The sequence below is a fragment of the Gryllotalpicola sp. genome (genome assembly GCF_027352875.1).
In the GTDB taxonomy this organism is placed as follows: Bacteria; Actinomycetota; Actinomycetes; order Actinomycetales; family Microbacteriaceae; genus Gryllotalpicola.
Map to the genome: position 1 here is coordinate 1 of NZ_DAIEII010000043.1, position 44,282 is coordinate 44,282.

General features: G+C 65.0%; 41 protein-coding genes, 2 rRNA genes and 3 pseudogenes. 31 read left to right on the top strand and 15 right to left on the bottom strand.

Annotation, left to right across the window (positions count from 1 at the left end; all coding sequences use genetic code 11):
• Both M7D61_RS04835 and rrf read left to right on the top strand, forming a co-directional pair.
• Window positions 1-410 (top strand): 23S ribosomal RNA (locus M7D61_RS04835); the annotation flags it as partial.
• 125 nt (window positions 411-535) lie between these two features.
• A 5S ribosomal RNA gene (rrf, locus tag M7D61_RS04840) occupies window positions 536-652 on the top strand.
• A gap of 88 nt (window positions 653-740) precedes the next feature.
• On the opposite strand, the pseudogene M7D61_RS04845 reads toward rrf, so the two are convergent.
• The 3 genes and pseudogenes from M7D61_RS04845 to M7D61_RS04855 form a co-directional block, all read right to left on the bottom strand.
• A pseudogene (locus tag M7D61_RS04845) lies at window positions 741-2,052 on the bottom strand (ISL3 family transposase).
• 119 nt (window positions 2,053-2,171) lie between these two features.
• A complete protein-coding gene (locus M7D61_RS04850) occupies window positions 2,172-3,137 on the bottom strand; it encodes an NADP-dependent oxidoreductase (RefSeq protein WP_298228148.1) in 966 nt (321 codons plus the stop codon).
• A gap of 116 nt (window positions 3,138-3,253) precedes the next feature.
• Window positions 3,254-4,294: a Gfo/Idh/MocA family oxidoreductase gene (locus tag M7D61_RS04855; protein ID WP_298228150.1), complete on the bottom strand. Its 1,041-nt coding sequence runs from the start codon at window positions 4,292-4,294 to the stop codon at window positions 3,254-3,256.
• Window positions 4,295-4,430: 136 nt separating this feature from the next.
• Here M7D61_RS04855 and M7D61_RS04860 point away from each other — a divergent pair, with 136 nt between their 5' ends.
• The 7 genes from M7D61_RS04860 (at window position 4,431) to M7D61_RS04890 (ending at window position 12,616) form a co-directional block, all read left to right on the top strand.
• On the top strand, window positions 4,431-5,177 hold the full coding sequence (locus M7D61_RS04860; protein WP_298228152.1) for a response regulator transcription factor: 747 nt from the start codon (window positions 4,431-4,433) through the stop codon (window positions 5,175-5,177).
• Window positions 5,178-5,215: 38 nt separating this feature from the next.
• Window positions 5,216-6,811 carry a HAMP domain-containing sensor histidine kinase gene (locus M7D61_RS04865; protein ID WP_298228154.1) on the top strand — a complete coding sequence of 532 codons (1,596 nt, stop codon included), beginning with the start codon at window positions 5,216-5,218 and terminating at the stop codon, window positions 6,809-6,811.
• Between the two features lie 218 nt (window positions 6,812-7,029).
• Window positions 7,030-7,539 (top strand): 50S ribosomal protein L10, encoded by a 510-nt coding sequence (rplJ, locus tag M7D61_RS04870; protein ID WP_298228156.1) that lies wholly within the window; start codon window positions 7,030-7,032, stop codon window positions 7,537-7,539.
• 38 nt (window positions 7,540-7,577) lie between these two features.
• Window positions 7,578-7,967, top strand: a complete 390-nt coding sequence (gene rplL, locus M7D61_RS04875; RefSeq protein ID WP_298228157.1) for a 50S ribosomal protein L7/L12 — start codon at window positions 7,578-7,580, stop codon at window positions 7,965-7,967.
• 112 nt (window positions 7,968-8,079) lie between these two features.
• The gene (locus M7D61_RS04880; RefSeq protein ID WP_298228159.1) at window positions 8,080-9,333 is read left to right on the top strand and encodes an MFS transporter; all 1,254 of its coding nucleotides are present in this window, start codon (window positions 8,080-8,082) and stop codon (window positions 9,331-9,333) included.
• Window positions 9,334-9,495: 162 nt separating this feature from the next.
• Entirely contained in the window at window positions 9,496-11,406 is a 1,911-nt protein-coding gene (locus M7D61_RS04885) for an ABC transporter ATP-binding protein (protein WP_298228223.1), read from the top strand.
• Window positions 11,387-12,616: an Nramp family divalent metal transporter gene (locus M7D61_RS04890; protein ID WP_298228161.1), complete on the top strand. Its 1,230-nt coding sequence runs from the start codon at window positions 11,387-11,389 to the stop codon at window positions 12,614-12,616. The genes M7D61_RS04885 and M7D61_RS04890 overlap by 20 nt, the downstream gene beginning before the upstream one ends.
• Here M7D61_RS04890 and M7D61_RS04895 read toward each other — a convergent pair.
• Entirely contained in the window at window positions 12,613-13,218 is a 606-nt protein-coding gene (locus M7D61_RS04895) for a nucleoside deaminase (RefSeq protein WP_298228164.1), read from the bottom strand. The genes M7D61_RS04890 and M7D61_RS04895 overlap by 4 nt on opposite strands.
• A gap of 50 nt (window positions 13,219-13,268) precedes the next feature.
• On the opposite strand from M7D61_RS04895, the gene M7D61_RS04900 reads away from it, so the two are divergent.
• Complete coding sequence (locus M7D61_RS04900) at window positions 13,269-14,051, top strand: dienelactone hydrolase family protein (protein WP_298228165.1); 783 nt, start codon at window positions 13,269-13,271, stop codon at window positions 14,049-14,051.
• Here M7D61_RS04900 and xylB read toward each other — a convergent pair.
• Window positions 14,048-15,532, bottom strand: coding sequence for a xylulokinase (gene xylB, locus M7D61_RS04905; protein WP_298228166.1), 1,485 nt, complete (start codon window positions 15,530-15,532; stop codon window positions 14,048-14,050). The genes M7D61_RS04900 and xylB overlap by 4 nt on opposite strands.
• Window positions 15,533-15,649: 117 nt before the next feature.
• Window positions 15,650-16,843, bottom strand: a complete 1,194-nt coding sequence (gene xylA / locus M7D61_RS04910) for a xylose isomerase (protein ID WP_298228168.1) — start codon at window positions 16,841-16,843, stop codon at window positions 15,650-15,652.
• A gap of 117 nt (window positions 16,844-16,960) precedes the next feature.
• On the opposite strand from xylA, the gene M7D61_RS04915 reads away from it, so the two are divergent.
• Window positions 16,961-17,977: a LacI family DNA-binding transcriptional regulator gene (locus M7D61_RS04915; RefSeq protein ID WP_298228169.1), complete on the top strand. Its 1,017-nt coding sequence runs from the start codon at window positions 16,961-16,963 to the stop codon at window positions 17,975-17,977.
• A 13-nt stretch (window positions 17,978-17,990) separates the two neighbouring features.
• Here the strand turns inward: M7D61_RS04915 and M7D61_RS04920 are convergent, their stop codons facing one another.
• Complete coding sequence (locus tag M7D61_RS04920; protein WP_298228171.1) at window positions 17,991-19,328, bottom strand: extracellular solute-binding protein; 1,338 nt, start codon at window positions 19,326-19,328, stop codon at window positions 17,991-17,993.
• A gap of 34 nt (window positions 19,329-19,362) precedes the next feature.
• Between M7D61_RS04920 and M7D61_RS04925 the strand changes: the two genes are divergently transcribed.
• The gene (locus M7D61_RS04925; protein ID WP_298228174.1) at window positions 19,363-19,530 is read left to right on the top strand and encodes a hypothetical protein; all 168 of its coding nucleotides are present in this window, start codon (window positions 19,363-19,365) and stop codon (window positions 19,528-19,530) included.
• Window positions 19,531-19,729: 199 nt separating this feature from the next.
• Here the strand turns inward: M7D61_RS04925 and M7D61_RS04930 are convergent.
• From M7D61_RS04930 to M7D61_RS04950, 5 genes and pseudogenes are all read right to left on the bottom strand, one after another.
• Window positions 19,730-20,347 (bottom strand): annotated as a pseudogene (locus M7D61_RS04930) (DDE-type integrase/transposase/recombinase); the annotation flags it as partial.
• 106 nt (window positions 20,348-20,453) lie between these two features.
• The gene (locus M7D61_RS04935) at window positions 20,454-20,969 is read right to left on the bottom strand and encodes a group II intron maturase-specific domain-containing protein (protein ID WP_298228176.1); all 516 of its coding nucleotides are present in this window, start codon (window positions 20,967-20,969) and stop codon (window positions 20,454-20,456) included.
• Window positions 20,912-21,826, bottom strand: a complete 915-nt coding sequence (locus tag M7D61_RS04940) for a reverse transcriptase domain-containing protein (protein WP_298228178.1) — start codon at window positions 21,824-21,826, stop codon at window positions 20,912-20,914. The genes M7D61_RS04935 and M7D61_RS04940 overlap by 58 nt, the downstream gene beginning before the upstream one ends.
• A 602-nt stretch (window positions 21,827-22,428) precedes the next feature.
• The gene (locus M7D61_RS04945; protein ID WP_298228180.1) at window positions 22,429-22,728 is read right to left on the bottom strand and encodes a hypothetical protein; all 300 of its coding nucleotides are present in this window, start codon (window positions 22,726-22,728) and stop codon (window positions 22,429-22,431) included.
• Between the two features lie 180 nt (window positions 22,729-22,908).
• Complete coding sequence (locus M7D61_RS04950) at window positions 22,909-23,340, bottom strand: hypothetical protein (RefSeq protein ID WP_298228182.1); 432 nt, start codon at window positions 23,338-23,340, stop codon at window positions 22,909-22,911.
• Window positions 23,341-23,519: 179 nt separating this feature from the next.
• Between M7D61_RS04950 and M7D61_RS04955 the strand changes: the two genes are divergently transcribed.
• From M7D61_RS04955 to M7D61_RS04990, 8 genes are all read left to right on the top strand, one after another.
• On the top strand, window positions 23,520-24,254 hold the full coding sequence (locus M7D61_RS04955) for an enoyl-CoA hydratase/isomerase family protein (RefSeq protein WP_298228184.1): 735 nt from the start codon (window positions 23,520-23,522) through the stop codon (window positions 24,252-24,254).
• 668 nt (window positions 24,255-24,922) lie between these two features.
• Window positions 24,923-25,663: a CoA transferase gene (locus M7D61_RS09855; RefSeq protein WP_366083767.1), complete on the top strand. Its 741-nt coding sequence runs from the start codon at window positions 24,923-24,925 to the stop codon at window positions 25,661-25,663.
• A 24-nt stretch (window positions 25,664-25,687) separates the two neighbouring features.
• Window positions 25,688-26,425: an enoyl-CoA hydratase/isomerase family protein gene (locus M7D61_RS04965; protein ID WP_298228188.1), complete on the top strand. Its 738-nt coding sequence runs from the start codon at window positions 25,688-25,690 to the stop codon at window positions 26,423-26,425.
• Between the two features lie 35 nt (window positions 26,426-26,460).
• Window positions 26,461-26,934: a MaoC family dehydratase N-terminal domain-containing protein gene (locus M7D61_RS04970; protein WP_298228192.1), complete on the top strand. Its 474-nt coding sequence runs from the start codon at window positions 26,461-26,463 to the stop codon at window positions 26,932-26,934.
• The gene (locus tag M7D61_RS04975) at window positions 26,931-27,371 is read left to right on the top strand and encodes a MaoC/PaaZ C-terminal domain-containing protein (RefSeq protein WP_298228194.1); all 441 of its coding nucleotides are present in this window, start codon (window positions 26,931-26,933) and stop codon (window positions 27,369-27,371) included. The genes M7D61_RS04970 and M7D61_RS04975 overlap by 4 nt, the downstream gene beginning before the upstream one ends.
• A 53-nt stretch (window positions 27,372-27,424) precedes the next feature.
• On the top strand, window positions 27,425-28,537 hold the full coding sequence (locus M7D61_RS04980; protein WP_298228196.1) for an acyl-CoA dehydrogenase family protein: 1,113 nt from the start codon (window positions 27,425-27,427) through the stop codon (window positions 28,535-28,537).
• Window positions 28,538-28,598: 61 nt separating this feature from the next.
• Window positions 28,599-29,423 (top strand): acyl-CoA thioesterase domain-containing protein, encoded by an 825-nt coding sequence (locus M7D61_RS04985; protein ID WP_298228198.1) that lies wholly within the window; start codon window positions 28,599-28,601, stop codon window positions 29,421-29,423.
• A gap of 31 nt (window positions 29,424-29,454) precedes the next feature.
• Window positions 29,455-30,180 (top strand): 3-oxoacyl-ACP reductase family protein, encoded by a 726-nt coding sequence (locus M7D61_RS04990; RefSeq protein WP_298228200.1) that lies wholly within the window; start codon window positions 29,455-29,457, stop codon window positions 30,178-30,180.
• 19 nt (window positions 30,181-30,199) lie between these two features.
• On the opposite strand, the gene M7D61_RS04995 is transcribed toward M7D61_RS04990, so the two are convergent.
• On the bottom strand, window positions 30,200-31,216 hold the full coding sequence (locus tag M7D61_RS04995; RefSeq protein ID WP_298228202.1) for an MBL fold metallo-hydrolase: 1,017 nt from the start codon (window positions 31,214-31,216) through the stop codon (window positions 30,200-30,202).
• A gap of 244 nt (window positions 31,217-31,460) precedes the next feature.
• Entirely contained in the window at window positions 31,461-32,126 is a 666-nt protein-coding gene (locus tag M7D61_RS05000; RefSeq protein WP_298228204.1) for a TetR/AcrR family transcriptional regulator, read from the bottom strand.
• A 342-nt stretch (window positions 32,127-32,468) separates the two neighbouring features.
• Between M7D61_RS05000 and M7D61_RS05005 the strand changes: the two genes are divergently transcribed.
• From M7D61_RS05005 to M7D61_RS05050, 11 genes are all read left to right on the top strand, one after another.
• Window positions 32,469-33,359, top strand: a complete 891-nt coding sequence (locus M7D61_RS05005) for an SDR family NAD(P)-dependent oxidoreductase (protein WP_298228206.1) — start codon at window positions 32,469-32,471, stop codon at window positions 33,357-33,359.
• Between the two features lie 42 nt (window positions 33,360-33,401).
• Window positions 33,402-34,586, top strand: a complete 1,185-nt coding sequence (locus tag M7D61_RS05010) for a thiolase domain-containing protein (protein ID WP_298228207.1) — start codon at window positions 33,402-33,404, stop codon at window positions 34,584-34,586.
• 17 nt (window positions 34,587-34,603) lie between these two features.
• The gene (locus M7D61_RS05015; RefSeq protein ID WP_298228209.1) at window positions 34,604-35,029 is read left to right on the top strand and encodes a Zn-ribbon domain-containing OB-fold protein; all 426 of its coding nucleotides are present in this window, start codon (window positions 34,604-34,606) and stop codon (window positions 35,027-35,029) included.
• Window positions 35,030-35,116: 87 nt separating this feature from the next.
• A complete protein-coding gene (locus M7D61_RS05020; protein ID WP_298228211.1) occupies window positions 35,117-35,764 on the top strand; it encodes a PHP domain-containing protein in 648 nt (215 codons plus the stop codon).
• Window positions 35,765-35,795: 31 nt separating this feature from the next.
• A complete protein-coding gene (locus tag M7D61_RS05025) occupies window positions 35,796-37,049 on the top strand; it encodes an acyl-CoA dehydrogenase family protein (protein WP_298228213.1) in 1,254 nt (417 codons plus the stop codon).
• Between the two features lie 100 nt (window positions 37,050-37,149).
• Window positions 37,150-38,304, top strand: coding sequence for a CoA transferase (locus M7D61_RS05030; protein WP_298228225.1), 1,155 nt, complete (start codon window positions 37,150-37,152; stop codon window positions 38,302-38,304).
• A gap of 36 nt (window positions 38,305-38,340) precedes the next feature.
• Complete coding sequence (locus M7D61_RS05035) at window positions 38,341-39,645, top strand: CoA transferase (RefSeq protein WP_298228215.1); 1,305 nt, start codon at window positions 38,341-38,343, stop codon at window positions 39,643-39,645.
• Window positions 39,646-39,711: 66 nt separating this feature from the next.
• Entirely contained in the window at window positions 39,712-41,247 is a 1,536-nt protein-coding gene (locus M7D61_RS05040) for a class I adenylate-forming enzyme family protein (RefSeq protein WP_298228217.1), read from the top strand.
• Window positions 41,234-42,673, top strand: coding sequence for an amidohydrolase family protein (locus M7D61_RS05045; RefSeq protein ID WP_298228219.1), 1,440 nt, complete (start codon window positions 41,234-41,236; stop codon window positions 42,671-42,673). Before M7D61_RS05040 ends, M7D61_RS05045 begins: the two co-directional genes overlap by 14 nt.
• A gap of 98 nt (window positions 42,674-42,771) precedes the next feature.
• Window positions 42,772-42,864: a hypothetical protein gene (locus M7D61_RS09860; RefSeq protein WP_363331885.1), complete on the top strand. Its 93-nt coding sequence runs from the start codon at window positions 42,772-42,774 to the stop codon at window positions 42,862-42,864.
• A gap of 210 nt (window positions 42,865-43,074) precedes the next feature.
• Complete coding sequence (locus M7D61_RS05050) at window positions 43,075-44,052, top strand: LLM class flavin-dependent oxidoreductase (RefSeq protein ID WP_298228221.1); 978 nt, start codon at window positions 43,075-43,077, stop codon at window positions 44,050-44,052.
• A 90-nt stretch (window positions 44,053-44,142) separates the two neighbouring features.
• Here the strand turns inward: M7D61_RS05050 and M7D61_RS05055 are convergent.
• Window positions 44,143-44,282, bottom strand: a pseudogene (locus M7D61_RS05055) (IS3 family transposase); the annotation flags it as partial.

Below are 44,282 nucleotides of genomic sequence, written 5' to 3' on the forward strand. Positions count from 1 at the left end.
GGCACCTCGATGTCGGCTCGTCGCATCCTGGGGCTGGAGTAGGTCCCAAGGGTTGGGCTGTTCGCCCATTAAAGCGGTACGCGAGCTGGGTTTAGAACGTCGTGAGACAGTTCGGTCCCTATCCGCTGCGCGCGCAGGAAATTTGAGAGAAGCTGACCCTAGTACGAGAGGACCGGGTTGGACGAACCTCTGGTGTGTCAGTTGTTCCGCCAGGAGCACCGCTGATTAGCTACGTTCGGAATGGATAACCGCTGAAAGCATCTAAGCGGGAAGCCGACCTCAAGATGAGATTTCCATCCCGCAAGGGGAGAGGCTCCCAGCCAGACGACTGGGTTGATAGGCCGGATGTGGAAGTGGGGACGAAAGACCCATGCAGCTGACCGGTACTAATAAGCCAACAACTTGTTTACAACTACATTTTTTTGATGTTTCGCGTCCACTGAGTGGTTCCCGATCTACGGTCGGCAACCAAGACGCCCCTAGGGCTTTTATGCCTGGGGGCTTGTCGGAGCTTGATCTTAATGATCGAAAGAGTTTCGGCGGCCATAGCGAGAGGGAAACGCCCGGTCACATTCCGAACCCGGAAGCTAAGGCTCTCAGCGCCGATGGTACTGCAGGGGCGACCCTGTGGGAGAGTAGGACACCGCCGGACATCCATTACGGAAGAGGCCATCCAGTACCTGGATGGCCTCTTCTGCATTTAAGGTCTGGTGCGGTTTGAGGTCTGGCGCTTTGAGGGCTCATCGCAAACGAGGGTGTAGGAGTGGTCTGAATCCTCCGCTCTCGAGCAGACTGCGGGCTATGTAGTTTGTGAGGTTCCGGAAGCCGAGGGCGGAGCCACGGAGGTGTTCGAGGCGCCCGTTGATCGCCTCGGTCGGGCCGTTGCTGGTGCCGGGCCGGTCGAAGAACGCGAGCACGTCCGCAGCGCGTTGCTTGAGCGTGCGGCCCAGGCTGCGGATCTCGGCGAGGGCGGCGGGAACGCCGGTGGTGATCGCGTCGATCACGGCTTGCATCTCCTGCTTCCCCTTCGTCTTGTCGGGTTGTCGGTAGGCGGCGACGATGCGCTGGTAGATACCCCAGGTCGCTTCGACCTCGACGTGCTCCTCGACCTGGAACACTGCCTCGAGCCGGGCTTGCTGCTTCTCGGTGAGGAACCCAGCGCCGGTGTGCAAGGGTGCGTCGGGCGCCGTAGAGCGGGTCGCCCGCGCGGCCGCGATGACCGAGGGTGGCCTGCTGAACGCGTTGCCGGCACCGGTCCAGGCCGTCGCCGGCCAGGCGGACGACGTGGAATGGATCCATCACCGCCACCGCGTCGGGGAGCTCTTCGGCGGCGGCGGTCTTGAACCCGGTGAACCCGTCCATCGCGACGACGTCGACGCCGTCCCGCCACGCCTGAGGGCGGTCGATGAGCCACTGCTGGAACACCGCCTTCGAGCGGCCCTCGACCATGTCCAACAGCCGTGCGGGGCCCGTCTTCTCCCGGGTCGGGGTGAGGTCGATGATCACCGTGACGAACTTGTCCCCGAACCGGGTATGTCGCCAGACGTGCTCGTCAACACCGATCGTCGTGACGTCGTCGAACCGGTGAGGGTCATCGATCAGGCGGCGTTTGCCCTCGGCGATGATCGCGCTGTTGGCCGTATGCCACGACACGCCCAGCCCCGCGGCCACGCGGGTGACGGTGAGGTGATCGAGGACGATGCCCTCCAGCGCCCACCCCACTCCGCCTCGAGAGATCTTCGCTCGCGGCGCCGCAGCCCGGCTGGTGTCTTCCCGCCACGTCCGCCCGCAGTCCACGCACCGATACCGACGCACCCGAACCAGCAGCGTGGCCGGTCGGTGCCCGAACGGCTCGTGCGCGAGCCGCCGGGTCACCGTGTCCCGCGGTACGCCTTCGGCGCCGCATTTGCGGCACCACGGATCGGATTCTGCGACCCGGCACTCGAGCACCGCACGATCAGGTTCGAGCCGCTGCCCGGCGGCTTCGAGGCCGAGCTCGTCGAGGCGGCAGAACGTGGTCAAGTCAACAGGCGCGAAGGTAGCGCGGAGCACGTCGAGGTCTTTCGGATGGACAGTGTGAGAACTCCATCCTGGAAGACCTCGACCCCTACCCGAGCCGCGACGCGCTACCCGCCGCTACACCCTCATTTGCGAAGAGCCGCTTTGAGGATCTAGGGCTTGACACGGACGACCAGCTTGCCGCGCGTGTGCTCTCCCGCGATGGCGGCGAAGGCGTCGGCAATACCGTCGAGCTCGAAGATCTGCTCGACGTGGACTCGAATCTCACCCTGCTCGAGCAGCCGTGTGATGATGGCAAGAGTCTTGGCATCCGGCGCGACCCGGAACGTCGTTGCACGCACACCGGCTTCGCTGGCATCCGCCGCAAGTGTCGGCCAGCTCCCCGACGGGACATTGACGATGAGGCCGCCGCGTCGCAGAGTCGAGAGCGAACGGGTGCCGGTGTCGTCAGCAGTGTTGCCGATGAGGTCGATGACGACGTCGACATTCTTGACGACGTCCTCGAAGCGTGCCGCGGTGTAGTCCACGACCTCGGCCGCGCCGAGTGAGTGGAGCCATTCCAGGTTGCGGGTGGACCCCGTTGCGATGACGTGCGCCCCGAAGTACGAGGCGAACTGCACGGCGAAGTGGCCGACGCCCCCGGAACCGGCATGGATGAGCATCCGTTGGCCCTGGTGCGCTTTGGCCAGCTCGACGACTGCGCCCCAGGCGGTGAGTGCTGCGAGCGGCACCGCCGCCGCGTCGGTATGTGACAACCCGACCGGTTTCGGCGCGATGACGAGACCAGGCACTGCCGCGATTTCCGCGAAGCTGCCGCTGTAATGCGGGACCGGGAGCATCCCGTAGACGGCGTCTCCGGGCTGGAGGCGATGGCCCTCGTAGGGCGACTCGAGAACGACGCCGCTGAAGTCGCAGCCGAGGACGGCGGGGAAGGCTGCGATGGCCGCGGAGGCTCCTCGTCCTGCCATCGTCTTGACGTCGATGGGGTTCATGCTGGCCGCCGCGACTTCAACGACGAACTCGTCGTTGACGCGGAACGGGCGGGGGATCTCGGCGAGACGCGGGGTAACGGAATCTCCGACAGTGTCGATGACGGCAGCGCGCATCGCCCCGGCCATTCGCTCTCCCTCGGTCACGGCGCCGCACCTCGGCGCAGGCATGAGACTAACGAGGGCGGATTACGTGGCCATTGCGATCTCGTGACACCTGCCGAGGCAGGCCCGCGGTTCTTCGGTCATCCGGTCCGCACGCCGAGTTGCGCGCGGGCCTCGTCGAGGATGCGGAGACTCGCGATCGCCTCGTTGAGGGCGAACAGCGGGGAATCCGTGAGGCCGTCCACAAGATATCGCGCGAATGCGGCGGCCTCGAACGCCATGCCGCGCGACTCGGGGCCGTGCGCCCACTTTGGACTGCGGTAGGTCGACGGGTCGCCGTCTTCGGGGAAGTAGGTGACGTCCACGGCGGTGTGAAAGGGCGCACCGGTCACAATGCGCCCGGCCGTGCCGTTGATGGCACCGACGGTCGGGGTCTTGATGGCGACGCTGCAGTTCAGGATGGCTTGCGCATCGCCATCCGTCTCGATGACGAGCGTTGCTGTCTCGTCGACACCGCTGCGGGCGAGGGTTCCGTAGGCATGGACGGCCGCGGAGGTCAGCAGTTGCGGAAGCGCCAGGCGGGCGAACTGAACCGGGTAGACGCCGAGGTCCAGCAGGGCGCCGCCGGCGGTGGTCGGGTTGTAGAGCCGATGCTCCGTGTCGAACGGGACGGCGATGCCGAAGTCGGCGGTCACGATGCGGACGTCGCCGAGCGCATGCGTTTCGACGAGCTGGCGGATGACGTCGATGTGAGGCAGGTAGCGCGTCCACATCGCCTCCATCGCGAAGACGCCTGCGGCGCGGGCGGCATCCGCGATCCGCTGACCGCCTGCGGCGGTCGTCGCCATCGGCTTCTCGATGAGGACGGGCTTACTGGCCTCGATGGCGAGAAGCGCGAGCTCCTCATGGGTGTTATGGGTCGTCGCGATGTAGGCGACGTCGACGTCGGGATCGGCGAGCAGCGCCGCGTACGAGTCGTAGCTGCGCTCGATGCCATACCGGGAGGCGAAGGCCTTGGCGCGTGACGCCGAGCGGGAGGCGGCGGCGACAGCCACTTGGTCGGAGTTGGCCTGGAGGGAGTCGACGAACTTGCCGGCGATGTTGCCGGGGCCGATGATGCCCCACCGGAGCGTCGGAGCGTCGCGCGGGTCAGGGAACCGGGGCGGGGGCAGGGTTGTCATCGAAGCGATTCTGGCGCGGTTGGTCCTGATGCGCATCATCGAGTTGCCGTCGTGCAGAGTGGATGTCCGCCTGACTCACGGCTAGTTCATAGCTTTGCCATAGGCGGCTTGAAATCCGCACCTGAGAATAAGGACAGTGAGCTCTAAGACCGTTGCCGCCCTCGCCCCAGCCAATCTCCGGCATTCCGACGGATCGGCCATCCGTGTCCTTGTCGTCGACGATGAGAACACGCTCACCGATCTGTTGCAGATGGCGCTGCGCTACGAGGGCTGGGACGTGCGCACAGCCGCGACGGGTCATGAGGCCGTCTTGGCAGCTCGCGAGTTCAATCCGGATGTCGTCGTTCTCGACGTGATGCTGCCTGACTTCGACGGGCTGCAGGTCATGAAGCGCATCCGCGAAGGCCACACCGATGTGCCGGTGCTGTTCCTCACTGCGAAGGACTCGCTGGAAGATCGTGTTGCGGGCCTCACCGCCGGCGGCGACGACTACGTGACGAAGCCGTTCAGCCTCGAGGAGCTCGTCGCGCGGCTGCGCTCGCTGCTGCGCCGCTCGCGCTCGCTCATCAGCGATGTCAGCGACCCGCGGATCGTCGTCGGAGACCTCGTCCTCGATGAGGACAGCTACGAGGTGACCCGGGCCGGTGAGCAGATCAGTCTCACTGCGACCGAGTTCGAGCTGCTGCGCTACCTCATGCGCAACCCGCGTCGAGTACTCAGCAAGGCACAGATCCTCGACCGGGTGTGGAGCTATGACTTCGGCGGTACCTCGAGCGTCGTAGAGCTCTACATCTCGTACCTGCGCAAGAAGATCGACTCGGGTCGCGCGCCGATGATCCACACGGTCCGTGGGGCCGGGTACATGGTCAAGGCCACGGAGTGACTGCAGAGGCATCGGGGGCCGCGCTAGCCTCGGTGCCCATGATGACCGAACAGGTGGAGCCGGCCGAGAAGGCGGCGCGGGTTCGGATCCCAGGCTGGCTCGGGCACCCATTTCGGCACTGGCCGCTGCGGCGGAAGCTCGTCGTCGCCGTCGTCGCCATCGTGGCCGTGATGGGGGCCTTCGTCGGCGCGCTGAGTATTGCGCTCCTCGACGGATACCTCATCGAGCGGGTCGACGTCCAGCTCGCCACAGCGAGCCAGACCAGCCTGCAGGCGGCTGTTGGCTACGTCGAGAACGGGCAGACGCCGACGCTGCGCGCTATCGTCGGCGCGCCCGGCCAGCCTTCCGGCATTGTCGTCGGGCTCATCGAGGGCGGGCAGTGGTCGGGCGGCGCCTATCTACCCTCGGGTCCCGCTCCGTCGGGGCAACCGTTCAATACGCAGTCCACCATTGACACCGCGTCCACCGCGGCGCTTGCGACGCTCCCTGCGAACGGGGTGCCGAGCACCGTCACCATCTCGATCATCGAGTCGAACGGCTGGGACGTCGGCGGTGCCTATCGCGCGGTCGCCCAGCGGCTGACGGATGACGACACGCTCATCGTGGCGCTGCCCCTACGGGAGGCGCAGGCGACGACCGCGCGCCTCACCGTCATCACGCTCCTCGTGGTCATCGGGGCGGGGATCCTCGCGGCGGCAGCGGGGCTCGTCATCATCCGGCTCGCGCTGCGCCCCCTCGAGCGGGTGGCCGCGACCGCGACGCAGGTCTCGAGGCTCCCCCTCGAGCGCGGCGACGTCGCGCTGGGAATCCGCGTTCCCGACGAAGACACTGACCCGCGCACGGAGGTCGGCCGGGTGGGAAGCGCGTTCAACGCCATGCTGGGTCATGTCGCGGGCGCGCTCCAGGTGCGGCAGGCGAGTGAGGCGAAGGTGCGGCAATTCGTCTCGGACGCCTCGCACGAGCTGCGCACCCCGCTCGCGAGCATCCGCGGCTACTCGGAGCTCGCCCGCCGATCACCCGAGGAGCTGTCCGAGGATCTCGCCCGCTCCATCTCGCGCATCGAGTCCGAGGCCAAGCGGATGACGACGATCGTCGAGGACCTGCTCATGCTCGCGCGCCTCGACGAGGGCCAGGAGCTGCGGCACGAGAACGTCGACCTCACAATGATGCTCATCAACGCGGTCTCGGACGCCCACGCGGCCGGCCCCGACCACGAGTGGAAGCTCGAGCTTCCGGAGGACGAGCCGGTCGAGATCATCGGCGACGGGGCGAAGCTGCACCAGGCCGTCGCCAACCTGCTCGCGAACGCGCGCGTGCACACGCCCGCGGGCACCGTCGTGACTTCGTCGCTCAGGCAGGACGGCGACCACGCCGTCATCGTGGTCGCGGACGACGGACCCGGCATCCCTGAGGAGCTGCGACCGCGGCTCTTCGAGCGCTTCGCCCGCGGCGACAGTTCGCGCTCGCGCGCGACCGGCTCGACCGGCCTCGGCCTCGCCATCGCGAAGGCAGTCGTCGACGCGCACGGCGGCGAGATCTCGGTCGAGACCGCACCTGGGGTGACGGCCTTCACGATCAGCGTTCCGGTGGCGCCCGGTGATTTGGCGGATGCCGTGGGGCCGCGTACCCTTTAACCGAAGCCAAAGACCGCAGGTTTCCGGTGCATCCGGACCAAGGCCCTCAGCAGAGGCGGCCCGCGCAGGTTCATGAAGAAAGTCCGCGATCTATCGCGACCTCGCTCCGTGCCCCTGTGCGGAGCTTTTTTGTTGGGCGGACGGGAGACGTGCCCACCGCTGCGGCCGGCTTCGCCGGAGGCATCCGCCTTCGGATCTGTAAATCGTAAGGAGTGGCCATGGCGGAGAAGGAAGCCGCGGTTGCCGAGCTCACCGAGAAGTTCCAGAGTTCGACCGCCGTTCTGCTGACCGAATACCGCGGTCTGTCTGTTGCGAAGCTCAAGGAGCTCCGCAAGAACATCAGTGCAGACGCGACGTACGCCGTGGTGAAGAACACGCTTACCAAGATCGCGGCCAACCAGGCCGGCATGGGCATCCTCGACGACGCTCTCGCCGGCCCTTCCGCGATCGCTTTCGTTCACGGCGACCCGGTCGCCGTCGCGAAGGGTCTGCGCGACTTCGCCAAGGCGAACCCTCTCCTGGTGGTCAAGGGCGGTTATTTCGATGGCAACGCCCTGTCCGCTGCCGAGGTGAGCAAGCTCGCCGATCTCGAGAGCCGTGAGGTGCTTCTGGCCAAGCTGGCCGGCGCCTTCAAGGCCTCGCTGTTCGGTGCCGCATACCTGTTCAACGCCCCGCTGTCGAAGGCCATTCGCACCGTCGACGCGCTGCGCGAGAAGCAGTCCGCTTAATCGCGGGTTATCAACCATCCCAATAAGGAGAAGAAGAAATGGCAAAGCTGTCGACTGCTGAGCTGCTCGATGCTTTCAAGGAGCTCACGCTCATCGAGCTGAGCGAGTTCGTCAAGGCGTTCGAGGAGACCTTCGAGGTCACCGCCGCTGCCCCCGTCGCCGTCGCGGCCCCGGCCGCCGGTGGTGCGGGCGCTGCCGCTGAGGAGGTCGAGGAGAAGGACTCGTTCGACGTCGTTCTCGAGGCCGCCGGCGCCCAGAAGATCCAGGTCATCAAGGTCGTTCGCGAACTGACCTCGCTCGGTCTCGGCGAAGCGAAGGCCGTCGTCGACGGTGCTCCGAAGGCCGTCCTCGAGGGCGCCAACAAGGAGACCGCGGAGAAGGCCAAGGCCGCTCTCGAAGAGGCCGGCGCTACCGTCACCCTCAAGTAGTTCCCGTCCGGCTCGCCGGGCACCGAAGAGGGACACCGCGAACGCGGTGTCCCTCTTCGGTGTCTCCGGAATGTTTTGCGCAGAGATAGTTAGCCTATGTAAAATACTCTCCATGGCACATGGTGGAACTGAGTCGGGAAGCATCCTCAAGCAGCCGATCGCGGTGTGGGCGATCGCCTTCGCGGCGGTGGTGTCGTTCATGGGCATTGGCCTCGTCGACCCGATCCTGCCGGCGATCGCGTCCTCGCTGAAAGCGACGCCCACGCAGACCGAGTTGCTCTTCACGACCTACCTGCTGGTCACCGGCGCGGCGATGTTCTTCACGAGTTGGCTGTCCAGCCGCATCGGCGCCAAGAACACCCTGCTCCTGGGCCTCACGGTCATCGTCATCTTCGCCGCCCTCGCGGGCGCCAGCGGGAGCGTCGGCGGGATCATCGGATTCCGCGCCGGCTGGGGTCTCGGCAACGCGCTCTTCATCTCGACCGCACTCGCCTCGATCATCGGGGCCGCCTCGGGCGGGGTGGCGAGCGCCATCGTGCTCTACGAAGCCGCACTCGGTGTCGGCCTCGCCATCGGCCCGCTCGTCGGCGGCCTGCTCGGCGGCATCTCCTGGCGCGGCCCGTTCTTTGGCACCGCCGTGCTCATGGCGATCGGATTCGTCGTGATCTTCACCGTGCTGCGCGTGCCGAAGGATGCGCCGAAACCGGTGCCGACCAGCCTCGCGGCCCCGTTCCGCGGGCTGGCGAAACCAGGCCTCGCCGTGATGGCCGCGACCGCCTTCTTCTACAACATGGGCTTCTTCGTGCTGCTGGCATGGACCCCGTTCGCGATCGTGCCGCTCGGCGTCTCGGATGCGAGGACCCTCGGCTACATCTTCTTCGGCTGGGGCGTCGCCCTCGCCCTCACCTCGGTGTTCGTGGCGCCGCTCCTTACCGCGCGGATACGCCGCACCAGCGTGCTGCTCATCATCATTCCGGCGCTCGCAGCGACGGAGTTGCTCGCCGCCATCCTGCACACCAGCCTCGTGGCGGTCATCGTGCTCGTCATCGTCGGCGGGCTCTTCCTCGGCATTCTCAACACCGTCCTCACCGAGTTGTCGATGGAGGCGACGGACCTGCCGCGCCCGGTGGCCTCGAGCGCGTACTCAGGCGTGCGCTTCCTCGGCGGCGCAGTGGCCCCGCCGCTGGCATCCTGGCTCGCCACGCTCTTCGGCACGACCGCCGCGCCGTTCTATTTCGGCGTCGTCGTGCTCGTCATCGCGACCCTCATCGTCACCTTCGGACGCAAGGCGCTGCGCCGTGCGGACGGCGTCGAGGAGAACGTCCTGGAGGTCGCGGAGTCCATCGCGATCGGCGACGCGGACTGACGGTTCTCGCAGCGGAGCCTGCAGTCTGCACCGGAGGTCTCCGCCCTCGGCGGCCGCCCGTCGATCGACGGGCGGCGGCCTAGGCTCAAGACGATGAGCATGATGGGCAATCTGCCGAGCAACCACTCCGCGGGCGCGAGCCGGGGGCAGGGGGTGCGCGGCATGGGCGGCACGGGACGCAGCGGCGGGCGGAACGGCACGATCATCGAGGACCAGAAGGTGCTCAACGCGGCGGCGCCCAGGATCGAACACCTCGTGCAGCGCATCGCGGCGCTCTTCAAGCCCTACACCGGCCCGCTCATCCTCACCCTCGTCCTCGTGCTCGCGGGCGCCGGACTCACCGTCATCCCGCCGCTGCTCATCAGGAATCTCTTCGATGACGCGCTCTTCGCTCCGGGCGGCGTCCGCTTCGACCTGCTCGTCTGGCTCTGCGTCGCGATGATGCTGCTCTACGTCGGATCCGCGCTGCTCGGGGTCTGGCAGAGCTACCTCACCGCCCGCGTCGGCAACGAGGTCATGGGCGAGCTGCGGGTGAGGCTCTTCACGCGCCTGCAAGCGATGGAGCTCAGCTTCTTCACCAAGACCAAGACCGGTGTCATCCAGTCGCGGCTGCAGAACGACGTCGGTGGCGTCGCCAACGCCCTGACCAACACGATCTCGAGCGTGTTCGGCAACATCGTCAACGTCGTCGCCGCGCTGGTCGCGATGTTCGTGCTCGACTGGCAGCTCACCCTCGTCGCCATCGTGCTCACCCCGGTGCTCGCCATCGTGCAGCGCCGCGTCGGGCAGGTGCGGGCGAAGATCGCCGCCGCGACGCAAGAATCCCTCTCGGAGATGACGTCGATCACGCAGGAGACCCTTTCGGTGAGCGGCATCCTGCTCGCCAAGGCGTTCAACCGGCAACGAGCCGAGACACTGCGCTACAGCGACGAGAACCGGAACCAGGTCGGCCTTCAGGTGCGGCAGGCGATGAGTGGGCAGTGGTTCTTCGCGCTCGTGCAGGTCATTATCTCGGCGATCCCGGTGGTCGTCTATCTTGTCGCAGGATGGCTGCTCATCGGCGGCCTCGCCGGTATCAGCGCGGGCACCATCGTCGCCTTCACGACCGTGCAGGCGAGGCTGCTTTTTCCGGTCATCGGGCTGCTGCGCGTCGCGCTCGACCTGCAGACGTCGAGCGCCCTCTTCGCGCGCATTTTCGAGTACCTCGATCTGAAGCCGGCAATCGCGGATGCGCCGGACGCGGTCGAGGTGGACGCCCAGGCTCTCGGCCTCCATCGGCCGGGCGCGGCGGGCGCTCGACCGACGTACTCCCCTCCCGCCGTCGAGTTCGACGCGGTGACGTTCCGCTACCCCGACGCGCGCGGCGACGAGCATCCGACCCTCCAGGACGTGTCGTTCTCGATCGAGCCGGGCACCTTCGCCGCCTTCGTCGGGCCGTCCGGGGCCGGCAAGACGACCGTGTCCTACCTCATCCCGCGGTTCTATGAGGCGTCGGGCGGCGCCGTGCGCTTCGCCGGTCGCGATGTGCGCGAGTTGCAGCACGAATCCCTCGTCGCGCACATCGGGATCGTCAGCCAGGAGACCTACCTCTTCCACGCCACCATCGCCGAGAACCTGCGCTACGCGAAGGCCGACGCCACGCTCGACGAACTCGAGAACGCCTGCCGCCAGGCGAACATCCACGACACGATCACCGGCTTCCCGGACGGCTACGACACCGTCGTCGGCGAGCGCGGCTACCGGCTTTCCGGCGGCGAGAAGCAGCGCGTCGCCATCGCGCGCGTGCTGCTCAAGGACCCCGAGGTGCTCATCCTCGACGAGGCGACGAGCGCCCTCGACACCATCTCGGAGCGGGTCGTGCAGCAGGCGCTCGACTCGGCGGCCACCGGCCGCACCACCATCGCGATCGCGCACCGGCTCTCGACGATCGTCGGCGCCGACACCATCTTCGTCGTCGCAGGCGGGCGCATCGTCGAGCGCGGCAATCACGTCCAACTGCTCGCCGCGGGCGGCACGTACGCGGCGCTCTATGAGCAGCAGGTAGAAATGTCTGGTGGCACCCCCGGCGACTGAGCGGCGCACCTGGGCGCGTACGCTCAGGCTGCTCGGGCCCGCGTTCGTCGCCTCGATAGCCTATGTCGACCCCGGCAACGTCGCCGTCAACATCTCCGCCGGCTCGCGGCACGGCTTCCTGCTGCTCTGGGTGCTCGTACTGGCGAACGCTATCGCGATGCTCGTGCAGTACCTCTCGGCGAAGCTCGGCATCGCAACCGGCCGAAGTCTGCCGGAGCTCCTCGGGGATCGGCTCCCTCGGCTCTGGCGGCTGCTGTTCTGGGTGCAGGCCGAGGCGGTCGGCGCGGCAACCGATCTCGCGGAGGTGCTCGGCGGGGCGATCGCGCTCAACCTGCTGTTCGGGCTGCCACTGCTGCCCGGCGGGATCATCGTCGCGGCGGCATCCATTGCCCTGCTCCTGCTGCAGTCGCGCAGTCAGCAGCGCTTCGAGTATGCGGTCATGGTGCTCCTCGCCGTCATCGCGATCGGGTTCGTCGCGGGCGGGCTCGCGCGGCCGGTACCGTGGGCCGATGCCGCGACGGGGCTCGTCCCCCGCTTCACCAACCCAGACTCGGTGCTGCTCGCGGCCTCGATGCTCGGTGCGACCGTTATGCCGCACGCCATTTACCTGCATTCGGCGCTCGCGCGGGACAGGCACGGGATCGTCGCGCCCTCGGAGCGCCGGCCCATCATCATCGCCACCCGCGTCGACGTGCTCATTGCGCTCATCATCGCGGGGCTCGTCAACATTGCGATGCTTGTGCTCGCGGCGACGAGCCTCGCCGGTGTGCCGGGCACCGACACCATCGCCGGCGCCCAGGCCGCGATCGTCACGCACCTCGGGCCCGCGATCGGCATTCTCTTCGGCATCGGTCTGCTCGCCTCGGGGCTCGCCTCGTCGTCGGTGGGCTCCTATGCCGGCGCGGTCGTCATGGCGGGATTGCTCAAAGTGAAGGTGCCGCTCATCGTGCGGCGCATCGTGACGCTCATCCCGGCGCTCATCGTGCTCGCTATCGGGGTCGACCCGACTGAGGCGCTCGTCATCAGCCAGGTGGTGCTCTCCATCGGCATCCCGTTCGCGCTCGTGCCGCTGGTGCTGCTCACCGGGTCGAGGCGCGTGATGGGCGACCAGGTCGATGCGTGGTGGACGCGCGCGGGGGCGCGGATCGCCACCGTCCTGGTCGTCGCGCTCAACGTGCTGCTCGTCGCGCTGGCGGTCGGTGCCTACTAGTCGGTACGACTCGTGCCGCGGGCGTTGTAGACGACGGCATCGGTACGCGCGCCGTACTCGCGGAATACCTCGATCGCGGCATCCCGCCCCACGCCGACCTCGACCGCGATACCGCGCCTTGCCATCTCGGCGATCCAGTCGGGGTGGACCGGGCCCTCGTCGAAGCCGGTGAGCACTTCGAGTTCAGGGCCATCGCCGGCGATGACGATGCGGGTGACGCCCGACCACAGCGCCGCGCCGCCGCACATCACGCAGGGACGCCAGTTGACGAGGAGGGTGTGAGCGGGATTCCCCGCGGCGCCGAGGTCCCAGCGACCGAGCCGGGTCTGGGCGAGGCTCAGCGCGACGACCTCGGCGTGCGTGCTCGACAGCCCCGAGGCGAGCACGAGGTTGACGCCCGCGGAGACGAGCCTTCCTGTGGCGGTCTCGAGCACGAGTGCCGCGAAGGGGCCGCCGGTGTCGGCCTGCTGATTGCGGCGGGCGAGATCGGTGCAGAACGCCATTGCGGCCTCGTCGGTGTCGAAGGCCGCGGGAGCGGTGGCGAGGTGCTCGATCGCCCACGACGGCAGGTCGGCCCGGAATGAGGTCGCAAGATCGGTCACTCGCCCATTCAAGCAGCGCGGGCAAAGGAACTCGGTGCCAGAGTGCGAGTATGAGCGAACTACACGGAACGATTGTCGATATCGGCGACCTCGGCTTCAGCGGCTACTTCGTCTCGCCCGCGGACGGCGCGGCCATCAAGGGCGGCCTCGTCGTCATCCACGAGATCTGGGGTCTCGTCGACCACATCAAGGACATCGCCGACCGCTACGCGGCCGAGGGATACCAGGTCATCGCGCCCGACATCCTCAGCCGCGGTGGGGTCACCCCGGAGGTGGGCGAGGACCTGCAGCGACTGCGAGAATCCGCCGACGAGGAGGAGCGCACCCGCTTTCAGCCGTTGCTGCGCGAGAAGATGGCGCCTGTCAATGTACCCGAGTACGCCGAGTGGGCGGTCTCAGCCCTGAAGCAGACCGTCGATGCGCTCGTGCTGCTGCCCGGCGTCGATGGCCGCGTCGCCGTGCTCGGTTACTGCTTCGGGGGGTCGTACAGCTTTGCGCTCGCCGCAGCCGATTCGCGCGTCAAGGCGGCCGCGCCGTACTACGGCGCGCCGCCCCAGGAAACCGACTATGCGGGATTCGCCTGCCCGGTGCACGCGTTCTACGGGCGCAACGACTCCCGGCTCATCGACGCGCTGCCCGAGGTCGAGGCGAAGATGCGGGCGGCGGGTGTCGACTTCGAGGCGACGGTCTACGAGAATGCGGGGCACGCCTTCTTCAACGACAGCAACGCCCATGCGTACGTACCGGATGCCGCGGCGGATGCCTGGCGGCAGACGCTCGGCTTCCTCGACGCGGCCTTAGGACGGGCGGAGACGGCTGCCACGCCGCACTAGCTTCGCCCGCTGTGGGTCGTCGTCGCCCCGGATCCGTTCAGGGAAACCCTGAACTCGGCCGAGGTGGCGTCGGCGATCGCGATCGCTTGGTACCTGGCGTACTGCTCGCGGATCACCGGCTGGAAGTCGGGGGCGGGCATCGCCGCCGTGGCGACCGGCCAGGCGGGCCGCTCGCCGGTGAGCGCCCAAGCGGCCTGCACCGCGGCGCCGTCGGCGGCGTACTCGCCGGGTTCCGGAACGACGACGGGCGCGTCGAAGACCTGCGCGGTGACCGCCTGCACGGCCGGGTTCTGTGCGGCTCCACCGATGAGCAGCAGGCGCCGTTCGCGCACGCCGACGGCGCGCACGGCATCCAGCCCCGCCCCGAGACCCGAGAGCATGCCCTCGATCGCGGCGCGCGCCACGTTCGCGCGCGTCGTCGAGGCGATCGTGAGTCCGTGGAATGACGCCGTCGCGTGCGGGAGGTTCGGGGTGCGCTCGCCCTCGAAGTAGGGGACGAGCACGGCACCGCCCGCGCCGGGCTCGGCGGCGAGCGCGAGGCGGGCGAATTCGTCGAAGCCGACGCCCAGCAGCTCCGCGATGGAGGAGAGCACGCGCGCCGCGTTGAGCGTCGCGACGAGAGGGAGGAAGTGGCCCGACGCGTCGGCGAAGCCCGCGACGGCGCCGGTGGCGTCGTGCGCGCTCTTGTCAGCGACGGCGAAGACGGTGCCGCTCGTGCCGATCGAGACGACGACGTCGCCGGATGCTGCGCCGAGCCCGAGCGCCGCGCCGGCGTTGTCGCCCGCACCAGGCCCGACGAGCACGCCGCCCAGCGTGCGGCCGGCCGGCCCGGCGGGGCCGAGTACGCGGGGGAGCACCACGTCCTGGCGGCCGAGCGCGCGCTCGAGGAGGTCGAAGTCGTAGTCACCAGTCGCTGGCGACCAGTAGGCGGTGCCTGAGGCATCCGACCGGTCGGTCGTGAGCGCCGCGAGGTCGGGCCCGAGCGCCGACTCACCTGTCGGCCCGTAGCCGAGCAGGCGCCATGTCAGCCAGTCGTGCGGCAGCGCCACGGCGGCGACGCGCGCCGCGTTCGCCTCCTCGTTGTCGCGCAGCCAGCGCAGCTTCGTCGCGGTGAAGGAGGCCACCGGCACGCTTCCGGCGCGGCGCGCGTACTCGGCGGCGCCGATCTCTGCTGCGAGCTGTGCAGCCGCCTCGGCTGAGCGCGTGTCATTCCACAGCAGCGCCGGGCGGATGACCCGGCCGTCGGCATCGAGCACGACCATGCCGTGCTGCTGGCCGGCGACCGAGATCGCCGTGACGTCGTCGAGGCCGCCCGCCGCGGCGAGAGCCTCGCCCAGTGCGGCCCACCACGCGGCCGGGTCGACCTCGGTGCCATCCGGATGCGCGGCGCGACCGGAGCGGATGACCGCCCCGGTCGCGAGGTCGCGGATGACGACTTTGCTGGACTGGGTGGAGGAGTCAACTCCTGCTACGAGGGTCAACCGGCGCCTTTCATTTTCGAGGCTTCCGCGGTAGTGTGGCTGCCGCCTTTCGCGGCGCGATGCGCCGCGCCTATCGCCGTAGGCCGGAAACGCTGCACGGCCGCGCCTCCCTGAGACCTACGCGCGCGCGCCCAGCAAGTGCTCGGTCGCCAATTGCTGCAGCCGCACGAAGCCGAAGCCCTTGGCGTTGAAGTAGGACGCGGCATCGAAGTCCTCCCACGCCGTGCGGTCGGCCTTGATGTCGGCCGCTGTCTCGCCGGGAGCGAAGGTCGACTGGGCGAGCTGGTCGAGCTTGGCGGTGGCGAGCGCATCCTTGACTTCGGGGTCGGCGCGGAAGGCGGCGGCGCGTTCCTTGAGCAGAAGGTAGGTGCGGATGTTGGCCTTGGCCGACTCCCACACGCCGTTCTCGTCCTCGGTGCGCGAGGGTTTGTAGTCGAAGTGGCGTGGGCCGTCGTAGGCCGGGCCGCCGTTCAGGCCGCCGTTCTCGAGCAGGTCGACGAGCGCGAAGGCGTTGTGCAGGTCGCCGTGGCCGAAGACGAGGTCCTGGTCGTACTTGATTCCGCGCTGGCCGTTGAGGTCGATGTGGAAGAGCTTGCCGTGCCAGAGCGCCTGGGCGATGCTGCTGGCGAAGTTGAGTCCCGCCATCTGCTCGTGGCCGACCTCGGGGTTGAGGCCGACGAGCTCGGGGTGGTCGAGCTCGTTGATGAAGGCGAGCGCATGGCCGACAGTGGGCAACAGGATGTCACCGCGCGGCTCGTTCGGCTTGGGCTCGATGGCGAAGCGGATGTCCCAGCCCTGCGACAGCACGTAGTCGCCGAGGAAGTTCACGGCTTCGCGGTACCGATCGAGGGCGAGGCGGATGTCTTTGGCCGAGTCGTATTCGGCGCCCTCACGCCCGCCCCACATGACGAGGGTCTTGGCGCCGAGCTCGATGCCGAGCTCGAGCTGACGCAGCACCTTGCGCACCGCGAAGCGGCGCACCGCGCGGTCGTTCGAGGTGAAACCGCCGTCCTTGAACACGGGCTGGCTGAAGAGGTTCGTGGTCACCATCGGGACGGTGAGACCGGCGGCGGCGAGAGCGCCCTTGAGCCGGTCGATCTGCGCCCGGCGCTCGGCCTCGGTCGAGCCGAAGGCGAAGAGATCGTCGTCGTGGAAGGTGAGGCCGTAGGCGCCGATCTCGGCGAGCTTCTCGACGACGTGGACGACGTCGAGGGGCGCCCGAGTGGGACCGCCGAACGGGTCGGTGCCGTTGTAGCCGACGGTCCAGAGGCCGAACGTGAACTTGTCGGCGTTGGCCGCGGTGGGGGTCATGAGGTGCTCCCTTGCACATCGACCATGATGCGCACTCGAAACGATTTGATTACAGCGCCAAGCCTATTCGGAATGCCGTCGAAAACAACCCGAAAGTTGCGGAGTAGCATCCCATCCATGCCGCAGGATCGCGTGACGCTGGCCGATGTCGCCCAACTGGCGGGCGTCTCGCTGGCGACCATCTCGAAGGTGCTCAACGGGCGGGCGGACGTCTCCCCGCCGACCCGTGCGCGCATCGAGAAGCTGCTGGAGGAGCACGGCTACGAGCGCCGTGGCAACCGCGACATCTCGAAGGGCGGGTTCATCGAGCTCGTCTTCCACGAGCTCGACCCGCTGTGGTCCATGGAACTCCTCAGCGGCGTCGAGGCCGTCGCCAAAGACCACGGTCTCAGTGTCGTCCTCACCGTGAGCGGCGATCGCCGCTCGCCGGACCCGATGTGGATCGAGGGCGTGCTGCGCCGCCGGCCGGTCGGCATCGTCCTCGTCTTCTCCGACATCCCCGGGGAGCAGCGCGACCGGCTGCGCTCGAGGGGCATCCCGTTCGTCGTCGTCGACCCGGCCGGCGAGCCGCCGGCGGACGCTCCCTATGTCGGCTCCGCGAACTGGTCGGGCGGCCTCACTGCGACACGCCACCTCATCGCCCTCGGACACACGCGCATCGCGACGATCACCGGCATGGAGGAGATGATGTGCTCGTTCGCCCGTGTGGACGGCTACCGCTCGGCGATGAAGTCGGCCGGGCTCGAAATCGATCCGGCGTGGATCCGCTTCGGAAACTTCCGCGTCAGCGGCGGTTACGACCACGCCATGGACCTGCTCTCGCTGCCGAACCGGCCGACGGCGATCTTCGCCGGCAGCGACCTGCAGGCGCTCGGCGTCATGGACGCTGCCCGCGCAAAGGGGCTGCGGATCCCCGAGGATCTCTCGGTGGTTGGCTACGACGACATCGCGTTATCGCAGTGGGTGACTCCGCGCCTCACGACGATCCATCAGCCTCTCCGGCGCATGGGGGAGGAGGCCGCCCGTCTCGCGATCCGGCTCTCGGAGGGGGTGCCGCCCACCGCGCTGCGTCTCGACCTGGCGATCAACCTGGTGGTCAGGGAAAGCACGGCACCGCCCGCGGTGACGATGTGACCGACCCCGGGGGCTAGCCCTGTGCGGCTGCCTGCGTGATGGCGGTCACGATGCTTCCGGCGTCGCCCTGGCCGGCCATCAGGTTGGTCACGCTCTGGTTGAGCGCGCCCCCGACGTTCGAGCCGTACGCGACGTCGAGCCAGAGCTGGACGTACTTGACGTTCGCCTGGGCGGCGGCGACCGCCTTGAGGTTCGGGTCGGTGAGGGCGGATGCCGCCGACGGCAGCGCCGGAATGCCGGCTCCGATCGCGGCAAGTCCCTCCTGGACCTTCTCGCTGTCGATGTACTGGAGAAGTTCGACGCACTCCGGCGGTGCCGTGTAGGAGCAGCTGAAGCCGCCGCCGCCGCCCATGGCCGAGGTCGGGTCGCCCTTACCGCCGGTGGTTGTCGGAAAGGGGAACCAGGCGAGGAAGGACGGGATCTTCTTGTCGGCGGTCAGCCCCCCGACGGCGCTCGGCTCCCACGCGCCCATGAGCTCCATCGCGGCCTTGCCGGTCGCCAGGAGGCCCGCCGAGCTCGAGGCGCCCTGCTGAGCGGTCGTTCCGAGGAATCCGGACTGGAACGGATTGGTCTTGAGAAAGGCCTGGAGGTCGGTTCCGGCCTGCGCGAAGCAGGGGTCGGTGAAGGTCTTGTCGACTGCCGCCTGCTGCATGATCGCGGTTGTGCAGTCGCGCAGCGCGAAGTTGAACCAGTAGTGCGCAGCGGGCCACTGGTCCTTGGCGCCGAGCGAAATGGGCGCGACGCCGATGGCCCTGAGCTTGGCGATGTCGGTTTCGAGATCGGTGAAGGTCGCCGGGGTGCCGGTGATGCCCGCTTGGGCGAAGAGGGCCTTGTTGTACCAGAAGCCCTCGATCGCCATGTCCCAGGGCAGGCCGTAGACCTTGCCGCCCACCGTCCAGCCGCCGACGGCGCCGCCGAGCGAGGCGATGGTGCCGGCGGCGCGGGTGGTGATGTCGAGCAGCTTGCCCGCAGCGGCCTGGTCGGCTTCGCGGCCGCCGCCCCACTGCTGGAAGAGGTCCGGCGGATTGCTGCCGCGGAGGGCGTTCGGGATCCGAGTGTTCTGCAGGTCTTCGCTCCGGAAGGCGTCGACCTCGATCGTCACGTTGGGGTGGATGGCCTCGAAGCCCTTGGCGACGCCGGCCCAGTACGACTTGAGAGGCTCGGTGTCGCCGTCGTGCCACCAGACGAGCTTGACCCGCTGTCCGCTGGCGCTCGAGGTGGAGACCGAGGCTGAGCTCGACTTGCTGGGCGACGAGCTGGTCGTGCCCGAACTGCTGCATGCCGCGAGGACGGTGACCGCGAGCCCTCCTGCGACAGCAGCGGCGAGCCGCGCGACATTGAGCCTGTTCATCGGGGTCTCCTCGGGTCTGCGCTACCGTGTAGCCATGGTCATCATCAAGCTCATTGTCGCGGGAGTGTTCTTCCTCGGGGGCTGGGCACTCTTCGGTGTCGCTCACTATGTGCCGGGTTCCGAGGCCGTGACGTACTTCGCCGGCATCGTCGCCGAGGCGCTCGCTTTCGCGCTGCCGATCCACCTCTTTTCGCGCTCCTAGCGCGGCCCCTCCGGCGCTGTTCAGGGCTGGGGCTGATGGCCCAGGGCTCTCGAATAGTAAAGCGATACATGACGCGACTCATCTGTCGCCTATGTCCCGACTCATCACTGTCCGGCGTCGAGTAGTTGGCCGGTTTTCTTCGATTTCGAAGTTGGGGATGCTCGGGTCGGCGTGGCCGGAAGGTGTCAACCCGGTTGGGTCAGTTGTTCGGTTCGTTTGTTGAGTGGACTGGTTCTGGCTTGTTGATCCAGGCCGCGGTCGGCAGGGCGAGCGGGGTCGGGTGGTGGCGGACGAAGCGCTCGGGGTGGGTGGCGTAGGCGCTGGTGAGGACGTGAGCGCGTCGGGCCTGGACCTCGACGGCTGTCCCGTGGTGCAGGTCGGTGGGCGTGTGCATGCCGATGCCGGAGTGCCGGTGCTCGGTGTTGTACCAGGCGTAGAACGTGGCGCAGAAGGCGCGGGCGTCCTCGATCGAGCCGAACGTGGCAGGGAACTCGGGTCGATACTTCAGGGTCTTGAAGTGCGCTTCGGAGTACGGGTTGTCGTTGGACACGTGCGGTCTCGAGTGGGTCTTCGTGATCCCGAGGTCCGCGAGCAGGAACGCGACCGGCTTCGAGGCCATCGAGGAGCCGTTGTCCGCGTGGATCGTCAACCGACCGCGGTTCACGGCCTGCTTGCGGATCGTGTCGGCGAGCAGCCGCTCGGCGAGCTCTTTGGACTCGCGGGTCGCGACCAGCCAGCCCACGATGTAGCGGGAGTAGATGTCGATGATCGAGTACAGGTAGAAGTACGACCACTTCACCGGCCCGTGCAGCTTGGTGTAGGGTCGGCCAGCAGCGCCCTGCCAGTCTTTGAACTGGTGGGTTTCTGCTGGCCGCCCTCCGAACCGGACGTGCCCATTCCTGAGCATCCGGCTCTCCGTGTGATCATGCCGATGCCGTGCTCGTCCATGGTGTGGGGATGCGGGTTCCGCGATACCGGTAGCGGGCCACTGTGACCTGCTGGCATCGGAAGAACTCGACTCCTTGGTCGCGTATCTGCCAACCGGGCAGATGGCGACGCACCAGGGTGCGCATATTCAGTTTCGGGTGCCGTTTCTTCAGCCAGCCGACGATCCGCCAGAAGGCGAAGTGATCGATGTAACTGAAGAGGTGTTTCACGACGCCGTGCTGAAAGTATGTGCACCAGCCCCGCAGCGCCGGGTTCAACCGGCGGAGCAGGTCTGCGAGCGTTCGATGAGATGCCCGGCGGGTGAGCAATCGCACTTTGTCCTTGACGGAAGCCAACGACTTCCTTGAGGGATAGGTGTAGATCGCCGTTTTCCCGCCATGACCTCTGATCCGGCGGCGCTGGATGCGCCACCCGAGGAAGTCGAACCCGGTGTCTATGTGCGTGACCATCGTCTTCTCGACCGAGAGGCGCAAGCCCATCGGGTCGAGCACACTGGCGACTTCGTCCCAGAGAGCGCTTCGGCATCCTCGCGGGTGCCGCGGACGAGGACGACGAAGTCGTCCGCGTAGCGGACCAGCTTCATCGTCGCGCCCCCGGCGCGTTGATGTTTCGTGCGCGACCATTGCGGCCCGAGCGCGTCCCACTTGCGTTGGAAGTGCTCGTCCACCACGGACAGGGCGATGTTCGCCAACAACGGCGACAGAATCCCGCCTTGCGGGGTGCCGGTGAAGGTGTCCCTGTTTACGCCGTCCTCACTGAGGACACCCGCTTTCAGGAACCCGCGAATCAGCCGCAACACACGCTTATCAACGACCCGTGCCCGGACGCGCTGCATGAGCGCGTCGTGGTCGATCTCATCGAAACACGCGGTGATGTCCGCTTCGAATACCTGCACGTAACCGCGTGAGGCGTAGAAGTGGATCTCCGCGATCGCGTCCTGCGCCCGACGGCGCGGCCGGAACCCATACGAGGACGGCACAAAGTCCGCCTCGAAAATCGGCTCCAGCACCAGCTTCAGTGAGGCTTGAACGATCCGGTCCGTCATCGTCGGAATCCCCAGCTTGCGGACCTTGCCGTTCGCTTTCGGGATCGACTTCTGACGCACCCGTTCCGGGACGAACTGACCGTTCTTGACGCTCTCGCGCAGATCGGTGAGCATCCCTGACACTCGGTCCGGGGTGATGGATCGCGGTGCGATCCCATCAACTCCGGCGGTGCGGCCCCCCTTGTTGCCCTGCACCCGGTTCCACGCCGCAACGAGGAACGCGGGGTCATAGACCAGGTTGAACAGATCATCGAAACGACGAGCAGGTTCGCCCGTCGCCCATCGGTGCAGTTTCGTCTGCATAGTCAGTACCCGCGCCCACGCCTCCGATGCGTCGGCAGGCCACGGAACACCCGTGTTCACGGTTGTGTCTCCCTTTCTGTTTCCGTCAACTGCGATCACACTGGACCCCTTCGCCATGCGACCGGCTTTCCCGGTCTCGGACTACTACGGGTCCTCCGCCCCACCCCGGCCCGATCAGCTGGCCATGCGCTCAGCCGTCGGATTCGTCGCTGGCGACGACGGTCCTCCGGCGGAACCGGGATGGTTCCCACGTTCACTCCCGAACCCTTCGACGGGATCGGCACCCAGTTATGCCCCAGCATCTTCGCCATGGCTACGCCGCAGGCCTTCACCATGGCCTCCCGGCCGGCGACATCACCCAGCCCAGGAGTTCCCCTCACCGCCGAAGCAATGAGGGTGCGCGATGCAACCCGACCCAAATCCGCCAGATTAGAGTCGGTGGTCTTCAATTGAGGGGCGTTCAGCCACTGGTTCCTATCCGTATACCTCTCCGTCTCGCTAGCCGAGCCCGCACCATCTGGCAGTACTAATGCGACTCGTCGTTGTCGAGGACTGCTCCACCCACCACGCTCACGCCAACGCGGCGGATCGTCCTCCAGCTATCACACGCCTGCTGCGGCAGGCATGGAGCGGTGTCCTTTCACCACCGCAAGGTTCAGGAACGCCTCGTGGCGCTCGATGTCCCAGGACCAGACCTGGTTCGGAGCGATCGCGATCAGCTCTGGCTTCGCCCGGGCGGGATGGACGGCTTGGCGGCGGCGTTCACGGACCTCACCGCGGCGGGCCAGGAGCCGGTACATCGTCGAGACCGAGCAGAGGTAGGTGCCCTCATCGAGTAGGACGGCGTGGATCTCGGCCGGGGCCATGTCCACGAACCGTTCCGAATGCAGAACCTCCAACACCTGCGCTTCCTCGTCCGGAGTCAGAGCGCGCGGCTGCCGCCTGGGCGCAGGACGAGGAGCACGGGCTGGGGCGGCCGACTTGCGGTGGTGCCGGTAGTGCGTGGCTCGGGACCGGCCGACGGCCACGCAGGCGGCGCGAACGCCGATCAAGGGGGGTGAGCTCGGTGATCGTCTCGTCGATCATCGCTCGGGCTTGTTCGTGCTGCTGTCGGTCGAGAACTGCTCCAACAGCGCCGAGAGTTTTCCCTGGATCTCGATCACCTGCCTCGCTTTCTCCAGGTCGGCGCTCAAGCGGGCGTTCTCGCGCCGGAGCCGGGCCGCTTCCTTCTCGACCGCCGACGCCGGCGGGGCGCCCGCCGGGCGGGCAAGCGCCTCGAGCGCGCCACGGTCGCGTTGCTCCCGCCACGCGGTGATCAACGATGTATACAGACCCTCGCGGCGCAGCAGCGCGCCTTTGCCCGCCCGGTCGCAGGCGTCGTACTCGGCCAGGACGTCACGCTTGTACTTCGCCGTGTAGGTCCGCCGCGTCGCCCGCTCGGGCACCTGCGGATCGGGCACGTCCATCGGCCCAGCCTGCACCGAGACCGGCACGGGCGCGATCATCGCTTCCATCAGGGGAACTCCTCCCCGCCCTCACGCCACTGATCCGGACTATCCGGGTGGCTCATCCAAGGCTGACACAGAGGGGGCCGGCGTGAACGCCCGCGGCGACAGGCGACCGGCTCAACTCCACAACAGATCGATTCGCATACGATGCTTGATTAGGCTGATCGACGACGAATGAGGGGGCCATGCGCAGGGAGCGGGTCCAGACGTATCTGCGGGACGGTGTACTCGACATCGCGCTCGGTGATGCAGTGATGACCGCGCGACAGTGCGCTGAATTGGTTGACCTGCTTGGCGAATACGCCGAGGACAGAGAATTGCGCGCGGTGGTGCTGCGCTCCGAGTCGGCAGACTTCTGCGTAGGTATCGACGACGAGCTGATCATGCAACGGTCCTACAGCGCGACGCCGGCGGATCTCTTGGCTGGCTTGCGTGTCCCTGTCGTGGCGGTACTGAACGGCCGTGTCGAGTCTGCGGGTCTGGAGTTGGCGCTGGCGGCTGACGTGAGGCTGGCGACCCCCGATGCACGCTTTCGGCTCTCCGAGGTTTCTCAGGGGAGGTTGCCGTGCTGGGGGGGGACCCAGCGGTTGCCTCGCGTGATCGGTCAGGCTGCCGCGCTTCGCATGATCCTGTTCGGCGAGCCGGTGGTGGCCTCGGACGCTCTCCATCAGGGCCTCGTGCACGAAGTTGTTGACACGCCCCTCGGGAGGGCGGCGGAGTACACAGCTGAATGGCTGACCCGCGCGCCGCTCGCATTGGAATATGCCAAGGAGGCGGTTCGCGACGGGTCCGAACTCCGTCTGCGGGAGGGCCTCGCCCTCGAAGCCGACCTGAATACCTTGCTTCAGACTTCACGAGATCGCGCGGAGGGCATAGCCGCTTTCTTGGGCAAGCGAGCGGCGAGCTTCCGGAACGCGTGATGGGGCCGCTCGACGGCGTGGATGTCCGCGTCGAGGGTGACGTTGGGGTCGCCACCGACGCTGCGTATCTGCTTTCACGATACGGCGCCTCTGTTCGGTCCTCTGGCGAGAGTTCGAGGCACGCGAGCGTTACCGTGTCGGGGCGAGGTTGCTTTCCCGCCAGCGCGCGGATGAGTGGACCGGTGCTCCCCTGCCCGGGGCTCCCCACGGCTGCACCGACTCGCGCAGCCGCAAGCCTTCTCGCATTGGGTGCACTAGCAGCAGCCCGCGTGGGCGGAAGCGTGACCGTGGATGTGGACTCAGTCGCGATCTTGCTCTTGCAGCCGCTGGTGTTGGCGCACTGGTATTCGGCACCACCACCGGTCCGGGTGACGCCGCTGCGTGTTGGCGAGGGATGGGCCGCGACGGAACTCGGAGCACCTGGCGATGCTGATCTGTTCACGCTCCTGCTCGAAACCGACTCGTTCACGGATGCCGAAGAACTCAGTGCCGCGGCGCAGGAGTGGCGCTTACCCGTTGTTCCGTATCGCAGGGCGCAGGCCGTTCAGCATTGGAGCCTTCGTCGAGCAAGTCGCCGAGAACAGTTCCATAGTGGTGCTCGCCAGTCCGAGGAACCTCTTGCCGCCACACAGGCCCTGGCTGGGGTCAAAGTGGTGGATGTCACGGCGATGTGGGCAGGCCCGCTGTGCACATGGCTGCTCGCCCAGCTCGGCGCCTCAGTCGTATCCGTGGAATCCGATGCCCGGCCGGATGGGATGCGGGCGCCGCACGGCGGAGGGATCTACCCGGGAGGAATACTAGAACCGGGCGTGAATGATCGGTCGGCGATGTTCATATCCCTGGCGGCTGGGAAAGAGCGTGCGAATCTCGATCTTCGGGTCAAGGATGACCGAGAAGCGTTCGCACTCGCTTGTGCGCAGGCAGATCTTCGAGTGGATAGCCTGTCCCGCCGCGCTCGGGAGAATCTGGGGATCGACGACCAGAGCGAGTCCGGTCATGGACCAGCGATAGTGCATCTCCCGGCCTTCTCGAGAGGGCCTTCGCGTGATTGGGTGGCTTACGGCACGCAGGTTCATGCCATGAGCGGGTTGGCGTGGCCTGCCGGATCCGATGAGCCAATACCTGCGGCCACAGCGTATGTCGATGGACTCGGAGGCATTGCCGCAGCCTTGGCGTCGGTAGTCGCGTTGTACTCCGCGGCGCAGCAACCGCAGGCTCCGATACTGACGGCGAGCCTTATGGATGCGGTTGACGCTCTTCCGGCCGATCGTGATCACGGTGCACTTCTTCGAGCCGACCCGGTACCGCGGGTGGCGGAGCTTGCGGAGGCGCATAAGGCTCGCGCCGTGGAACTGCCCGTGGCCGGGGTATCCCTACGTCACCCCGCTTCGCCTTTCGTATCGGCGTGAGGTGGAATAGGTATGTTCGAACACATGGGCGAAATCGACGAGGTTGTTCGCGTGCAATTCGGAGAGGACGGGGTAGCCGAGATTGTGCTGTCCCGGCCGGAGAAGCTCAACGTGGTGAACCTGCGGATGCGTGACGCACTTATCGAGGCCTTTAGTGCCGTGCGTGATTTTCCCGAGCTCGGTGCGCTTGTACTTCGCGCAGAGGGTGCCCATTTCTCGGCCGGGGCAGACATCGGCGAGTTCGGCAACGCGGAGTCCATCTTCGAGGCTCGTCGTATTCGGTGGGATCGCGACCCGTGGTACCTCTTGTGGACGCTGCCGGTGCCGAAGGTCGTCGCGTTGCACGGCTACGCGCTAGGGTCTGGGCTGGAGATGGCACTGCTCTGTGATCTGCGCATTGCCGCTCACGGTACGAGAGTGGGTCTGCCGGAAAGCAAGCTCGGGATGCTGCCAGCGGCCGGTGGCACCCGCTCCATCAGCGCGTGGGTGACGCCATCGAAAGCGCTTCCCTTCATCATGGCGGGCGAACCAATCGACGCCGTACAGGCGCAGATCCTGGGCATCATCGATGAAGTGCTCCCGGAGGGGGCCGACGTGGACGAAAAGGCGTTGTCTTACGCACGTCGCCTGGCCGCGTTGCCCCGGGTTGCGGTGCGCGCCGCACTGAAGGCGGCCAAGGCCGCCCGTGAGTTGCCACTCCGCGAAGGTCTCGCCGCTGAGCGCAGGCTGGCGTACTTGACTGGCCAGTTCAAGTACGACTAGCGTGAAGTCACAACTCAGAGTGGAGATATTACTAAATGGAGCATGGCAACGAATTGGTCGGAAAGGTCCTGGGAACAGTGACGTTTCCTATTGAGGCGGGCAAGGTGCGCGAGTTCGCCAAGAGCATCCAAGACCCCAATCCTGTCTATCGGGACTCTGCTGCGGCCGCGAAGGCTGGGTTTTCGGCAATTCCAGCCCCGCCGACATACACTGTGGTCGCTGCGCACTTTCAGGAGGGCGACGGTACGTTCTCGTCGCTCGGGCTGGACTTGGCCAGGGTTCTCCACGGCGAGCAGCAGTGGACCTTTCACCGGACACCCGTGGTGGGTGATGTCCTCACCGGCGAGACCAAGGTAGTAAGCGTGGAGCAAAAGCCCGGTGGTCGCGGCGGCGTGATGACCTTCGTCAAGCTGGGGACCGAGTATCGGGACCAGAACGGGCAGCCTGTTGTTACTGAAGAGTCGACAGTCATTGAGACGGCCGCTGTCGTCGGAGGCGGCGAAAAATGAGCAATGAGACAATGAAGCCGTTGAGGGCAGCTGAAGCAGTGGTTGGATTGACCTCTCCCGTTTATACTGTTGGGCCGATCACTCGTACTGACATCGTCAAGTACGCCGGTGCGGGTGGCGACTTCAACCCCATCCACCACGATGAGGCCTGGGCATTGTCCATCGGGCTTCCGTCGGTATTCGCGATGGGCCTGTTCCAAGGGGGCCTGTCGTCACGGCTGGCATCTGACTGGATCGGTCTGAAGAATCTGACAAGTTTCGGAACGCGTTTTCGCAGCCAGGTGTGGCCCGGCGAAGTGCTGAAGATTCAGGGCGAATTGACTGAGGTGGAACCCGGGCCGGACGGCACCGCAGTCAAGGCCAAGATCACCGTCACCAATGAAGATGGCACCGACGTCAAAGTCCAGGCGTGGGCGACCGGAGTCCTCGCGCGCTAGCAAGTCGCGGCTCGTCGTGGCCGCAACATCCCGAGTAGAGAGAGTTGTAGTAGATGCAGTTCGAACTTAGTGACGAGCAGCTGGAGTTCCAGAAGAGCCTGCGGCGGATGATCTCCGATCGCTCTCCGATCAAGAGTGTCCGGGAGGTCGTCAAGACCGAGGCCGGATGGGATGAGGGCTTGTGGAAGCAGTTCGCCGAACAGGCGGGCCTGCCCGCGTTGCTGGTGCCCGAAGAGTACGACGGCGCAGGGGCAACACTGGTGGAGGCCATGATCGTCATGGAGGAGCTCGGCCGCGGCATCGTCCCTTCGCCGTTCTTTGCAACCACGGCGTTCGGTGTGGTTCCGATCCTGACGTTTGGCTCGGAGACGCAGAAGCAGGAGCTGCTCCCGAGCATCGCTGCAGGCGAAGTCACCCTGACGACAGCCCTCACCGAGCCTTCCGGCAACTGGGGACCGGACGGCGTCGAGATGGTTGCGGTCGGAAGTGGAGAAACCGCCACCCTGAGCGGTACGAAGTCGTTCGTCATCGACGGCCACACGGCGGACAAGGTCATCGTGGTCGCGAAGTCCGGAGATCAGTACGGACTGTATATCGTTGACGGCGATGCATCGGGCCTCACTCGCACGAAGCAGACGACACTTGACCTGACGCGTCCCATGGCGACGCTCGAACTAGACAATGTTTCGGCGACTGCTCTCGGCGAGCCGGGTAGCTGGGACCGCATCTCGCATGTGCTCGACGTGGCTGCAACGCTTCTTGCTGCAGAAATGGTCGGTGCGATGGAGGCCTCGATGACCATGGCGGTTGAATACGCCAAGGTTCGTAACCAGTTCAGTCGCGCGATCGGCTCGTTCCAGGGAATCAAGCACCGTCTTTCCGAGATGGCAGTTGAGTTGGACACCGCACGTGCTGCTACCTGGTATGCGGCGTACGTCGGCGCTGAAGGACAGGATGAGTTCCCGACCGCCGCGCTCGTGGCTAAGGCGACTGCGGCAGCTGGCTTTGCTTTCACTGCTTCCTGGACTGTGCAGGTCCACGGTGGTATCGGCTTCACCTGGGATCATGACGCACAGCTGTACTACCGCAAGGCCAAGTCCACCGAATTGTTGCTCGGTTCGACGACTGACACTTGGCTAGAACTGGCGGACCGACTCGGAGTCTGATCGCAGCCTCGCGGCGGTCCTCCCGCTGAGAATCGAGTGACTCAAGGAACAGAGGTATTGCGTGGCGTCGTTGTTGGATCTTCTCAATGTCGAACCGAAAGGAAGCGACGCTTTTGTCGGGTCCTCCTCGGGAATGATCCAGCACTTGTTTGGTGGTCAGCTCGTCGGACAATCTGTGGTGGCTGCGGGCAGGACCGTTGAGGGGCGCGAGGTCAACTCACTGCACGGCTACTTCCTGCACGCTGGCGATGGTCGTCGTCCTGTTCACTATGAGGTGCAGCGGACTCGAGATGGGCGGTCCTTCAGTTCCCGCCGGGTAGTGGGGTTGCAGGACGGTCATCAGATCTGGGTTGCGGATGTGTCGTTTCACACGGGTGAACCGGGGTTTGAGCACGCCGAGGAACAGCCCTCCAATCGTGCGCCGGACGAACTCCCCTCGTTCATGGAGGGGATGCGGTCCACTATGGGCTTCGGCACCGAGTGGGACGACTTCGACATCCGATGGGGCGGACCCTGGCCGCCGATGGGCCATGTGCCCGAGGGCCTGCCGCCGCACAATCAGTTCTGGTTCCGGTTCACTAAGGACCTACCTGAGGATCCGGTTCTCAATGCGGCGGTGCTGGGCTATGTTTCAGATCTTTCATTCCTGACACCTGTCCTGCTACCTCATGGTGCCTTTATGTGGTCCCCCGGGATTCGGGCGACCTCACTCGATCATGCAATGTGGTTCCACCGTCCGTTCTCGGTGACTGAGTGGCTGCTCTATGACCAGTATTCTCCGGTCGCTTCACGTGGGCGAGGCTTCGCTATCGGCGGCATCAGTGCCACCGATCGCGGGCGCGTCGTGAGTACTGCTCAAGAGGGTATGTTCCGCTCGAAGACATGAGGGTTCAATGACTGTCATAGACCCTCGGCCGGTGGCTCTGGTCACCGGAGCATCGCGCGGCATAGGGAAGGCGATTGCCCTGGATCTTGCCGGCGCCGGTTTCAACGTGGTCGCCGGCTATTACGGGGATCGTCAGGGCGCGGAAGCGACTGTGACGGAAGTGGTGGAGTCAGGCGGATCCGCGATCTCGGTCGGAGCTGACTTGCGTGAGTTGAGCGCCGGCGAGAGGTATGTCCAGGCAGCGCTCGACCGCTTCGGACGCCTGGACGCGCTGATCAATAACGCTGGCATCGCTCGCGATCACCGCATCCGGCGTATGACCGACGCGGACTGGGCCGATGTTCTTGCCGTGGACCTTGGAGGTGCCTTCAGTTGCTCCCGCGCAGGAGCTACCGCACTTGCCGAGTCGCCGAGAGGTGCTATCGTCAACGTCTCGTCGATCGTGGGGATGGGCGGGAATGTCGGGCAGGTCAACTACGCCGCCGCCAAAGGTGGTCTTTTGTCGCTGACGAAATCGCTCGCCCGCGAGTTCGCGCCGGATGGCATCACCGTGAACGCCGTCGCGCCAGGCTTCGTGCTCACCGATATGACCTTGGCTTTACCTGCGGAGATCATCGAGGCCAATATCTCAGCGACACCCTTGGCGCGCCCCGGGGAACCTGAGGACATCGCATCCGTGGTGGCGTGGCTGGTCTCACCTGCAGCGCGCTTCGTCACCGGTGCGGTGATCCCTGTGGATGGCGGTCTGTCTTTATGACGGCTCCACACCGAGGCGTTCACTCGGCAGGGTAGCTGCGGAGATAGTCGACGTGCATCGCCGTTTGGGCGACAGCGGAGAGTCGCATGAACCCGTGAAGGTTCGCCCAACCGGCCGTCCAGTGCACCTTCTCGGCAGCGCGCCACAAAGTGATGTCGGGTTCAGAAAGCAGGATGGACCGCACTTCGTCGGAGCGCCGCCGATGATGCCCTGCCGTTTCTTCGATGCGGTCGGGCAGTCCCTGGAAGGAATACCCGTGGCCCGGGTGAACCATGTCGACATCCAGGCGAGTGAGCGCTTCTAATGAGTCGAAATAGCGTGCGAGAGGGTTCTGGCGCGAAGACTGGGGTCCGCCGCTCAGCCCAATACCAGGGTGCACCATTGGCAACAGCGTGTCACCGCTAAACAGGGACCGCGTGTCCTCGTCGTAGAGGCAGATGCTGCCCTCCGTGTGCCCGGGCGTGTGCAGCACGCGTACCCGTCGGCCGGGAATGTCGAGCACATCGTCATGCTCGAGGCGAACGTCGGCTCGCGCGCTTATCTCGTCCTTCAGTTGTCGCTGTCTCCACAGCTCGATGTAGAGCTTTGTTCGTTCCGCCCACGGCGCGCCCCACGAGCGAAGCCGCTTGGAAAAGCCCACTGCGATAGACATCGACGGCCCGCTCTCGGTCGCGTCAGCTTCAGCTCGGTGCATAAGGATAGGCGCCCCGCTCTGCGACTGCAGCCAAGACGCGAGCCCGGTGTGATCCGGATGAAGGTGGGTAGACACGATGGTCTTCACATCCGTGAGACGTTTGCCGATCTGGCCGAACGACGCCTCCAGCCTTGTGCGATTGTCTACTGTGTTCCAGCCCGGATCAATGACATGCACCGACCCCCGGTCGTCAAGGACGAGATAGGTATAGGTGTGTCTAACGTACTGGTCGCCCTTCAGGGGCAACGGTGCCGCCCACACGCCCTCTTCGACCTGCAAAGTGTCGGGAAGATGATGACTTACCCACGCTTCAAACTGACTGTGATTAGGCTGTAGGCTCACTGGCCCAGGCTACCGGCCTGGGCTTCTACCTCGTTGTCCAGCGTCTCGGCCCCGGCCCGTCGGCCCAGTCCGGCGAGCGAATCGCCAAGTCGAGGCGCTTCGATGCGGAGGCGCCGTTGGGGGAGACCCCCCGCACGCTCGGACGGGGCCCGAGCAGGAACTTCGCCCACTCGCCGACCGGGGATTGAGCCGATCGATTGGGCCCGCAGCATCGGTGACATGCCGGTGTCTCTCACACTTTTATTCAGCGGTTTCCTGCAACAGAGTCGTCAGCGCTGAGTCCACCGAGCACCAGAGCAGTGATCTGGCGGCTCGCAGAATCCAGTGTGAGACTGGGGTGAGGTCGAAACCACCGGGCCGACCATCCCGTGATGCCGATGATCGCTTGCGCGGCTACTACGGGCGCGATGTCATCCCGTATTACGCCGGCCTGCTGACCGCGTTCAATGAGGCCGCTCACGTTCGCCACGAAGGCCCTCATCCAGGCTTGATATGCGTCGTCGAGATCTCTGGGGAGTTCGCGTTGGTCGCCATAAATGACGCCGTAGTAGTCGCGATACATCATTGACAAGCGGATCTGCCCATCGATGAGGCACGTTACCCCCTCGAGGGGGTCGGCCTTGGAAAAGGCCTCTGAGACGACGGTGTCCGCACGGTGGAGGACGCGCTGGAAGACCTGGCCGAGCAGGAAACCCTTGCTCTTCGCGTGTGCATACAGAGTCGGCTTCGCGATGCCCAGTTCACTGGCGATCATTTGCATTGTGGTGTTCTGATAGCCGTGCAGATGAAACAGATTGGCCGCCACTCGGACCATTGTCTCGAGGTCGGGTGTTTTGGCTCTGCGTGCGGTCATTGCCAGCGTCTCATCCACGCCGAACAGGCTCGCGGTACGGACTTGACTATCTGGCATGTTGCACATCCTCCGGTCGGTCTGCATTTGCGCCAAGAAAACTGCAAATATTGGTTTCTGCTGGAACTGACGGCCGTCGCGGCCCTGTCCGTCTGCTCCTGGTTGGACCCTTCCTCCGCAGTGAGCTGGCGCATGGAGGCCTTCCGAGGCGCCTGTCTCGCCGGCGTCAGGCACCGGCCGAGTGCGGGTACCCCCAGTACCCGAGTAGCGAGAACTGTACCCATGGGGTAGATTACTCGAGAGAGAACTCCCAAGCGAGCACGACGACGATGCCGAGCGTATGCATCGTCGGGGCCTCGCGGAGCGCCAGGCAATACAGCAAATTTCCGATGGAGGAATGTCGTGGGACGTCTAAATAACCGTGTCGCCGTTGTTACCGGAGCGGGTGGCGGAATTGGCGCTGAGATCGCGAAACTGTTCGCGAGCGAGGGCGCGAAGGTCGTGGTGAACGATCTGGGGGCACAGGTTGATGGGACGGGTGCAAACGTCGGGCCCGCACAAGGGGTAGTCAACGAGATTATTGCGAACGGGGGCGAGGCGGTCGTAAACGGCGGCGATGTCAGCGATTATGACTCCGCCGGCGGAATCGTGCAGACCGCGATCGACACGTTTGGCAAGCTTGACATTCTTGTGAACGTCGCTGGAATCCTTCGTGACCGAATGCTGGTCAACCTGAGCCCGGAGGACTGGCAGGCGGTGCTGAACGTGCATTTGACGGGCACTTTCAACACGAGCAAGCACGCTGCGGTGTACTGGCGCGAGCACCGTGGAGAGGGTCAGTATCGGCTGATCAACTTCACGTCTGGGGCAGGACTCTTCGGCGCGCCCGGACAGCCCAACTACGCGGCGGCCAAGCTGGGAATCGTCGGCTTCACTCTTTCGTGCGCACACGCGCTCGACCGCTACGGCGTCACTTCGAACGCGATCGCACCCGCGGCATCGACGCGCATGACCGGCACCATTCCGCCGGAACGCGCCGCCGAGATGGGCATCAATCTCGCCGACTTGGCTCCGTCCGCGATCGCCTATCCGGTGACCTACCTGGCCAGTGAGGAGTCGAGTTGGCTGAACGGCCGCGTCGTGGGCGCGCAGGGCGGCCGAGTCACGCTCTACGAGAACTACCACCCCGAATCGGTGCTGGTTTCTCAAGACCCCTGGACCATCGATGGGATCTTCGAATCGTTCCCCCGCGCGTTCCACCCCGAGAAGCAGGGCCTTGCGGGCATCGCCTGACGCATCTGCCCAACTGGCTATACGAAGGTTGGAACAAGGAACATGACTGAGAGAAACGCCTCAATCGTCGGCATCCACGAATATCCAGATCGGTTGGTACCAGGAAAGTCCGCCCTTCAGATCAAGGCGGCAAGTGCTTCCGCCGCGCTCGAGGACGCGGGCCTTACCTGGAAGGATGTGGACGCCGTCTACGACTCGGGTGACGCCAGCAGCTTCCCGGGGCTGGGAATTCAGGAGTATTTCGATCTGCACCCCCGCATCACGGACACGACGGCTGTCGGTGGCAGTTCGTTCGAGTTCCACGCCGGCCATGCTCGTGACGCGATTCGCGCTGGTCGGGCGAATGTAGCGCTAATCACCTACGGATCGACGGCGCGTAGCCAGGCATTCGCGATCGGCACCGGAACCGGTGCCATCGGCGGGGCGAAAGATCCGGCGGCGAACATGGAAGTTCCGTGGGGGCAGACGCTGATTTCGAACTATGGGATGGTCGCCAACCGTCATATGCACCAGTACGGCACGACTCCCGAGCAATTGGCAGCGATCTCGGTCACCACTCGCGCGCATGCGATGCGCAACCCGGACGCTGTGCGGGCCATGACCGATCTCAGGTTCCGGGACATCGGTGAAATCACGGTCGAGGATGTGGTCAACGGCAAGATGATCGCTGATCCGCTGCATCGGCTGGAATGCTGCATGATCTCGGACGGCGGCGGCGCCGTGGTCATCGCCTCGGAGGAGGTTGCCAAGAGCACCCGCAAGAAGCCGGTGTGGATCCTTGGCGCCGGTGAGGGGATCGGATTTGTCGACAACAAAAATGACATCACGATCTCCGGCGCAGCGCAGTCCGGGCCGGCGGCGTTCAATGAGGCGGGACTGCGCCCGGATCAGATGGACGTCGCGATGATCTACGACTCCTTCACGATCACGGTGCTGACCTGCCTCGAGGATCTCGGCTTCTGCAAGAAGGGCGAGGGCGGTGCATTCGTGGAAGGAGGGCGGCTGCGGTGGGACCGACTCGGAGCCCCTGCACTAAACACGGACGGCGGCGGGCTGTTCTCGAATCACCCGGGCATGCGCGGCATTTTTCTTCTCATCGAAGCGGTCAGGCAGCTGCGGGGCGAGTCCACCTCGCAGAGGGAAGGCGCCAAGTACGCAGTCGCCCATGGCAATGGCGGACGGCTCGGAGCCGTCCATGCCGGCGGCACCATCATCCTGGGAAACTGATCGGAACGGGGTATATCGTGTTCGATGAAATCATGGAGCAAGCGCCTACACTCCTGCCCAGTCTTGATGAGCCGGACACCGCGCAATTCTGGAAGTCGACGGCGGAGCACAAGCTGACCTATCAGGTATGCACCAAGTGCGAAGGAATCGTCTTTTATCCGCGGTCGCACTGCGTTCACTGCCTCAGTCTGGATCTCGAGTGGCGTGAGTCCGCCGGTAAGGGAACGCTGTATACCTACAGTGTTGTACGCGACAACAGGATGCCTGGATTCGCGGAATTGGTGCCCTACGCTGTTGCATACGTAGATCTTGACGAGGGCTTCCGGATGCTGACAAGGCTGACGAACGTCGATGTCGATGCGGTCTCCATTGGAACCCGGGTGAGGGTAGCGTGGAACGACAAGGAGACAGTATCTTTGCCCGAATTTGAACCCATCGGTTAAGCGTTGGACGGCACCGATTTGACTCGCGCGGGCGTAGTCGCGCGACATCCGTATACCACTGGTAGGGCCGGGCTTGGGCGTTTCCGAATGGACTGCCATCTCCACACGGTCTACTCCGGGGATGCGGTCACCACTCCGGAGCAAATGCTTCAGTGTGCGCGTTCGGCCGCCCTGGATGTCATTGCCGTTACCGATCACCACGTTGTGGACACGGCGAAGCGAATGCAGGAGATGGCTACCGATTACGGGGTGCGGGTTGTGGTCGGCGAGGAGATCCGCACGCCTCTCGGTGAGATCGTGGGGTTGTTCCTTACCGAGCGAGTCCCCTATGTTCTGCCTCTTTCAGAGGCGGCAGCGCGCATTAGGGATCAGGGCGGCGTGGTCTACGTTCCCCATCCGTTCGATCCGGTTCGATCTGGGCTGGGTCGGCGTGGGCTCGATCAGCTTGCTGAGTCCGGCCTGCTCGACGTCGTCGAGATCTACAACGCCAAGGTACCTGACGAGTCTGTCAACGAACTCGCGCTGGCGGCCGCCGCCGAATTTGGCGTGCCGGGTGGTGCCGGCTCTGACGCGCATGATCCCGAGGGGATCGGTGCTGTCTTCATGGAATTGGATGAGTTCTCGGACCGAGACGGATATATCCGGTCCCTGCACGGTGCCTCAATAAAAGGGCACCGGTATGCTCACAGCAGACGGTTTCGAACGAGTGCGGATATAGAGCACGAATCCGCGTGAGGAACCGTCGACATGATGAAAGGACGCAACAATGGATCTGACGTACCCGCCTGAGGCCGAGGAGTATCGCACTCGCGTTCGCGGGATTATCGAGGGTGCCGTGCCTTCCGGATGGAAGGGTCTCGGAGCGATCTCTGATGAGGCTGAGCGCAAAGCTTTCATGAAGCACTGGCGGAAGGTGCTCGCTGACGAGCAGCTGCTTGCCGTGTCTTGGCCGAAAGAGTACGGCGGACCGGGGCTGAGCGCGATCGAGCAGGTAGTGATCGCCGAAGAATTCGCTCGGTATGGGGTGCCGTCCGGGGATGAGAACGACATGTTCGGCATCAACCTTCTGGGCAACACGCTTACCGTCTGGGGCACCGATGCGCAGAAGGCTCACTACCTGCCTCGGATTCTCTCCGGCGAGGACAGGTGGTGCCAGGGGTACTCGGAGCCCGGTGCGGGTTCTGACCTGGCTGGCCTGCGGACCAGCGCTGTGTTGGAAAACGGGGAATGGGTGGTCAACGGTTCGAAGATCTGGACCTCGGCCGGTCACCTGGCTGACCACATCTTCACTCTGGTGCGCACCGATCCCGATGCTGAGAAGCACCGCGGTATCAGCCTCCTGCTGATCCCGATGGACCAACCAGGGGTCGAGGTGCAGCCGATTATCAACATGGCTGGCGGGCACATCTTCAATCAGGTCTTCTTCACCGACGCACGCACGGCGGAAGAGAACATCGTCGGCCCGGTGAATCAAGGGTGGAAGGTCGCCATGACCTTGCTCGGCTTCGAGCGCGGTTCCGGCGCTACCACAGACGCCATCCGCTTCAAGAACGATCTTGACAGGTTGTTCGAGCTCGCAAAGACGACGGGGAAGAACAAGGACCCCAAGGTTCGGGAGCTCCTCGCTTGGTGCTATAGCCGCGTCGCCATCATGCAGGCCCGTGGCTACCAGACGCTGACGAAGTTCCTCAAGGGCGAAAACCCGGGGGCGGATGCAGCGATTGCAAAGTTGGTGTGGAGCGAATACTTCCAGCGCTACACCGAACTTGCACTGGAGATCCTCGGAATGGACGCGATCGCTCCGTCCGGTGTGGGAGCAGGCGGTGCTCTTCAGACTGCAGACGTGGGCACGCCCAATACCTCCCAGGCCTGGGTGGAAACGGCGTTGTCGGCAAGGGCCGCCACCATCTATGCGGGAACCTCTCAAGTTCAGCGAAACATCATCGGTGAGCAGTTGCTCGGTCTTCCGAAAGAGCCAAAGTTAGATAGCGGTCCGTTCCGGGATCTTGTTAACGTTTGACGGAACGACCAGAGGGGCGGCCTTACGCCACCCCTCTGACTAAGCCAGCGCATGGCACAGCCAGTACCTCAATTTCAGCCCCATAGCGAAAGAAGCGATGATGCTTTTTGAAGGAATCCGAGTGCTAGAGATAGGCGGCGGAATAGCCGCCGACTATGCGACGAAACTATTCGCAGACTACGGCGCCGAGGTGATCAAGATCGAGCCGCCCACGGGTGACCCGGTTCGCGGGATGGCCCCGTTCATCGGCAACGTGCCGAATGAGAATGGCTCGGCCGTGTTCTTGCATACGAACACGAGCAAGAAGTCTGTCGTGCTCGACCTTGAGGGTCAGCCGGCTCGTGACACTCTGCTGAAGCTGGTCGCGACCGCAGACGTCGTCGTCGAGTCGCTCAAGCCCGGCGCACTCGCTGCAATGGGGCTCGGCTTCGACGACCTGGTGAAGGTCCAGCCGAAGCTTGTGATGACAAGCGTCACCCCGTTCGGGCAGGACGGGCCGTACGCGCAGTATGAGGGCTCGGAACTCATCTATTACGGCATGGGTGGACCGATGGCGGGCAACGGCTCCGAGGACGATGTGCCGGTCAAGCTGGGTGGATACATGTCCGTCTACCAGACTGGGAACACGGCAGCCACTGCCACCATGGCTGCGTTCCTCGTAGCAGAGGGTCAAGGTGAGCCGGTGCACGTCGACATCTCGGGATTCGAGACCGGCTTGAGCTCCTCTGATCGGCGCACCACGTTCCTGCTTGCCCATGCCTACAACGGTGAGGTGACCGGCCGTGGGAACGTGTTGGGAGGTATCCTGCCCAATGGCGCATTCCCCACTGAGGACGGTTACGTACAGACGGTTGTGACTCAGGCGTGGTTGCCGCGAATGATGGCAGCCCTCGCAGACGATGATCTAAATGCCTACTTCGCAAAAGTGGCGCAGAACCCAGCGATGTTCGCGACGATGGAGACGAAGGAAGCGATCGACGAGGCATTGTATCCCTGGCTGCTCTCGCGTACCAAACAGCAGGCCATGGAGGACGCGCAACACAACAAGTGGCCCCTGACAGCGATCAAGACACCGACTGAAGTGATCGAAGATCCGCACTACAAGGCGCGTGGGTTCTTCACCGAGGTGACGCACCCGATTGGTACCGTTGTCCATCCCGGGGCCCCGTTCGAAATTGACGGCGGGTGGGCGCCTTCCGCAGCACCGCGGCTCGGTGAACACACCGACGCCATCCTGTCCACGTTTTCCGGTTGAGTCCCCGTAACCGATAGAGCTATACGAAGGAGTATCATGGCTCATCTTCCTCTTGAAGGGCTCCGCGTCCTTGACATAACCGTGGTCTGGTCCGGTCCGACCGTCACAATGTTGTTGTCCGATCTCGGCGCCGAGGTCATCCGCGTCGACAACCCGTGGCTCTTCCCGAGCAGCACTCGCGGTCTGGTGGTTCGTCCCACCGAGGCGCAGATGGAAATGATGGGAACGATGGGCCGGGCCTACCCCGACGGTCAGACCGGCGAACGCCCGCAGGACCGCCACGCGATGTTCAACTGGCATGCGCGTGGTAAGAAGCTCATGACGCTGGACCTGCGCAAGGAGTCCGGACGCGAGATCTTCATCGAGTTGGCCAAGATGTCGGACGTATTCGTGGAGAACAACAACGTCGCCGTGCTGGGAAACTTGGGTATCGATTGGGAGACCCTTCACGAGGCCAATCCCAGGCTCATCCTGTTGCGCATGCCTCCTGCCGGCATCGGCGCACCATATTCTTCCTATCTGGGATTCGGCGCACACTTCGAGGCGTTCTCGGGGATCACCGCTGTCCGCGGCTACGCCGACAGCGCGCCGGCTACGACGACCAGCGTGTTCCAGATGGACCCGGCCGCAGGGTCCATCGGCGCTTTTGCCGTGATGGCGGCGTTGCGTCGTCGGGAGAAGACGGGGCAGGGTGAGATCGTCGTGCTCCCTCAAGTGGAGAACGAGATGAACCATATCGGTGAGATGTTCATCGATGCCGCAGCCAACGGGTACGACAACCCGCCACTGACCAACCGCGACCGCAACTTCGTGCAAGGCGCTTATCCGACCAGCGAAGACGATCGATTCGTGACCATCACAATCCGGGACGATGGTGAATGGCGCCGTGCGGTCGAGGCGATGGGCAATCCCGACTGGGCAGGTGACGACCGGTTCTCCACTCAGGCGGGCCGACTTGCCGCGCAGGACGACATCGATGCGGCGATCGCGGACTGGACTCGGTCGCGGACCCGTCAGGAGGTGTTCAGCGCCCTGCAGAGCGTGGGCGTGCCCGCTGGACCGGTCATGCTCGAAGACGACGTGTTTGCTGATCCGCATGTGAAGGCTCGCGGGTTCCTCCGCGAGAACACCGGGTATGCAACTGGTACTCATCTGTATCCCGGACATCAGTGGAAGTGGAGCGGTCCCGAAATGAAGTGGGAACCGATCGGTGGTCTGGGGATGGACAACGAGTATGTCTACAAGGGGGTCCTCGGGTTCAGCGACGAACAGTACGCGCAGGCTGAGCGCGACGGCCATATCGCGACGTCGTACTTGGATCCGGCTGGTAACCCGCTCTAATCGTTCACCCACGCGTAGCCCCATGGAGGTTTTGTGAATCTGTCATTTGTTGTCGATATCCCCGCAATGATCGTGCCCGACGGGACGGCAGTCATCGGAGACGAGTTGGCAGTCTCCGGAGATGAGCGCAAAGAGACATACCAGGAAATCAGGGACAATTCGGCGCGCCAGGCCGCGCTATTCGAGTCGCTAGGGGTTAAGCGCGGGGATTCTGTGGGTCTGCTCGCAACGAACAAGATCGGCACCCTTCACGCATTCTTTGGCGTCCTGATGGTCGGCGCCACCGTGGTGCCAATGAACTATCGAGCACGCGGAAGCGAACTGAGCCACTTGGTGAGCGACTCGGGAATATCGCTGATGATCACCGAGGACCGCTACGTCGACAGCATCGTCGACGCCGGGATCACCCGTGACAGGATTCTGACCCTCGAGGAGGCGAAATCCCGAGCTGCTCACCTTGAGCCGAAGGCCGAATCTGCCGAAGTCGAGGACTCGGACGTTGCCATCATGCTCTACACGAGCGGTACGACCTCCCTGCCCAAGGGCGTCTTGCTCACCCACGGTGGTTTCACTCAGTACGTCATGAGTCAGGGGGAGGCAGCTGACGGGGACTTCCATGGGAGAGTCGCTCTTGCCGCTCCCTTGTACCATATCGCCGGGTTGTCAGCGTTGAATGTCTCGCTGTTCTCTGGGCGTGAGACGTACCTCTTCGATTTCGAGGCCGGGAAGTGGCTCGAAACCGTGCAGAATCGGAAGGTCACCCACGCATTCCTTGTGCCTTCCATGGTTTCGTTGGTCCTACGGCACCCCGACTTCGATCAGTTCGACTTGTCCAGTCTGGAAATGGTGACCTACGGTGCCGCCCCGATGCCGCCAGCAGTCCGTGAAGCCATGCTCGAACGCTTCCCGAAGAGCATCTCTTTCTCCAGCGCCTACGGGCAGACCGAAACCAACTCAACGGTGACAGTACTCGGTGCCGATGACCATCGCCTCGAGGGAACGCCGGAGGAGATCGCACTCAAACGGAACCGTCTTACTTCGGTGGGCAAGCCGCTGCCCGATGTTGAGATCCGCGTGATTGACGAGGAAGGGAATGTGGCTTCTCCCGGTGTGGCCGGAGAGGTGTACCTGCGAACCGGTCGAGCAATGACCGGCTATCGGGGAAAGGGCGGGGGCGCCCGCGTCATTCTGGACACCGAGGGCTGGGTCCACACTGGAGACCTCGGTTATCTCGACGAGGATGGCTATCTATTCCTCACAGGCCGGGCAAGCGACCTGATCATCCGGGGAGGCGAGAATATCTCCCCGAATGAGATCGAGGAAGTTCTGGAGCGCCACAATGACGTCGAAGAAGCGGTGGCCTTCCCAGTCGTCGATGACCATTGGGGTGAGCGCGTGGAGGCTGCAGTTCGCCTTGTGCAGGGAGCGACCGTGACCGAGGACGATCTCATCGAGATGTGCAAGGCATCCCTGTCCGGCGCGAAGAGGCCCGACCGCATTCACGTGGTGGAGGATTTCCCCCGCACCGCTACCGGAAAGGTTCTCCGCCGCCGACTGAGCGCAGAGTTCGCGCCGCCGCAGGTGGCGGATGTGGCGGGCTGAAGCCGGCCCGCTGCATTACCTGCGTGGACACTGGGTTCGCGAAGCGCGAAGCGAACTGATTGTCTCCAATGGGCGGATTCAGCAGATTCGGCCGCTGCGCCCCGGGCGGGATGCCGCCAGATCGGTAGTCCTGCCCGGGTTCCACGACTCTCATCTGCACCTGCGGGCCGCTGCCGCGGCAAAGCTCTCGGTCGATCTGAGTGCGTCGAGTTCCATCCCCGCTCTTCTCGCCTCCCTGCGAAGCCGCGCTGGAGACTTCGAGGGAAGGTGGATTCGGGGTTGGGGATGGGATGAGAGCACTCTCAAAGAGAGGCGTGCACCTACGATTGCCGAGATTGATTCGGTCACTGCATCCCAGCCTTGCGCTCTCCATCATCGGACTGGGAAAGTGGTTATCCTCAACTCGGCTGCATGGCGGATTCTGACCGATCCCGACAGCGGATCGAATTCCATAGAGGAGCCACTTCGCGCAGATGCGGCTCTGCTCCAAAAAATGCCACGTCAGCCCGAGAACTCAGTCGAGTCTGCTCTGGCGGACCTGTCCTGTGAGCTCGCGGCCGCGGGAGTGACGAGCGTGACGGACGCGACCGCGACAAACACGTGGGACGATATCGCGCGTATGGACGAATGGGTGCGGCGTGGCGTGGTGCGTCAGCGGGTCAATGCCCTTCTCGCCTTCGATCAGGTTTCGGCAGTGTCCGGGAGCGAAGGCGGTATGCAGACTCACGGTACGGTGCGGGTGCTCGGCGCCAAGGTGGCTGCGCCGGCCGACGGCATCGCTGAGCGCGTGCGCCATGTGCGTGGGTACGGCTGGCCCGTCGCCGTTCATGCCACCGAGCCCGATGAGCTGGAAGCGGCGTTGGCCGCGATCGAAGAGTGCGGTCCGCCGACGTGGGGGCGCGATCGCATCGAGCACCTGGGTCTGCCCCTGCCCGGTCATCTCGAGCGCATTCGGGCGGGGCGAATCGCTGTCACCACCAACCCCGCGTTTGTGACAGAGCGCGCACAAAAATATCGTGAGTTGCTGAGCGCAGTCGAGCAGGAGTGGCTTTATCCGCTGCGCAGCGTGTTGGCGCAGGGGATACCACTGGCAGCAGCCAGCGATCGCCCTGTCACTTCGGCCACTCCGCTGGGAACGATGGCGGCCGCTGTTCATCGCCGTCCTCGTGCCGGCGGAGCCGAACCGTTGGGCGCGGAAGAGCGAGTCACGCCTGACGAAGCGCTTGCGCTTGTCACCGACAGGGCCGAGGTGGATGGCTCAGCACTCGATCGGCAGGGCGGCCGCGGTTCGTTGGCCTCCAACCTGCACCTCAACGCTGACCTAGTACTCCTCAGTGATGACCCGCGACGGTTGCTGGAGGACACCAAGGTGCTGGCGACATTCGTCGGCGGGCACGCGATCTGGGGGTCGCCGGAGGTCGGCTGAGTGGGCAGCTGGGAGTTCGAATGTGCAAGAATGAAGAGTCCAGCGATAACCGGCATGAAAGGGCCCGACTGATTATCATGAACCAAGCGGGGAAGCGGATGAAGTGCGAAGTATGCGGCGCGGAACTGGTCGTGACCAAGGCGGGCGATGGCACATTGCAGTGCGACGACGTCGACATGGTACTCAAGTAGAATCCTCTGTTCTGCGATTTACCTCCTAGAGCTACAAGAAGATAGGCGACGATGCTGAAGGTCGGAAAGCGGTATACGTGTGAGACGTGCGGCACCCAGGTGCTGATCACGAAGCCCGGCGGTGAGACAGACCCCAAGTGCCATGGGGTGCCGCTCACAATGGAAGAGCCGAAGCAACTCGCATCGTCAGACTAGTTGGGGGCGCGCATAGTGGCGCGACTTGCAACTGCCCTTACCGCTCGAGCGCCGTTAGCTCAACTCATCGAGCAGGCGAAGCTTGTCGAGGGTCTTGGCTATGACCGGATTTGGCTCCCGGAGATAAGCGGGCGTGATTCTTTCGTAACCGGAGCGGTTGTGGCGACACAGACCAATTCCATCGATGTCGGTCTTGGGGTAGTACCTCTGCCTTCGCGCCCATTGCCCGCGCTGGAGATGGCGACGGCGGCTCTCGCAGAATGTGCGCCGGGGCGTATCGCTGTGGGGTTGGGGGCCGGCCACAGAGAGACAGCGGCAAGCCAATTCGGATGGCCCGGACCATCGACTCCCGAAGCGGTTGGCGACGCGGTCGTCGCGATGCGCGAAGCGATGCGAAGCGCAACGTTGCACCACCGTAGTGCTGCTGGCGAACCACTCATCCTCGAGTTGCGGGGGCAGCACGTGGAGACTCCGCCGGAACTGTTCATCGGAGCCCTCCGGCGACGAATGGTCACTGTTGCCGCGCGAACCGCGGACGGGATGCTTTTGAATTGGGTGACCGAGCATCGTGCAGCACGGCTGTGTGCTCTCGCTGCCGCGAACAGGACGGAGCGGCGTTTCACCGCTGCCGCATATGTGCCGGTTTGCGTCGTGGCCGGATCACAAGCTCGTGAGGAGGCATACCGTGAGGTTGCCGGCCAGCTCTCATCGTATCTGCAGCTCTCCGCCTATGGTGATTTGCTGGCGGATGACGGCTATGCGGACGATGTAGAGGCCGTACGCGCAGCCCGACGCGACGGACAAAATGCGGCGGCAGCGGTCAGTGCGAGACTGGTCGAGGCGGTGGCTCTGATCGGCGATGCGGACGAGGTGAAAGCCGGTCTGAGTCGGCTTCGTAGCGCTGGAGTTGATGAGCCGGTCCTCGCGCCGGTCACGGTCGGCGCGGATTCGGCGGCATCGCTGTTCGGCACGTGGGCTGCGCTGGCCGAGTGATGCGTGGGTGTGAGACACCTTTCATAAACGGGGGCTGAGGCTTTGGCGGTCTGACGACGGGCGTGATGCAGCCGTAGGTGACAGTTTCAGTTAGGCCGCGAGCTCTCGCGGCTGGCTCATTCTGTCCTCGTACTCGATCGGGGTCAATCCGCCGAGACGGTCTTGCTCGCGCTGCCGGTGGTATTTCCGCTCGATCCACACCACGATCGCCAGGCGGAGCTCCTGGCGGG

Excerpts from the sequence above, each read along its gene's own strand:
- M7D61_RS04850 (WP_298228148.1), bottom strand. The coding sequence starts at position 3,137 with ATGGCCGGGGCGATGCGCGCTGCCGTCATCGACACTGTCGGAGATTCC.
- M7D61_RS04855 (WP_298228150.1), bottom strand. The coding sequence starts at position 4,294 with ATGACAACCCTGCCCCCGCCCCGGTTCCCTGACCCGCGCGACGCTCCG.
- M7D61_RS04865 (WP_298228154.1), top strand. The coding sequence starts at position 5,216 with ATGATGACCGAACAGGTGGAGCCGGCCGAGAAGGCGGCGCGGGTTCGG.
- rplJ (WP_298228156.1), top strand. The coding sequence starts at position 7,030 with ATGGCGGAGAAGGAAGCCGCGGTTGCCGAGCTCACCGAGAAGTTCCAG.
- rplL (WP_298228157.1), top strand. The coding sequence starts at position 7,578 with ATGGCAAAGCTGTCGACTGCTGAGCTGCTCGATGCTTTCAAGGAGCTC.
- M7D61_RS04880 (WP_298228159.1), top strand. The coding sequence starts at position 8,080 with ATGGCACATGGTGGAACTGAGTCGGGAAGCATCCTCAAGCAGCCGATC.
- M7D61_RS04885 (WP_298228223.1), top strand. The coding sequence starts at position 9,496 with ATGGGCGGCACGGGACGCAGCGGCGGGCGGAACGGCACGATCATCGAG.
- M7D61_RS04900 (WP_298228165.1), top strand. The coding sequence starts at position 13,269 with ATGAGCGAACTACACGGAACGATTGTCGATATCGGCGACCTCGGCTTC.
- xylA (WP_298228168.1), bottom strand. The coding sequence starts at position 16,843 with ATGACCCCCACCGCGGCCAACGCCGACAAGTTCACGTTCGGCCTCTGG.
- M7D61_RS04915 (WP_298228169.1), top strand. The coding sequence starts at position 16,961 with ATGCCGCAGGATCGCGTGACGCTGGCCGATGTCGCCCAACTGGCGGGC.
- M7D61_RS04920 (WP_298228171.1), bottom strand. The coding sequence starts at position 19,328 with ATGAACAGGCTCAATGTCGCGCGGCTCGCCGCTGCTGTCGCAGGAGGG.
- M7D61_RS04925 (WP_298228174.1), top strand. The coding sequence starts at position 19,363 with ATGGTCATCATCAAGCTCATTGTCGCGGGAGTGTTCTTCCTCGGGGGC.
- M7D61_RS04940 (WP_298228178.1), bottom strand. The coding sequence starts at position 21,826 with ATGCAGACGAAACTGCACCGATGGGCGACGGGCGAACCTGCTCGTCGT.
- M7D61_RS04950 (WP_298228182.1), bottom strand. The coding sequence starts at position 23,340 with ATGGAAGCGATGATCGCGCCCGTGCCGGTCTCGGTGCAGGCTGGGCCG.
- M7D61_RS04955 (WP_298228184.1), top strand. The coding sequence starts at position 23,520 with ATGCGCAGGGAGCGGGTCCAGACGTATCTGCGGGACGGTGTACTCGAC.
- M7D61_RS09855 (WP_366083767.1), top strand. The coding sequence starts at position 24,923 with ATGTGGGCAGGCCCGCTGTGCACATGGCTGCTCGCCCAGCTCGGCGCC.
- M7D61_RS04965 (WP_298228188.1), top strand. The coding sequence starts at position 25,688 with ATGGGCGAAATCGACGAGGTTGTTCGCGTGCAATTCGGAGAGGACGGG.
- M7D61_RS04970 (WP_298228192.1), top strand. The coding sequence starts at position 26,461 with ATGGAGCATGGCAACGAATTGGTCGGAAAGGTCCTGGGAACAGTGACG.
- M7D61_RS04975 (WP_298228194.1), top strand. The coding sequence starts at position 26,931 with ATGAGCAATGAGACAATGAAGCCGTTGAGGGCAGCTGAAGCAGTGGTT.
- M7D61_RS04980 (WP_298228196.1), top strand. The coding sequence starts at position 27,425 with ATGCAGTTCGAACTTAGTGACGAGCAGCTGGAGTTCCAGAAGAGCCTG.
- M7D61_RS05000 (WP_298228204.1), bottom strand. The coding sequence starts at position 32,126 with ATGCCAGATAGTCAAGTCCGTACCGCGAGCCTGTTCGGCGTGGATGAG.
- M7D61_RS05010 (WP_298228207.1), top strand. The coding sequence starts at position 33,402 with ATGACTGAGAGAAACGCCTCAATCGTCGGCATCCACGAATATCCAGAT.
- M7D61_RS05020 (WP_298228211.1), top strand. The coding sequence starts at position 35,117 with ATGGACTGCCATCTCCACACGGTCTACTCCGGGGATGCGGTCACCACT.
- M7D61_RS05025 (WP_298228213.1), top strand. The coding sequence starts at position 35,796 with ATGGATCTGACGTACCCGCCTGAGGCCGAGGAGTATCGCACTCGCGTT.
- M7D61_RS05030 (WP_298228225.1), top strand. The coding sequence starts at position 37,150 with ATGCTTTTTGAAGGAATCCGAGTGCTAGAGATAGGCGGCGGAATAGCC.
- M7D61_RS05035 (WP_298228215.1), top strand. The coding sequence starts at position 38,341 with ATGGCTCATCTTCCTCTTGAAGGGCTCCGCGTCCTTGACATAACCGTG.
- M7D61_RS05040 (WP_298228217.1), top strand. The coding sequence starts at position 39,712 with ATGATCGTGCCCGACGGGACGGCAGTCATCGGAGACGAGTTGGCAGTC.
- M7D61_RS05045 (WP_298228219.1), top strand. The coding sequence starts at position 41,234 with ATGTGGCGGGCTGAAGCCGGCCCGCTGCATTACCTGCGTGGACACTGG.
- M7D61_RS09860 (WP_363331885.1), top strand. The coding sequence starts at position 42,772 with ATGAAGTGCGAAGTATGCGGCGCGGAACTGGTCGTGACCAAGGCGGGC.